The organism is Caulobacter vibrioides, assembly GCF_002858865.1.
Taxonomy (GTDB): Bacteria; Pseudomonadota; Alphaproteobacteria; order Caulobacterales; family Caulobacteraceae; genus Caulobacter; species Caulobacter vibrioides.
This window is the reverse complement of the sequence record NZ_PJRR01000005.1, coordinates 57,672-115,342: the sequence shown is the minus strand read 5'-3', so window position 1 is coordinate 115,342 and position 57,671 is coordinate 57,672. Positions and strand designations below refer to the sequence as shown.

Below are 57,671 nucleotides of genomic sequence, written 5' to 3'. Positions count from 1 at the left end.
CCCGATCATCAAGGACAAGCTGTGGGTCTTCGGTTCGTACCAGAAGAAGCATCGTTCGGACGAAGTGCTGGATCCGGTCACGGGCGCGGTTCGTCGTAACGTCACCCGAGACGAGAAGTACGCCTTCTTCAAGACGACCTGGCAGATCACCGACAATGATCGTCTGACCGGTACGTTCTTCAACGACCCGACCGAAATCAGCGGTTCGCGTTCGGCCTCGACGCTGAACAACCGCGACTCGGCGACCAAGCAGGGCGGCGACAACTACAAGGTCGACTACAGCCGTACCTGGGGCGATCTGCTGATCAACGCCTACTACTACAACCACAAGGCCGAGCTGACGACGCTGGCTGCTGACCAGAGCATCCGCAACACGGTCAATTTCCGTGGCGCGGGTTCGACCCAGGCTCAGCGCGAGCTGGGCGGCGCCGGCGCCAACAGCGAAACGCACCGTAACTCGGAAGAGTGGGGCGCCAAGCTCGAGTACTATCTCGACACCAATTACGGCAGCCACACCTTCAAGGGCGGCTACGCTAAGACCGACAACATCTACAAGCGCAACGCGACCGTTCCGGGCAACGCGACCTACACCTCGATCGCTGCGGCGTTCGCGGGCCGTAACTTCCTGGACTACACGACCGCAACGTCGGGCTGGACCGCCCGTCCGTTCGCCGCCGGCGATATCCCCCGCATTCAGGCGGCGATGTCGGCCAGCCCCAACGCCGCTTACTTCCGCGGCCTGCTGGACACCAACACCGACGGCACGATCTCGGCCGCCGAAGTCAACGCTCTGACCTTCACCAGCACCGCGGGCAACCCGGGCAGCCAGGTCAACGCCTACCGCGCCCTGCGCACGGTCGACGCGCCTTACTCGATCAAGAGCCAAGGTGAGACCGCCTACCTCCAGGACACCTGGACGCTGAACCAGCTGACGCTCACCGCCGGCCTGCGCGCCGAAAAGTGGAGCCACTTCAGCTCGGCCGGCGACAAGCTGTTCACGTTCGACTGGGAACTGGCTCCGCGCGTCAGCGTCGTCTACGACGTCAAGGGCGACGGCCGCAGCAAGGTCTACGCGTTCTACGGCCGCTACTACGACCCGATCCGTTCGGACATGGCCAACTTCGCCGGTAACCTGACCGGCCCGGTCACCGAAGAGCAGATCTACATCGGCAACCAATGGCTGACCTTCCGTACCCGCGGCGGCGCCGTGGTTCCGGACTCGGTCTTCGGCCCGGCGACCAAGACGCCCTACACCGACGAGTTCATGGTCGGTGGCTCGACCACCATCGGTTCGAGCATCGGCGTGTCGACCTCGCTGACCCGCCGTATCACCAAGGACATCTTCGAAGACTACGATCTGGCCCTGTACTCGGATCCGACCTGCACCGTGGCCAGGTGCGCGGCTCTCGCCGAAGCATCGCCGGGCACGCCGTTCTACCTGCCGTACTCGTACTTCGGCTTCTCGTCGGCCCCGAACGCCAACTACGTTCTGGGCACCCTGGCCGGCGGCAAGCGCGAGTACACGGGCTTCGAACTGACGGTCACCAAGTACAAGACCGGCAACTGGCAAGGCCAAGCCTCGTACACCCGCAACTGGGCCGAGGGGAACACCAACTCGGACGGCAACGCCGACTACCAGGGCGACTGGATCGCCGTCGATCCGCGCGCGCCGAACATGTGGGGCCCGCAAGCTGGTAACATCAAGCACCAGTTCAAGGCCTACGGCTCGTATGACTTCGACTTCGGTCTGCAAGCCTCGGCCGTGTTCAACTGGAACAGCGGTTCTCTGTTCACCCCGGCTGAACCGGTCTCGGGTCGTTACTTCGCGCCGCAAGATGCCGCTTACCTGTTTGGCGGCGTCATCGATACCTACACCAAGCCTGGTCTGGTCGGCAGCGAGAAGAACCCGGCTTACTACACGTTCGACATGCGCCTGCGGTACCAGCACGAAGTGCCGGGCCTGGGCGGCAAGGTCGAGTTCTTCCTCGACGCGTTCAACATCCTGAACAAGCAGTCGGCGACGAGCGTGCAGAAGCTGTTGGCCGGCGACGGCACCTACGCCTACAAGCAAGCCAACGGTTGGGTCGAACCCCGCCGCTTCTACCTGGGCGCCCGCTACTCGTTCTAATCGAACGAGCAGTCCGCTCTAAAGTTGAGCGCCGGTGCGAAAGCACCGGCGCTTTTCTTTTGGGCGGCCTTGGGGTTCGGCGTTGGTCGGGGTGAAGCTGCGTTGGCTGCGTTGGCTGCGTTCGTTCGGCGGATCCAGGATCCTTCTCCCCTTGCGGGAGAAGGTGTCGGCGGAAGGCTGACGGATGAGGGGTCTCGCGGGCCTCTCCGGATAGGGCTTTCAACCCCTCATCCGACCTGCTTCGCAGGCCGCCTTCTCCCGCAAGGGGGGAAGGATGAGGTCTAGGCGTGTTCAGCGACAGAGCTCCCCTCATCCTGAGGTGCGAGCCGAAGGCGAGCCTCGAAGGACGCACGGCGTCGGCCTCCCTTCGGCGTTTCAGCCGCGCCCCATCACCCACGAAAAAGCCGCCCGGCGCGAACCGGGCGGCTTGGTCGTTCAGCGGATGGGACCGTCCCCTACCGCACCGGCATGTCGGCCAGCACCGAGGCGCCGCCCGGGGTCGAGCGCAGACGGGCCTTGGCCATTTCGTCGAGGATCGCCTGCGAGCGCGGGTCGCCCAGCACCCAGGCGGCGGCCGCCATGGTCTTGGCCGAGGTCTCCGAGACGCCGAGGAACTTCTCGAAGGCTTCGAACGGCGAGGCGCCGCCCTGCATGTGCTTGATGCGGATGTCGCCCTTGACCTTGGCCAGCGCCTTGGCCTTTTCCACCGCCTCGTAGTAGCCGCCCAGTTCGTCGACCAGGCCCAGTTGCTTGGCCTGTTCGCCGGTCCAGACGCGACCCTTGGCGATCTCGCGCACCTTGGCGGGCGGCAGGTTGCGGCCCTCGGCCACGCGGGTGATGAAACCGGCGTAGATCCGGTCCATCCAGCCGGCGAACTTGGCGCGTTGCTCGGGCGTGAAACCCTCGCCGGCGCCGAAGGCCTGCGAGTAGTCGGCGCCCACATGCAGGTCCTTGGTGTCGACGCCGAAGCGCGCCAGGGCCTCGCCGATGGCGAACTTGCCGCCGTAGACGCCGATCGAGCCGGTCAGGGTCGAGGGCTGGGCGATGATCGAGTCGGCCTGGCTGGAGATCCAGTAGCCGCCCGAGGCCGCATAGGTCCCCATGCTGACCACGACCGGCTTGCCGGCCTTCTTGGCCGCTTGCAGGGCCGCCAGGATCTGTTCGGAGGCCGTATCCGACCCGCCGGGCGAGGAGACGCGGAAGACGATCGCCTTGACGTCCTTGTCCTCGGTCGCGGCGCGGAACGCCTGGGCAACGTCGTCGGAATAGACATTGCTGTCGCCGCCGAACGGCGAGGCGCTGGCGTCGGTGCCGGTGATAATCGCGCCCTCGGCGCCGATCACCGCGATGGCCGGACCGCTTTTCACGGCGGTGGGCTTCGAGCGCGAGGCGTAGTCGTCGAAGTCGAGCAGCTTGGCGCCTTTGCCGGCCTTCTCCAGGGCGAAGGCCTGGATGTCGCTGACCTGGCCGACCTTGTCGATCAGCCCCTTAGCCTGGGCTTCCTGGGCGATATAGGGGCCGCCTTCCAGCGTCTTCATCAGCTTGGTCGGATCCTGCTTGCGATCGACCGCGGCGCTGGTCAGGGCCGTACGATAGACCGAGCCCATCCACGACAACGTCGATTCCCGGTGGGCGGGCGTATAGTCGCTGTGAAGATAAGGATTGACCGCGTTCTTGTACTCATAGCGCTGCTCGTACTCGGCCTTGACGCCGTACTTGTCGAAGAAGCGCTTGAAGAACATCGACTCCGACGAGATGCCGACGGCCTGGAAGCTTGAGTCAGGCTGCATCCAGAACTCGCTGGTGGCCGCGCCCAGCATATAGGTCGAGGTCACCATGCCGGAGGGGTAGAGGCCCTGGCTGTGGGCGTAGATCGGCTTCTTGCCGACCTCGCGGAAGTGCTTGAACGCCAGGCGCAGCTCGTCGGCGGCGGCCGGGGCGACGCCGCCCTCGGGCAGGCGCACCAGGATGGCCTTGACCTTGTCGTCCTTCTCGGCGCGGCGCAGGGTTTCGATGACCGAGATCACCGAGCCGCCGCTGGAGCCGAAGGCCGCGAAGGGGCTCTTGGGTTCCTGATCCGAAAGACCGCTGCGCAGGTCCAGTTGCAGGACGGCATGGGCCGGGACGGGCGCAGGTCGCGCGGCGCCGGCGGCCATCGCGATCAACAGGAAGGGCACTCCGACCAAGAAGAGGAGGAGGCCGACGAACACGCCGGCGACGGTCAGGAAGAACTGCTTCATCGGAGGTCCTGCTTGCGAAACCGCCGCTAAGCTAACCGCTGTTGGGGTTGCAACCAAATGAAGAGCGCGCAACGTGAGGCGCTTTTGTCATGCGAAACGCCAAGCGCCGCTTTCGCGGCGCCGAGGGCTTTGTTTTTAGAGGATTTTCCCGCCTCTGGCTGGCGGGGAGGAAATGGTCGGAGTGGCAGGATTTGAACCTGCGACCCCTGCGTCCCGAACGCAGTGCTCTACCAGACTGAGCCACACTCCGACTTGGAGGCCGGCCTTATAGGTGGGTGTTCCGGGGGGCGCAAGCGCCTTTTTGCAGGTTGGTCGGGAGGCCTGAAAAAAGTTCTGAAAAGGTCGTTGCATCCATCCGAGTCGTGAGCTATCTCCACCGCCTCGCCGGGCCCCGAGGGGTCTCGCCGTTCCTGCTGGGGAATGGTGTAATGGTAACACTGCGGTTTTTGGTACCGTCATTCTAGGTTCGAGTCCTAGTTCCCCAGCCACTTCTCCTCATCGATTGCTCTAGATGCCGAAGTCTTTACAGACCACGGCGCTCTAGACCTTGCATCCGCGGCAAGTGCGACTGCGTAGTAAGGCCCAGAGGGACCGCCCGCAGGTTGCGAGGGCGGCGGCGCGACGTTGGGGGGAAAGCACGCCCCCAGCTTGTCGCAGGGGCGATTGCGGTAAAGAGACATGATGCGGGCGACATCGAGGCTTGTGGTTTTCCTCGCGGCGGCGGTCCTGGCGGTCGCCGTGGTGGCGTGGTTTGTGATGTCGCGACGGCCGCCGGAAGTCGCCGTTCTCGAGATCAAGCCCGCGACGATCGAGCAGGCCCTGTCCGTGGTCGGCCGCGTGCGTCCGCTGGAGCTGGTGCAGGTCGCCTCGCCCAATTCCGGACAGATCGTGCGCCTGTTGCATGACGAAGGCGACCGCGTGGCGGCCGGCGATCCGCTCGCCGTGGTGCTGGCGACGGTGGAGCAGGCGCAGACACAGGTCGATGTGGCGCGCGAGCGGGCGGCGCGGGCCGCCGCCGCCGAGGCGCGGCTCAACTATCAGCGGGTCAAGACGCTCTATGATCAGGGCTTCGCGGCCAAGGCCGCGCTGGACGCCGCCCGGGCTGGTCTGGACACCGCCCAGGCCAATGTCGCGGCGGCCTCCGCCGGGGTCCGGGCCTCGGCCGAGCGCGCCCAGGAGTTCGTCATCCGCGCCCCGATGGCCGGGGTGGTGTTGTTCCGGCCGATCGACAATGGCCAGGTCGTTTCGGCGGGCCAGACGCTGTTTGAGCTGGGCTCGTCCACCGGGGTCGAGATCCGCGCCGAGGTGGAGGAGGTCTATGCCGACGCCCTGCGGCCGGGTCAGGTTGCGCGCGCGGCGCTGTCGGGGTCCTCGACGATCTTTCCCGCCCGCGTGACCGAGGTTTCCCCGCGTGTGGACTCCAGCACCGGCGGGCGTTCGGTTCGGTTGGCGGCCGAGGGCGAGCAGGACCTTTCCCCGGGGCGTTCGGTCGACGTCACCATCGTCGTCAGGCAGCGGCCCGGCGCGATCGTGATCCCACGCGCGGCCGTGCTGGACGCCACCGCCGCGCCCAAGGTCCATGTGGTCGACGCGGGCGACATCGTTCGGGCGCGATCGATCACCGTGGCGCGGTGGCCCTCGGTCAACGCCATTGTCGAAAGCGGCCTGCGGGCGGGGGACAGGGTCGTTCTGGAGCCGGCGGTGGTGAAGCCGGGCGCCCAGGTCACCCCCATCGCCGCCAAGCCGGACCGCTGATCCCGTGTTCGCGTTCAAGGTCGCCCGGCGCTACCTGTTGTCCAACCCCTCGCAGACCCTGCTGCTGATCGCGGGGGTCGCCCTGGGGGTGACGGTCTTCATCTTCATCACCGCCCTGATCGCGGGTCTGGCTGTGCGGCTGACCGATCAGGTGACCGGCAACAGCGCCCATGTCAGCCTGCAGCCGGCCACGCGCGTGGCCCGGGTGCTGGCGGGGCCGGACCTGCCGGTCGAGTCGGTGGCCCTGGTCTCGACCTTCCAGCGCCAGCAGATCCGCGACTGGCCGATGGTGATCGACCTCTTGCGCGCCAATCCCGAGGTGTCGGCGATCAGCCCGCAGATCTCCGGTAGCGCCTTCCTGGTCAGGAGTGAGGCCGTCGCGCCGGTGGCGGTGCTGGGCGTGGAGCCACAGGGGATCGACGCCATTTCCCGCATCACGCCCAACATCATCGAGGGCGACGGTGATCTCGGCGCCAACGGTCTGTTGATCGGGGTCCGCATGGCCGAGGAGCTGGGGCTGGGCGCGGGGCAGTCGGTCCTGCTGCGCACCGAGCGCGGCGTAGAGCGGCAGCTGACCGTCAGGGGCGTGTTCCGCACCGGGCTGCAAAGTCTGGACGAGCGCGTCGCCTTCCTGTCGCTGCAGACCGCAAGGCCGCTGTTCGACCTGCCCGAGGGCGTGACCAATATCGAGGTCAAGCTGAAGGATCCCCAGGACGCCCGCGCCACGGCCCGCTTTCTGGGCGAGGCGACGGGCCTACGTGCCACGCCGTGGCAGGAGAAGAATGTCGGCCTTGAGGACGCCCTGAAGGCGCAAGGGCAGACCGGCACGATGATCCAGATCTTCTCGCTGATCTCGATCATCATCGGCGTGGCCAGCGCGCTTGTGCTGTCCGCTTATCGCCGGCGCAGTGAGGTCGGGATCATGCGGGCGTTCGGGGTGCCCGGCGGGTTCATCCTGTGGGTCTTCCTGTTGCAGGGACTTCTGATCGGTCTGGTCGGGGCCTTGATCGGCTGCGCGTCGGGCTATGGCCTGTGCATCTGGCTCGAGAGCATCACCCGGCCCGACGGCACATCAATTCTGCCCATCGCTCCCCGGCAGGGCGGCTATGCGGCGGCGCTGGTGCTTACCACCCTGGGCGCGGTGATCGCCTCCATCCTGCCCGCGCGCTCGGCCTCGAAGATCGATCCGCTGGAGGCCATTCAGCAATGACCAACGTGATCGAAGCGCGGGGGATCGAGAAGGTCTTCCACAACGGCGATGAGGAAACCCGCGTCCTGAAAGGCATCGACCTGACGCTGGGCCAGGGCGAGCTGGCGGCCATGGTCGGGGCGTCCGGATCGGGCAAGTCGACCCTGTTGTCGATCATCGGCCTGCTGCTGCGTCCCACCGCCGGAACCCTGAGCATCAGCGGCGAGCGGGTCGATGATCTGTCCGAGCGGATGCGCGCGCGGTTCCGCAATCAGCGCCTGGGCTTTGTCTTCCAGTTCCACCATCTGCTGCCCGACTTCACGGCGATGGAGAACGTCGCCTTTCCGGCCGCCGCGCCGGGCGGGGGCATTTCGCGGGCGATGCGCACGCGGGCGCGCGATCTTCTGGCGCGCGTGGGCCTGGAAGACCGGATCGACTTTCCCGCCGCGCGGCTCTCGGGCGGGCAGAAGCAGCGCGTCGCCATCGCGCGCGCCCTGATGAACCGGCCCGACCTGATCATCGCCGACGAACCGACCGGGAACCTGGATCGGGAATCGGCGGATCGCGTTCTGGACCTGATGCGCGAGGTCAATCGGGAGGAGGGCGCGACCTTCTTGATCTGCACGCATGATGACGGTGTGGCGGCGCGATGTGGCCGTCGCCTGACCTTGAGTGACGGCAGGCTGACCTCGAACGTCCGCGACCCTGGCGGCTTTTCGTAAGTCGCCTGTGGGCGGCTCGCTGCGTTGTGACGTCAAGCGCGGCAAGGGTGCGACGTATTCATCGAATAGCGTTATGTAGCCTCAAGTCCAGTTCGCGGTTGCGAGATAGAGGCGCGCCCGGCGGGGTTGAGGCTGCTGTACCGCTCGTGATCGCCGGGTGTTCATCGATTTAATTGCCCGAATTTTCGCCATGTCGTTGGCGATCAACACGCCGCAATTGTTACAACAGTTCACGAAGCAAGTTTGATTTCAGTTTCAAACTACTTGTTTTTCTGAGGCGACCGTGTAATCCCGGATACAAGGGGAACGGAGTTTTGAACGTGGAAGATAAAGCTACCCTAATCGAGCTTACCGCTGAAATCGTCGCCAACTATGTGGCCAATAATTCGACGCCAGTGTCGGAACTTCCGGCCCTGATCCGGGCGACGCATGATGCGCTGGCCGGCATTGGCTCGCCGCCGGCGCCGACGGTTGAAGTGGTGACCAAGGCTACGCCGGCCCAGATCCGCAAGAGCATCACGCCTGAGGCGCTGATCAGCTTCGAGGACGGCAAGCCTTACAAGACGCTGAAGCGTCACTTGACCACCCACGGCATGACCGTGGCCGAATACAAGGCCAAGTGGGGCCTGCCCAACGACTATCCGACGACCGCGCCCGCCTACAGCGAAGCGCGCTCGCAGATGGCCAAGGCCCTGGGCCTGGGCCAGGGTGGCCGCAAGGGCAAGACGACCCGCGGCCGCAAGGGCTGATCGCTTACAGCGCTTGAAAAGACGGGAAGGGGACGCGGCGGCGTCCCCTTTTTCGTGTCTGCTTGTCTGGCTCCGCCTGTCTGCAGCCTGACCGTCTGCGCGGCTCCCGGGCGAGCGATGTCAGGCCGCGCCGCGCGTTTCCACGGCGGCTTCGTCGGCGTCGGCCAGAACATTGGCCAACACTTCCAGAAGCTTCGGCACCTCGACGGGCTTGGGGACGACGGCGTCCATGCCCGCCTCCACGTACAAGGAACGCTCATGGGGCAGCACGCTGGCGGTCACCGCGACCACCGGCGTGCGCATGCGGCCGCCTTGGCGCTCGCCCTCCCGGATCACCTGGCAGGCCTGGAGGCCGTCCATCTCGGGCATGTGAATGTCCATCAGGATGACGTCCCAGCGGTCCTGCTCCCACATCGCCACCGCATCGCGGCCGTCCACGGCGAAATGGGCGTCGGCGCCCAGATGTCCCAGCAGGGTCAGCAAGACCGCGCGATTGGTTTGGTTGTCATCGACCACCAGGATTCGCGGCGCGGCGTCCTCATCCGCTGATGCGGGAGCCAGCGCCAGCGCCGGCGCGGGCGGGGCGGCCACGGCGGGCGGTGGGTCGATCCGGGCCATGGGCAAAGTCAGCTCGAAGCAAGCGCCGCCTTCGGCCGGCGCCAGGAAGCGGATCTCTCCGCCCATCAGCTCGGCCAGCGACTTGCAGATCGCCAGCCCCAGACCCGATCCGCCCACGCGCCGCGTGCTGGAACTGTCGAGCTGGGCGAACTTGGTGAACAGCCGCTCGCGCTGGGCCTCGGGAATTCCGACACCGGTGTCCAACACGCGCGCGACGAGGCCTTGATCGTCGCCGTCCAGGGTGACGCGCACCGCGCCGCTGTCCGTGAACTTGATGGCGTTGGAAATCAGGTTCGACAGCACCTGTCGCAACCGCTCGCCATCGCCCTGGCGCCAGCCGGCGACCGCCGGTGAGGTCTCCAGACTGAAATCCAGATGCTTGTCGCGGGCCAGGCCGCCATAGAGCAGGCTCAGCGTGTGCATCTGGGCGGTGAGATCGAAGGGGCCCTCGACGATCTCCATCTTGCCGTCCTCGATGCGCGAGACGTCCAGGATGGTGTTGATCAGGCCAAGCAGGGACTGGCCCGAGGCGGTGATCGTTTCCAGGCGCCGACGCTGGTCGACCTGCAGCTTTCCCGAGGCCATGATCTGGGCCATGCCCAGCACGCCGTTCAGGGGCGTGCGGATCTCGTGGCTCATGGTGGCCAGGAACTCGGACTTGGCGCGGTTGGCCTTCTCGGCGGCCAGCGCCAGGGCCTGGGCCTCGGTGCGCAGGCGACGGTTCTCGGTCAGCTCCCGCTCGAGCTCGTCATTGAGCGCCTGACTGGCCAGACGCGCGCGCACCTCGCGGCCGACCACGCCCCGCATCAGGGTCGACATGCCGACCGCCGCGAAGGCTCCGGCCAGGCCGACGAACAGGTACTGGTTGACCATATCGCCCGGCGCGCCGCGCGCGATGAAGACCAGGCTGACGAGCGCGGCGCCAACGCTGACATTGGCCACACGGCGGCTCGGCGCCGAGGTGGCGAAGACCAGCGCCAGCAGCACGAAGTAGATCAACTTCTGTGGCTCGAGGTGAAATAGGTGAAAAGCGGTCACGTGCCCTAAAAAGAGCGCGTTCATCCCCAGGACCAGCCACTCCAGGTGGCCGCCCACGATCCGCCGCCGCCGCAACAGAAACCACGCGCTGAACGCATAGATCGCGGTGGCCCCGGTCAGGCTCGTCAGCATGACGAAGGCGAGACCCTTCTCGTAGAACGGATGGGCGATGGCGATCAGCGAATTGTAGATGGCGGCCGCCAGCAGATAGCCACGCGCGATCGGCACGTAGGCTTCTGTCAGGGCGATCCTGACAAGCCGCGAGTCTTCACCTTTAGACGGCGCCAAGCCTGAGCCCCGATCCTCTGTTCTGCGAACATCGTGCGTGGCGACAAGTTAAGTCTTGATTTGACAGCGCTGGCTAGACGCCGCTCAGACTCATCCCAGGCGTGTCTGGCGGGGTTGCTCCACCGCCGTTCAGGGGGCGCTGCATCCAGACGAGGTCCACCCAGCGGCCGAATTTGTGGCCCATATCCGGGAAAACGCCTTTCTTTTCAAAGCCAAGAGCGGCGTGAAGGCCGATGGAGGCCGCGTTGCCGCTGTCGCCGATGACTGCGCACATTTGTCGCACCCCCAAATCCTCGCAGGCGGTGATCAGGGCCGACAGCAGCGCCTTGCCGACCCCCGCGCCGACCGCCTCAGGCGAGACATAGACGCTGTCCTCAACCGTATAGCGATAGGCCGCGCGCAGACGGAACGGGCCGGCGTAGCAGTAGCCCACCACCTTGCCGTTCAGCTCGGCGACCAAATAGGGCAGGCCGCGATCCAGGAAGCCCTGCCGCCGGCGCGCCATCTCGGCCGCGTCGGGCGGGATCTCCTCGAAGGTGCCCAGACCGTTCAGCACGTTCCAGCCGTAGATGGCCGTGATGGCCGGGATGTCGGCGTCGGTGGAGGGGCGGATCATGACGGTCATCTAAAATCCTCTCCCCGTGGGAGAGGTGGCCCGCAGGGCCGGAGAGGGAAGCGATTCCGGCCCAACTTCCCCCTCCGTCCGCTCTGCGGACACCTCCCCCGCTGGGGGGAGGATTTCGAACGTCGCGCTCACGCCTTCGTCCAGCCCTTCTCGACGGCCCAGACCGCGAAGGCGTAGTCCAGCGCGATCTCCTTGAGGAAATCAAAGCGGCCCGAGGCGCCGCCGTGACCGGCTTCCATATTGATCTTCAGCAGCACCGGATTGCCGCTGGTCGTGGCGGGGCGCAGCTTGGCGACCCACTTCTGCGGCTCCCAGTAGGTGACGCGCGGATCGGACAGGCCCCCGGTGGCCAGGATCGCCGGATAGGGCTTGGGCCCGATATTGTCGTACGGCGAGTAGCTGGCGATGTAGTCGTAGGCCTCTTTATCCTCCAGCGGATTGCCCCATTCGGGCCATTCGGGCGGGGTCAGGGGCAGGGTGGTGTCGCTCATGGTGTTGACCACGTCGACGAACGGCACCGCGGCGATGATGCCGGCGAAGAGATCGGGCCGCATGTTGGTGATCGCGCCCATCAACAGGCCGCCGGCCGAGCCACCATAGGCCACCGTGCTGGCGGGCTTGCCATAGCCGGCCGCGTGCAGGTGCTCGGCGCAGGCGATGAAGTCGGTGAAGGTGTTCTTCTTCTTGAACTTCTTGCCGTCCAGGAACCAGCTCCAGCCCTTTTCCGAGCCGCCGCGCGGGCAGGCCGTGGCCCAGATCCAGCCCCGGTCCACCAGGCTGAAATTGCGGATCGAGAAGTTGGGCTCCATCGAGATGCCGTAGCTGCCATAGCCGTACAGCAGCAGCGGAGCCGAACCGTCCAGCTTGGTTCCCTTCTTCATCAGGACGAAGATCGGCACCTCGGCGCCGTCGGCGGCCTTGGCGTTCAGGCGGCGGGTCTCATACTTCGACGGATCGTGGCCCGACGGGATTTCCTGGGTCTTGCGCAGGGTCCGCTGGCGGCTCTTCATGTCGTAGTCGAACCACTGCCGGGGCGTGGTCATCGAGTTGTAGACGAAGCGCACCGTGTCGGTGTCGTACTCATAGCCGCCTTCCAGCGACAGGGCGTAGGCGGCCTCGTCAAAGGCGATGGCGTGCTCGGCGCCGTCCTTGGCGGTGACGACGACGCGGTTGAGGGCGTCGACCTTCTCCAGGCGCACGAACCAGGCCTTGTAGGCCATGGTCCCCGAGATCAGGCGGCCGGGCTTATGCGCCACCCAGTCCTTCCAGTTGGCCTTGCCGGTCGCGGTCTCCGGCGTGGTGACCAGCTTCCAGTCGACCGCGCCGTCGGCGTTGGTGCGGATCACCCAGTGGTCGTTCCAGTGCTCGACCTCGTAGCGCAGCCCCACCTCGCGCGGGTGGAAGACCACCGGCTTGGCCGTCGGGTTCGCCGCCGGAATCAGCAGCGCTTCGCTGGTTTCCTGGTTGCCGCACGAGATGACGACGTACTTCTCGGAGCTGGAGACGCCGACGCCGATGAAGAAGCCCTCGTCGGGCTCGTCATAGATCAGCACGTCGTCCTTGGCCGCGCCCTTGATCGGGCGGCGATAGATCTTGGCGGGACGGCCATTGTCGTCCCGGAACGTCCAGAACAACCACTGGCCGTCGGGCGAGAAACAGAAGTCGCCCGTGGTGCTGTCCACGGCCTCGCCCAGCAGGGCGCCGGTCGCCAGGTCCTTCACATGGATGCGGAAGACTTCCGAGCCCTGCTCATCGACCGCCCAGGCATAGAGCTTGTGATCGGGCGAATGGCTGGCCGCGCCGACCTGGTAGAAGGCCTTGCCCTTGGCTTCCTTCTCCTCGTCCAGCAGCACCTCTTCGGCCCCGCCGCCGACGGGCTTGCGGGCGTGGACTGGGTGCTGCGCGCCCTTGTCATAGCGGGTGTAGTATTCGAACGGACCATCCTTGGCCGGGACGCTGGCGTCGTCCTGCTTGATGCGGCCCTTCATCTCCTCGAACATCGCCGCCTGCAGCGCTTCGGTCGGGGCCAGCATGGCCTTGGTGTAGGCGTTCTCGGCGGTCAGGTGTTCCTTGACGTCGGCCTTGATCAGGCTGGGGTCGCGCAGGACCTTCTGCCAGTTGTCGTCCTTCATCCAGGCATAGTCGTCGGTCCGCGTGCGGCCCAGCTGGGTGATGGTCTTGGGGACCTTCTTGGCCACCGGCGGCGTGGGACGGGCGGCGTTGTCGGCGGTCATGGGCGATCCAAAAGCTGTTCCAGACAGGAGTGCGGTCGATGACGTAAGCGCCGCGGCGGCTCCCGTCATCATCTGACGTCGATCCATGAGAGATTTCCCCCGTACTCTTGAACAACCCGCGCGTGCGGCAGAACGACAACTTGCGGCGCAGAAGCGCTATGGTCAAACTCCCTCAAGCGTCGGGCTAGTGAGTGTCGCGTATCGAGGGGGGGGACGTCATGCCGGTTGACCTCTCCGTCGACCTGATCAGGGCGACGGTGCAGCTGGAACAACCGTTGGGTGACGGCTCGCGGACGGTCGGTACCGGCTTTCTGATCGCCGACACCACCCCTGACGGCAAGCCGCGCACCATCCTCATCACCGCCGCCCACGTGTTCGAGCGGATGCCGTCGATGACGGCCCGGATCGGCTATCGCGTGCAGGGCTCCGACAGCGTCTGGCGCTACGATCCTGAAGCCTTGAAGATCCGCGACGGGGATCATCCGCTGTGGGTGAAGCATCCGACCCGCGACGTGGCCGCCCTGGTCGTCGAGGCGCCCGAGGAGTTCGTCCGCGCGGCCATCCCGCTGAACTACCTGGCCAAGGACGACACCTTCGACGCCTTCAATCTGGGGCCTGGCGACGAGATGATGGCCCTGGGTTTTCCCAGGGGGCTGTCGGCCAATTCGGCGGGCTTTCCGATTCTGCGGTCGGGGCGAGTCGCCTCCTATCCGCTGACGCCGTCGACCGACTTCCCGACCTTTCTGCTCGACTTCTCGGTGTTCCCGGGAAACTCGGGCGGGCCGGTGTTCATGGCGCAGGCCGCGCGTCGCCGCCCGGGCGGGAACGACACCCAGGATGTGCAGTTCATCGCCGGGGTGCTGACCCAACAGGTCGAGCTCTCGGGCGAGCGTCTCGAAATCGGCATCGTCACCCACGCCAAGTTCATTCGCGAGACCCTGGCGATGATCGATCAGGCGCCCGGCGATCCTGTGACCCAGGCCCAGGCCTCTCAGCCCCCGCCGCCGCCCGGGGCCATCGCCGCAGCCTCCACCCCGACCGTCCCCCTCGGCGCCAACCGCTGACGGAACCCGAACAAGGCCGCCGCCGTTTCCTCCGCGACGCACAACAGCAACGCAGAGGATTTGGCCATGAGCACCAATCGCATCGAAGGCGCTATCGACAAGGGCGTGGGCGCGGCCAAGGAAGCCGTCGGCAAGGCGACGGGCAACGCAAGGCTTCAGGTCGAGGGCGCGGCCCAGAAGGCCAAGGGCGACCTGCAGAACAAGGTCGGCAAGGCCCAGGACAAGCTCGGCGACGCGATCAAGCGCTGAACGCCAGGCTATGACTGACAAGGCGGCCGCCGGAGCGATCCGGCGGCCATTTTACATGGCTGTCTTCGCTCAACATCAAAACAGCCTCTTACATTCACAGCAGCATCGCCTGCTCGGCCCGCAGGGCCTTGGCCAGGGCGTCGACATCGGCCGGCGTGCTGAACAGGCCCGGCGTGACGCGGATGACCGGCCCCTTGCGCACGCCGCCGCGCCAGATCGTGTGGATGCGGTGGGCGTCGAACAGGCGCTTCTGCACCCGGCGCGCGGCCTCGTCGGTGGTCATGCCCTTCAGGCGAAAGCTGGTGATCGCGCAGTAGCGCGCGGGATCGTCCGGAACGCAGATCTCGACATTCGCCAGCTCCCTGACCGCATTGACCCAGCGGTCGCGAAGGCCGCGCATGTGCCGCTCCTTGGCCGCGCCGCCGACCGCGAAATGGAAGTCCACCGCTGTCGGGATGGTCATGACCGCGGCGAAGTTCACCGTACCCGACGGGATACGGGTGTTGATGTCATCGTCCGGGAAGTTGCGGTTCTCGAAGGCGATGTCGATGTCCGACAGGCGGCTCTTGCGAACATACATCGCGCCGGTCCCGAGCGGCGCCGAGGTCCACTTGTGCACCGACCACCCGACGAAGTCGGCGCCCAGATCCTCCAGCTGGAAATCCAGGCAGGCCACGCCGTGGGCGGCGTCGACGATGGTGTCCACGCCGCGCGCGCGAGCCATGGCCACGATCTCGCGCACCGGCGTGACGAGGCCGGTCTTGTTGGACACCTGCGTGACCAGCAGCAGCTTGGCCTCCGGCGTCCGCTTCAGAACATCCTCGTAGGCGGCCAGGATATTGGCCGTGGTCGCCGGCTCGGGCATGGCGAACTCGACGACCTTGGCGCCCTTGTGCGTGCCCAGCCAGCGCATGGCGGCGATCATGGTGTCGTAGTCGAGATCGCAGCAGATCACACCGTCGCCGGCCTTCAGCGGCTTGTAGTTGGTGATCAGCATCTGAAGGGCGTCGGCGCCGCTGCGGGCGATGGCGATCTCGTCGGCGCCGCAGCCGACCAGCCGCGCGATCGCCGCCTCGGCCGCGCGGAAGGCGCTGGTCCAGCCTTCGCCGCCCGGCAGGACGTTGCGGGCCCAGATCGCGTTGGCGCGGTTCACCATCGCCGTGTTGCGCGCAAAGGCCTGCGCCACCACGCGGGGCATCATGCTCCAGTAGCCGGCCTCGAGGTTGTGGTAGCCGGGCTCGACGTCGAACTGGCGATGGAGCTCGGCGACGGGGATCGAGTCGGGCGTCAGGCTGGTCGCGGGGCTGGACGCGTCTGCACGTGCGCCGCCGGCGAGCAGGGCCGGCGCGCCAAGACCGGCGACGGAAAGCAGATGGCGGCGGCTGGGCGCGAGGGGCATCGGGGTCCTCTGGTTGGCCGGGGGCGGCGAGGGAGCAGCCCATGAACCGATGGGCGGTGCAAGACGGTCCGACTGCGGGCGCAAAGGCTGGCGGCACAGAGGTCGTGTCTTGGGCAGGGACGGCGCGACGGCGGGCAATCCCTTGCGTGCGCGCCGGGCGTCGAAAAGTGGCTTGAGGGGTGGCGGTCAGTTTGATTGGTGGACGGGGGTAGGAGAGGGAACAAAATGCATAGGTCTATGAAGGTTTGTACGGCCGTCATGGTCTTGGCGATCGCATCGCCAAGCTTGGCCCAGGACTATTCTCAATATTCAGACGCAGCGATCGAGCGGGAGCTGGCTCAGAAGGCCGACGTCACCATGTTCGAGATGGTGCCCATGCGCGACGGTGTGCGGCTGGCCACCAACGTCTACCGGCCCAAGGGCGCCAAGGGGCCTCTGCCGACCATCCTGATCAAGACGCCGTACAACGAGCTCTCCTACAAGGTGGGTAGTAGCCGCAGCGCGCTGGAGGCGATCAAGCGCGGCTACGCCCTGGTGCTGCAGAACGAGCGCGGCCGCTTCTATTCCGAAGGGGATTGGGAGATCCTGGGCAAGCCTCAGACCGACGGCTACGACACCCTCTCGTGGATCGCCAAGCAGGCTTGGTCGAACGGCAAGGTCGGCACCCGCGGCTGCTCGTCCTCGGCCGAATGGCAGCTGGCCCTGGCGGCCCAGAACCACCCCGCCCACGCAGCCATGGTCCCGCAGGCCTCGGGCGCCGGCATCGGCAAGGTCGGCGAGTTCGAAGAGCAGGGCAACTGGTACACCGGCGGCGTGCCGCGCAATCTGTTCTTCGTCTGGCTGTACGGCGTCGACAACCCGCTGAACCCGCAGCCGCCCAAGGGCTTGGACCAGACGACCATCGCGCGCCTGGCCAAGTACAACGACCTGGCGCCGAACAAGCCCGCCGTCGACTGGCCCAAGCAGATCCGCCACCTGCCGGTGGCCGACATGCTCAAGGACCTGGGCGAGCCGACCGGCACGTTCGAGGAACTGATCAACCGCAAGGGTCCGGCCGATCCGGCCTGGCGCAAGGGCGGGCTCTATCATGACGACGCGGGCTGGGGCGTCCCGGCCCTGTGGTTCAATTCCTGGTACGACGTGTCGATCGGGCCGAACATGGCCCTGTTCAACCACGCCCGGAGCGTGAACTCCGACAAGGAGGCCAGCGCCAACCAGTACGTGGTGGTCACGCCCTCGAACCACTGCGGCTTCAATTCGCGGGTCCTCAGCGGTCCTTACAAGTCGGGCGACCGGGCTTTGGGCTCGATCGACTTCGACGCCGAGAAGGAGGTCTACGCCTTCTTCGACCGCTGGTTGAAGGGGGACGCGGCCGCGTTCTCGGCCTCGACGCCGCCGGTCCGCTACTATTCGATGGGCGCCAACGCTTGGCGTGAATCGGCCCAGTGGCCGCCGCAACAGGCCAAGACGGTGCGCTTCTATCTGCGCTCGGGCGGACGCGCCAACAGCCTGAACGGCGATGGCAAGCTGTCGACCGCCGCCCCGGCCGCCGGCGAAAAGGCCGACCGCTATGTCTATGATCCGGCCAATCCGGTGCAGACCATCGGCGGCGGTGATTGCTGCAACGGCGGCCTGGTGATCGCCGGCGCCTTCGACCAGCGCCAGATCGAGGCGCGCGACGACGTGCTGGTCTACACCAGCGAGCCGTTGACCGAGGCCATGGAGGTCTCCGGCTTCGTGCGACCGGTGCTGCACGTGTCGTCGGACGCCAAGGACACCGACTTCGCGGTCAAGCTGGTCGACGTGGCCCCGGACGGCACAGCCTACATCCTCGGCGACACCATCATGCGGGCGCGCTATCGCGACGGCTACGACAAGCCCAAAATGCTGACGGCCGGCGCGGTCAGCGTCGTGAAGCCCACGCCGATCACGACCAGCAACACCTTCCTGCCGGGGCATCGGATCCGGATCGAGATCACCTCGTCGAACTTCCCCAAGTTTGTCCGCAACCTGAACACGGGCGGCGACAACGAGAAGGAGACCAAGTTCGTGGTGGCCCGCAACGCGATCCATCACGCGGCGGGGCAGGCGTCCTACATCGAACTGCCGGTGGTCCCGGCGAAGTAACGCCGCGCGAGGAGGTCTGGCCCTCAGGCCTCCTCGTAGGTCGCCGCGTAGTCGACCGGGAAGTTCACCGATCGGGCGATGAAGCAGACCTTGTGAATCTCATGGTGGATGGCGTCGGCCCTGACGAGGTCGGCGCCGGCCTCCACCACGATATGCGGCCGCAGGGTGGCGCGCAGGAACCGCCCCGCGCCATCGGGCGTGCTTTCACCCACGCCCAGCGGGCTGTCGCGATAGCCGCGCACCACGATCCCGGCGCTGGACGCCAGGTGCAGATACCAGAGCATGTGACAGGCGCTTAAGGAGGACAGCAGCAGGTCCTCGGGATTGTGCAGGGTGGGATCGCCGCCCAGCTGCGGATCGTTCGAGCAGGCTATCGGCGGCTTGCCGGGTGTGGCGATCGTCCAGGTGCGGTCATAGCCGCGATAGGTGCGCGTGCCCTCGCCCCGGTCGCCGGTCCATTCGATCAGGCTGGTGTAGTCGTGCTGCTTGGCCATCTCGCGCTCTCCAGACCGCCGAACGCTATCGCGATTCAGCAGCCTGGGAGCGGAGCGTTGATCAGCCGTAGATGATCGAGATGGTCTCGGCGACGCAGGCGGGACGTTCCTCGCCTTCGATCTCGATCGTGCACTCGTTCTTCATCTGCAGACCGCCGGCCTTGGGCTCGACGCTTAGCAGCTTCTGGCGCATGCGCACCTTCTTGCCGACGCGGACCATGCCCGTGAAGCGGACCTTGTCGCAGCCATAGTTGATGCCGCGCGTCACGCCGGTCACCCGCAGGATGCCCGCGCCCAGCATCGGGATCAGCGACAGGGTCAGATAGCCGTGGGCGATCGGCCCACCGATTTCCTTGGTGGCGCGCTCGACGTCAACGTGGATCCACTGATGGTCGCCGGTGGCTTCGGCGAACAGGTTGACGCGCTCCTGGGTGATCTCGACCCAGTCCGAGACGCCCAGCTCCTGGCCCACCAGGCCGGCGATGTCGGCGTAGGCGACTTCCTTCATGTGATTTCTCCCTCGAACAGTTGTTTGGATTGGTCGCATGCGTCGCCCCGAAGGGCAAGTCGGCTCAAGGCTCCAGGGCGGCGCGCGCGGGCTCGGGCAGCTGTGATACGGCCTCGTCTAGCAGCTCGCGCCAGGCCTCTCCGCGATCGCGCGCCTCGGCATAGGCCTCGCGCAGGGCGAAGGGGTCTTCCTGGGCGAGGGCGTGGATCAAGGTCTCGGCCTGCTCGAAATCCTTGCGCCGCTTGGGATTGGCCTGGCCACGCTTGCGCGAGATGATCAGCTTGTGGACCGCGTAGCGTGCGGGCGCGGGGACACGCACCAGCACCCCGTCACCGTGGAGAACGGCGGCCTCCACCGTGTCGCGGAGCAGGAAATCGAGGAATCGAAGAGGCGTCGCGTCGGTGTTCAGGGCCTCCAGTCGCGAAGTTTCCTCGTCGCCGGCATGGCGGCTGGTCGTCAGCACATCGACCGCATAGCCGTCAGGCGTACGATAGGTCGTGCTCTTGCCGGGATCGAGTTTCGGCACGGCGCTGAAGGCGGGATCCGCGCCGCGCAAGATGTCGAGGAACGTCTGGTCCAGGCGATCGTCCAGCGCCACGGAGATTCCGTAGTCTTGGGCGATGTCGAGGTCGCCGGTCCGGACAGCCGTGGAGGGCAGGGTGAACCCCAGCAGGCCCCCGTAGGTCTGGAACGCCACCGTTCCGACCACAGCGGCTCTTAAGCGAAATGCGCCGGCTTGAGCCAGGACCTGCAGGACCCGTCCCGTGCGATTGTCGGGGGCGTGAAGGCCCGCGGCGCGAAGGACGCGGACCAGCATCCGCCGCCCTTCCGAGGCGTTTTTCACCTGCTTGGCTTGTTCGATCGTCTGCAGGAGTTCGGGCGTTTCAAGTCCGAGATAGCGCTCCCGCCGTTCGCCCTGGGATTGCGGCGATCGGACGTACCAATAGTAGCGCCCCTTGCGTTCACGGCGCAGGAAGCTCGCCCCGTCTCCGAACGCGGTGATCTGGGCGGCGCGAAGCTGGTCCAGCAGTTCGGCGACGTTCGTATGGATCGCCAGGGGAAGGCGTTGGAGAGCCATGTGATCCTCGTTGCCACCACTTTATAAGTTGTGGTGGCAACTTCGAGAAAGATCAACGAGAAAGACGCACCCTAAACGATCTTGCTCTCGCCCTTGCCCCAGTAGGCGTCGCGGATCAGGCGCTTGTAGAGCTTGCCGGTCGGATGGCGGGGCAGTTCGGCCATGAAGTCGATGCGGCGCGGCGACTTGACGTGGCTGAGGTTGGCGCGGGCGAAGGCCATCAGCTCTTCGGCCAGGGCGACCTGATCGTCGCCGAGGTCCATCGGCTGGATCACCGCCACCACCTGCTCGCCCATCTCCTCGTGCGGCGCGCCCACGACGGCGGCGTCGGCGACCTTGGGGTGGGTGATGAGCAGGTTCTCGATCTCCTGCGGATAGATGTTCACCCCGCCCGAGATGATCATGAAGCTCTTGCGGTCGGTCAGGTAGAGATAGCCCTCCTCGTCGGCCCAGCCCACGTCGCCCAGCGTGGTCCAGCCGTGCTTGTTGTAGCTCTCGGCGGTCTTGTCCGGGGCGTTGTGATAGTTCACCGCCGGGCCGTTGGCGAAATAGACCGTGCCTTCGGTGCGCGGCGGCACGGGGTCGCCGGCCTCGTCGCAGATGCGCAGCTCGCCCAGCACCGCCTGGCCGACGCTGCCCTTGTGGGTCAGCCAGTTCTGCGAATTGATCCAGCAGAAGCCGTTACCCTCGGTGCCGGCGTAGTATTCGAAGATCACCGGGCCCCACCAGGCGATCATCTGTTCCTTGACCGGGATGGGGCAGGGGGCGGCCGCATGCACCGCCGACTTCATCGACGAGACGTCGTACTTGGCGCGGACCGCCTCTGGCAGCTTGAGCATCCGCACGAAGTGGGTGGGCACGAACTGACCGCAGTTGACCTTGTGCTGTTCGATCAGAGCGAGGGCCGTTTCGGGCTCGAACTTCTCCATCACGATCACCGTGCCGCCCAGCTTGTGCACGGTCATGCACCAGCGCAGCGGGGCGGCGTGATAGAGCGGCGCGGGCGACAGATAGATGCTGTCGCCGGAGAAGCCGAACAGGCCCTGGGCCATCATCTGCAGGGCGTTGGGCGCATCGATCGGGCCGCCGCTGAGGGCGGGTTTCACCCCCTTGGGGCGCCCCGTGGTGCCCGACGAATAGAGCATGTCCGTACCGGCGCTCTCGTCGGCGATCGGCGTGGTCGGCTGGCCCTCGCGCGCCGCCACAAAGTCGGCGTAAGGGCCGTGCGCGCCGCCCACCGTGAACAGCGACAGGCCCGGGACCAGCGCGGCGATCTCGTCGATCATCGGGCCCATGGCCGTGGAGGTGATGAACACCTTGGCCCCGCAGTCCTGCAGGATGTACTCGGCCTCAGAGGCCGTCAGCTTGGTCGAGATACAGACGAAATAGAGCCCCGAGCGCTGGGCCGCCCAGGCGACCTCGAAGAAGCGGGCGTTGTTCTCCATCAGGATGGCGATGACGTCGCCGGGAACCAGACCGAGCGACCGGAACAGGTGCGCGCCCTGGTTCGACCGCGCGTCCAACTGGGCGTAGGTCACGACCTCGCCGGAGCCGGCCATAATGTAGGCGGCCTTGTCGCCTTGGGACTGGGCGTGGAGGTAGGGGTGCATGTCCGGGACCTCTGCGTCTGTTTCTGGTTCTAATTCGATGTGTCATCCCGGACGGCCCGCAGGGTCGATCCGGGACCCAGGGGATGACGGAGCGCGGTGCGCGCCGCCCCTGGGGCCCGGCTCTCCGCTACGCTGCGGCCGGGATGATACGGGTTGGGCGTTAGGCGGCGACGGACTGCCTGGCGGCGGCCAGGATCATGTCCGCGCCCTTTTCCCCGATCATGATCGAGGGGGCGTTGGTGTTGCCGGAGATCAGGCGCGGCATGATCGAGGCGTCGACCACGCGCAGGCCCTCCACGCCGCGCACGCGCAGTTGCGCGTCCACGACGGCCATCGGCCCGGTCCCCATCTGACAGCTGCCCACGGGGTGATAGAGCGTCGAGCCGGTCTGGCGGGCGAAGTCCAGGAGCTGCTCGTCAGTCTGGACCTCGAGGCCGGGGTTCATCTCGCTTTCGACATACTGGGCGATGGCGGGTTGCTGGCCGATCTTCCGCGCCCACTTCAGGCCGGCGACGATGACCTCCTGGTCCAGCGGATCGGCCAGATAGTTGGCGAAGATGGCCGGATAGACCGACGGATCGGCCGACTTGATGCGGATATGGCCCCGGCTTTCGGGACGCAGTTGGCACGGGGCGATGGTCATGCCCGGCGCGCCTTCCAGCTCCATCTTCTGCTCGTTGAACAGCTTCTCCAGGTCCATGGTCGCGGGCAGGATGTGGAACTGGATGTCCGGTCCCGCGAGATCGGGGCGGGACTTACAGAACGCCGCCACGTGCGCCGCCGACAGGGTCAGAAGGCCCTTGCGGAACAGCAGGTACTTCATCGCCTCGGCGGCCAGGCGTCCGCCCTTGCTCTGCTCGTTGACCGAGACGGTGCCGGACTTCAGCCGGTAGCGGGCGGCGACGATATAGTGGTCCTGCAGGTTCTCGCCGACGCCGGGCAGGTCGGCGACGACCTCGATTCCATGCTCACGCAGCAGCCCGCCGGCGCCGACGCCTGAGAGCTGCAGAAGCTGGGGTGAGTTGATCGCGCCGCCGGCCAGGATCACCTCGCCGCGCGCCATGGCGGCGCGCCGCTCGCCGTTCTGCATGAACTCGACGCCGACGGCCCGCTTGCCCTCAAACAGGACGCGGCCGGCCAGGGCGTTGGTCTCGACGCGCAGGTTCGGACGCTTCATGGCCGGGTGCAGATAGGCGACAGCCGACGAGCAGCGCGCGCCGTTCTTCTGGGTCACCTGATACCAGGTGGCGCCTTCCTGGTCGGCGCCGTTCAGGTCGGGATAGCGCGGGATGCCGGCCTGGTCGCAGGCGTCGATCAGCGCCTCGGAGATCGGGTGGGCGTCGCGCATGTCGGCGACGTTCAGCGGGCCGCCGGTGGCGTGCAGGTCGCAGGCGCCGCGCTCCTGATTCTGAGCCTTGCGGAAATAGGGCAGGACGTCGTCCCAGGCCCAGCCTTCGCAACCCAGCTGCCGCCAGCCGTCATAGTCGGCGGCCTGGCCGCGCACATAGAGCATGGCGTTGATCGAGGACGAGCCGCCCAGCACCTTGCCCCGCGGCCAGACATGGCTGCGGCCGCCCGTGCCGGGGTCGGGCTCGGTGGTGAACAGCCAGTTGACCTTCGGATCCTTCAGGGTCGACGAGTAGCCGACCGGAATGTGGATCATCATGTTCGAGGCGAACTGGGAGAGGTTCTTGGTCGGTCGGTCGTCGCCGCCCGCCTCCAGCAGCACGACCTTGTAGCGGCCGTTCTCCGACAGCCGCGCGGCCAGCACGCAGCCCGCCGATCCCGCGCCCACGATAACGTAGTCGGCCTCGATGATCCCGGTCATCGTTTCTCTCCCTTCGCCGTCCGCGTTCTCGTCGCTGATCGGCGTTTAGTTGAGAGGATGCGCCCAGGTCCGGCCATTGCGCAAGTTGCCGTCGCGGCGCCGTTGGTCGAACGTCGATCTTGGGTATGGTGACGTTAACGGCAACCCATTCCAGTGAGGCGTTAAATGGACCTGATCAGTCAGACGGTGGTGGACGGCAAGGCGGGGCCCGGCGCGCCGCCGACCTATCCGACACTCAAGGACGTCGATCTCGCCGACATCTTCCGTTTCACCAAGGGCCAGCCCTGGGCCGATTTCGCGCGGATGCGGCAGGAGGCGCCGGTCATGTGGCACCCTGAGCCGATGGGCGGTCCGGGCTTCTGGGCCCTGACGCGCTATGAAGACGTCCATCGGGTCAATGGCGACCCCGAGACCTTCTCGTCCCAGCGGGGCGGCATCCTGATGTCGATGGGCGCGCCCGAGAAGCGCCATGCGCTGCTGTTCCGCGCGTCGATGGACACCATGATCAACATGGACGCGCCGCATCATCTGCAGCTGCGTCGCGAGCACATGCCGTACTTCACGCCGTCCTATCTGCGCGGCCTGACCGAGCGGGTGAAGGGCGAGGTCACGCGACTGCTCGACGAGATGGAGCCGCTGCTGGCGAACGGCGCCGAGATCGACATGGTCGAGCACTTCTCCAGCGTGCTGCCGCTGTTCACCCTGTGCGAGATCCTGGGCGTGCCGCCGGAAGACCGGCCCAAGTTCCTGACCTGGATGCACTACCTGGAGCGCGCCCAGGACCTGGCGGTCAAGCAGGCCAATGCGCCGATGCAGCCGACCCTGGAGCTCATGCAGTTCGTCATGGACTTCAACAACAACGTCGAGGAGATGTTCGAGTACGGCCGCACGATGCTGCACAAGCGTCGGGAGGACCCGAAGGAAGACCTGATGACGGCGATCGCCCGCGCCCAGCTCGATGGCGCGGTGCTGCCTGACGAGTATCTCGACGGCTCCTGGCTGCTGATCGTGTTCGCCGGCAACGACACCACCCGCAACACCCTGTCGGGCGCGATGCGGCTGCTGACCGAGTTCCCCGACCAGAAGCAGAAGCTGATCGCCGATCCGTCGCTGCTGGGCGGGGCGGTCGACGAGTTCATCCGCATGGTCAGCCCGGTCGTCTATATGCGCCGCACCGCCACCCGCGACGTCGAGGTCAACGGCCAGCTGATCCGCGAGGGTGAGAAGGCGATCATGTATTACGGCGCGGCCAACCGCGATCCGGCTATGTTCGAGAACCCCGACCAGCTGGACGTCACCCGCGCCAACGCCGGCAAGCACATCGCCTTCGGCTATGGCCCGCACACCTGTATCGGCAAGCGTGTCGCCCAGATCCAGCTGGAGGAGGCCTATCGCCAGATCCTGGCCCGGTTCCCCGATCTGAACTGGACCGGAAACATCGAGATCGCGCCGAACAACTTCGTGCACGCGATCAGCAAGCTGGGTGTGAAGCGGGGATAAAGGGCGCGCCGGCGGCGAGGATTACGTCTCGCGCGCCGGCGCTGTAGGGCGTCCGGATATGGGGGGTTCCGGACGCCCTTAGAATGGCTCAGATCACCCCCCTCGCGCGCCGCGACGCGCGGTCGCAGCAAACCCAAAACAGCAGAGCGCCCAGGCGGCCCGCGACCGGGTCTTGTTCTTCGGTGTCTTCGGGTCATACGATCGTTTAAAATCAGGCCGAGGAGAACGCCATGTCGACACCGACCTTCGAGACCCTGCTGTACGACGTCGAGGACGGGATCGCGACGATCACCCTCAATCGCCCCGACCGCATGAACGCCTTCACCGCCCGGATGATGAAGGACCTGATCGAGGTGTTCGACGTCACCGACGCCGACGATGCGGTGAAGGTGGTGATCATCACCGGGGCGGGGAGGGCGTTCTGCGCCGGCGCGGACCTCGGCGGCGGCGGCGCCACCTTCGACCGCACCAGCCCCCAAGCGCTGGAGCGTGAGGAGGGCAAGGTCGGCGACATCTATCGCGACGGCGGCGGCCGCGTGACCCTGCGCATGTACGACAGCTTGAAGCCGATCATCGGCGCCATCAACGGCGCGGCCGTCGGCGTGGGCGTGACCATGCAGTTGCCGATGGACATCCGCCTGGCCTCGACCGAGGCCAAGTTCGGCTTTGTCTTCGCCCGCCGGGGGATCAATCCCGAGGCCGCCTCCAGCTGGTTCCTGCCGCGTCTGGTGGGCCTGCAGACGGCGCTGGAGTGGTGCTACACCGGCCGTGTGTTCCCGGCGTCCGAGGCGCTGGAGAAGGGGCTGGTGCGCTCGCTGCACGCGCCCGATGAGCTCTTGCCCGCCGCCCGCGCCCTGGCCCGCGAGATCGCCGACAACACCGCCCCCGTCTCGGTGGCCCTGACCCGCCAGCTCTTGTGGCGCATGGCCGGCGCCGACCATCCGATGGAAGCCCATAAGGCCGACAGCCGCGCCATCCAGTCGCGCGGCTCGTCCGGGGACGCCAAGGAGGGCGTCACCTCGTTCCTCGAAAAGCGCGCGCCGGTCTATCCCAACAAGGTCTCGAGCGACGTGCCCGATATCTGGCCGGAATGGGAGCAGCCGGAGTTCCGTTGAGAATACGCTCCGACCTCCCCGGCGAATGCCGGGGTCCAGATCAAGCCCGCACGCTTCGATCATCTTGGCTCAGAATGAAGGTGCGCGCGCCCCGACTGTTCCGGTTGAATCTGGGCCCCGGCATTCGCCGGGGAAATCGGATGAGAAATGGAGGGGGCGCGAGGGCGCATTTGCCGCGCCCTCGCTCACCGCCCGTTAATCACGCTCTGGTCTGTTGGCAAGCATGAGCGAAGCCGCGCTGACCCCCGCGTTCGAAGAGCCCGAGGCCCCCAGGGCCTCGCCGCGTTCGCGCTCGACCCTGCTCAAGCGACTGGCCGACGTCGTCTGTCTGCCCAGCAGCCGGATCAACGCCTTCGAGCGCTCGATGACGGCCGACCTGCTGGTCGAGATGCTGCGCGACGCCAATGTCGGCGAACGCGAGAAGGTGGCCCGTCGTCTGGCCATGCTCAACGAAATGCCGGGCGTGCTGGTGCGCCTGTTGCTGCGCGACGAGCTGCCGGTGGCGCGCGCCCTGCTGGTCGATTCCGAGAAGCTGTCGGACGCGGACCTGATCAGCTGCCTCTATCAGGCCACGACCGAGCACCGCCGCCTGATCGCCCAGCGGCGCGGGGTCAGCGAAGTGGTCGCCGACGCCCTGATCGAGGTGGGCGAACCCGCCGTCATCGAGACCCTGCTGCGCAACGAGCTGGTCAAGCTCAGCCACCAGGGCGTCGAGAACATCGTCGCCGCCACGCGCGACGCCCAACACCTGATCCCGCTGCTGCTGCGCCGCGCCGAGCTGCGCCCCAGCCACGCCTATGTGATGTTCTGGTGGGCGGATTCCGAGGCGCGGCGGGTCATTCTCCAGCGCTTTGCGGTGTCGCGCGAAATTCTCCAGGATGCGGTGGGCGACGTCTTCGCCCTGGCCTCGGCCGAGGGCTGGCAGGATCCGCTGTCGCGCAAGGCCCTGCAGTTCATCGAGCGCCGCCAGCGCAACCGCGCCGCCATCGCCAAGAGCCCGTTCAACAGCCTCGATGAAGCCGTCGCGGCGGGGGAGGGAGGCTTCAACCGCGAGATCGCCGAGGAGATCTCCTACCTGTCGGGCCTGAAGCCGATGACCGGCGCCAAGATCTTCACCGATCCGGGCGGCGAGCCCCTGGCCATCCTGTGCAAGGCGACCGGTCTGCCCCGGGGCTGCGTGCGCCAGCTGTGGCGCGGTCTGCGCCGCCAGGAGGTCGATCGCACCGGCGCCACCGACCCGAACCTCGAGCGTGTGCTGACGGTCTATGACGCCATCGCCGTCGACCGCGCCCAGACGGTGCTGCGCTATTGGAACTGGTCGCTGACCTCGGCCCTGACGCCGGCTCTGCTGAAGGCGATCCGCGACGGCGACGAGGCCGCTGTTGACGAATACTCGGCCCCGCAGCGCGCCGCCATGCTGGCGCTCTCCCGCGACTTTGGCCGCTAACGTCTGGATATCGGCGGTATCAGGTCGCGCGGCATATCGATACTCAGGATATCAAGCCCCGATTTCTAGCCAGTTCCAGTAACCGAGAGCCTTCTCGAACATTTGAGTATTACAAATTATCTCTTGAGAAGGTCCGTATTGCTCGTTGTGGTCAATGTGGGTATGCACCCCTCGACTGATCTAGGAATCAGCCGCACCAGCAAAAAGTTTTGGCGACGGGCGAGGCATATGGAAGATCAATCGGACCTGATCGAGATGACGGCGGGCATCGTTTCGGCCTATGTCGGCAATAACGTGGTTTCGACCGCCGACCTGCCGGCCTTGATCAAGCAGGTTCACGCCGCGCTCGCCAATGTCGGCGCCCCGGCCGCCGAGGCGGCCCCGACGCCGAAGGAGCCTGCGGTTCCGGTCAAGAAGTCGATCACGCCGGACTATCTGATCTGCCTGGAAGACGGCCGGAAGTTCAAATCGCTCAAGCGCCACCTGCGCACCAAGTACGACATGACCCCCGAGGACTACCGCGCCAAGTGGGGCCTGCCCAAGGATTACCCAATGGTGGCGCCCAACTACGCCGAGGCGCGCTCGAACCTCGCCAAGCAGATGGGTCTCGGCCAAGGCGGCCGCAAACCCGCGCGCAAGGCGAAATAGCCGAGTCGGAACAAAAGCTTGGCCGTTCGCGGCCTCTGCCAAGATCAGCGCCCGTCGTCCGAACCCGGACGGCGGGCGCTGTCGTTGTTGGTTGACTCTCCTTGGGAATCTTGTCGCGCGACATGTTTTTCGCTTGCCGCCGATTCGTTCCTTAAGCGATAGTGAATCGAAGTGATTCCAATAGCTTGTTAAGGACTCTGAAGATGTCCGCGCAATTGAGCGCATCCGCCACGGCGGCCCGCGCTCACCAGGAGATGTTCGCCTACTGGGCGTCCCTCCGTCGGGGGGCGAACCTCCCCGCGCGCGTCGACCTGCATCCTGCGAGCATGAAGCGGCTGCTGCCGACCGTCAGCCTGATCGACGTGGTCGGCGGCGCGCCACGCGACTATCGCCTGCGCCTGGCGGGCACCGGGCTCTACGGCGTCTATGGCCGCGAGATCACCGGCCGCCTGATCGGTGACGTCTACAACGCCGCCGCCGTCGACTACTGGCGCAAGGAACTGGACAAGGTCGTGGACGAGCGTCGTCCCGGCGTCGGCGTCCACAGCCTGGCCTGGCGCGGTGCGCCGCACATGTCGATCCTGTGGCTGCGCCTGCCGCTGGCCAGCAACGGCAAGGACGTCGACATGATCCTCGGCTACGACGCCGTGGTCGGCGCGGCGGTCGAGAGCGGCTCGGGTATTCGCGCGGCCTGAGGGCGCGCTTGGTATCTCTGCTCGCGGATGCGGGCGGGACGAGAGTCCGAAATGGGTGGTTTTCGCACCATGCTCCCTCTCCCATAGGGAGAGGGTTGGGGTGAGGGGTTACGGTGTCCGACGGAGCGCCGGCACGCCGTCTGACCTCGTAACCCCTCACCCTCCCACCGCTTCGCGGCGGGCCCCTCCCTCTCCCTTTGGAAGAGGGGTTCGTGTCCGACCAGGGTCGCTAACAGTCTCCACCACTGCTCCAGAAACCCGACCTTCCCGGCGAAGGTCGGGGTCCAGATCAGCCAGCGGCAGCCATCCGGTCAGCGCGGCGCGCTTTCGCATCACCCCCAACCGCTCCGGATGAATCTGGGCCCCAGCGTTCGCCGGGGAGGTCGGGCTTTTACGGCAATGCGTCCTTCGAGGCTCGCCTTCGGCTCACACCTCAGGATGAGGAACACTGTTGCTGAATCCCTCATCCTGAGGTGCGCGCGCCTGAGCGCGCCTCGAAGGACGCAGGGAGCCAAGGTCCGACCAGGGTCGGGAACGAAAATGAGACCCACGCCGACCTCCGGACATTGACCGCCCCTCCCCTGAACCGGACGCTCGGAAGGTCAGTGAGGGGTGGGGATCGGACGTAGCAATCACCGTCATCCCGCGCTTTATGCGCGGGACCCATTTGTCCGCCGCAGGTGCGGTGCGGCGTGAATCTCTCACGTGGAAGCTGAACCATGGGTCCCGCGCATAAAGCGCGGGATGACGGACTAGAAACTGAACTTCCAAACGTCCGCCCAGGGTCATAAGCGGTCTCGAGCCTGCCTCCAGAAACCCGACCCGCCCGCCTTCCGCCTCACCCCTCCAGAAACGCCTCGACCTCGCGGCGGTTCGGCATCGACGGCGCGGCGCCGGCTTTCTGGACGGAAAGGGCGGCGGCGGCGTTGGCCGTCTCGACGGCCTCGGCCAGGTCCATGCCGGCGGCCAGGGTGGCGGCCAGGGCGCCGCAGAAGCAGTCGCCGGCCCCGACGGTGTCGACCGCCTTGACCTTCTTGCCCTCGACCAGGAAGGCCTCGTCGCGCCGCACCACGGCCGCGCCGGCCGCGCCGAGCGTGACGATGATGGTCTGGTCGGGGCGGCTCATCAGCTTGCGGGCGGCGACCGAGACCTCTTCCAGCTTGACGGGCTCGCGGTCGAGCTTGGCGTAGGTGGCCAGTTCGGTCTGGTTGACGATCAGGATGTCGGTCAGCGGGAACAGCGCCGCGCCCTGAGGCAGGGCCGGGGCGGCGTTCAGGATGCGCAGGGCGCCCTTGGCCGAGCCGGCGCGGAACAGAGTCTCGATCGCCGTGGCCGGGGTCTCGAGCTGGCAGAGTAGCACCCGCTGGCCCTCGATCGGCGTGGCGGCCACCTGCTGGGGCGTGACCATGGCGTTGGCGCCGGCGGTCACCACGATCATGTTCTCGGCGCTGTTGGCGACCCAGACATGGGCCTGGCCTGTGGGCACGCCCGGCAGTTCAACCACGTCGCCGACCTGCACGCCATAGCCGGCCAGCTTGGCTTTCAGGCTGGCGCCGCTGTCGTCGCCGCCGACCGCCCCCATCAGGCGGGTGGCCACGCCCATGCGGGCGGCGGCGACGGCCTGGTTGGCGCCCTTGCCGCCCAGAAACAGCTCCAGCGACAGGCCCGCGACGGTTTCCCCGGGGCGGGGCAGATCGTCGACGCGCGCCACGGCGTCCAGATTGATCGAGCCGAGAACGAAAACGGTCATGGTCTTGGTCTTCTAAAGGTCTATCCGCCGGCGCCGCGCTGGAAGCTCTCGACAAGACTGCCGGCCACGAGTCTCCAGCCGTCCACTAGCACGAAGAAGATCAGCTTGAACGGCAGACTGATCGAGGCCGGCGGCAGCATCATCATACCCATGCTCATCAGCACGCTGGCCACGACAAGATCGATGACCAGGAACGGGATGAACAACAGGAAGCCGATCTCGAAGGCGCGCTTCAGTTCCGAGATCATGAAGGCGGGGGTCACCACCCTCAGCGGCGTCTCCGCGGCCGTTCTCGGCTGCGGGATCTTGGACAGGCGCACGAACAGCGCCAGGTCATCGCGGTCCACCTGGCTGAGCATGAACTGCTTGACCGGCCCGCTGGCGGCCTCGAACGCCTCGGGCAGCTCCATCTGCTGATCCAGCAGCGGCTTGATCCCGGCGTCGTAGGAGCGCTCGAAGGTCGGGGCCATGACGATGGCGGTCAGGAACAGCGCCAGGCTGATCAGTACAGGGTTGGGCGGGCTTTGCTGCACGCCGATGGCGGTGCGGAGCAGGCCCAGAACCACCACGATCCGGACGAACGAGGTGGTCATGATCACGATCGACGGGGCCAGGGACAGCACCGTCATCAGGCCCACCAGCTGGACGACGCGTTCGGTCAGGCCAGCGCCCGTGCCCAGATTGATGTTCACGGCCGACTGGGCCATGGCCGCCGCCGGCATGATGGCGCAGGCGATGGCCGCCAGCACCGAGATGATCGCGGCGCGGCGCAGATCTTCCGCCTTGGCGCCGATCACGGATTTGAAGAGGTCGCGGATCATCAGACCACGGGCTCCGGTTCGGCGACGGGGGATGGGGAGAGGGCGGACGCCGGGGGCGGGCCCTTGGGCGTCCAGTCCAGCAGCCGGCCGTCGCCCAGCAGCACCAGGCGCTCCTCGCCGTCCAGGCTGACGACGACCAGTCGCCGGGTCGGGTCCAGGGTCAGGCTCTCGACCACCCTCAGGCGACGGTCCTGGCGCGCGGCGATGGCCCGGCCGATGGAGTCGGGTCCGTACTTGCGCAGCGCCCAGGCCGCCAGGCCGATCAGGCCCAGGGTGAAGGCCAGGGCCGCCAGGGCGCGGATGGATTCGATAAGGTCCATGGGCTCGGGGCCGCTCTCGGCGAGACAACTTGGCGCAGGGAAACGCCCCTACGGACCCTGGTATGGCTGAGGCTTCTTAATGCCGGATTAACCCTGTTTCTTCACCATGTTCGCATGGGTCCGGACGACATCCCTCTTTTCGGCATGCTCAAGAGCCGCCTCGGTTATCTGACCGAGCGCCAGAAGCTTGTCGCCCAGAACGTGGCCAACTCCGACACCCCCGGCTATCGGCCCAGCGACCTGAAGCCGTTCAGCTTCCAGGCCTCGCTGATGAACAACGCGGCGGGGCCGGTCTATCGCGGCGGACGGGCTGCGCCGACCTCCGGCGTCACCATGATCGCCACCACCACCTCGCATATGGGCCGGCCCAACGCCCCCAGCGCGTGGCGGGCGACGGCGGGCGCCGACTCGGAGACGACGCTGGACGGCAACGCGGTCTCGCTCGAGGACCAGATGCTCAAGATGACCGACGCGCGGATGAACTACGACGCGGCGATCAGCTTCTACCAGAAATCCATGACCATGCTCCGCATGGCCGCTCGCAAGCCTTCCGGCTGAGGACTCTAGGCGATGCCCGAGATCAAGTCCCAATCCCTCGCGACCATGGCTGTGGCCTCGTCGGCCCTGCGCGCCCAGCAAGGGCGCATGCGGGTCATCGCCGAGAACATCGCCAACGCCCACTCCACCGCGCGCACGGCGGGCGGCGACCCCTATCGCCGTCAGGTGCCGGTGTTCAAGCCGACCACGGTCCAGGGCGGCGAGGGCGTGCAGATGCTGCGCGTCGATCCCGACCAGAGCGCCTTCAAGACCGAGTACGATCCCGGCAACCCGGCCGCCGACGCCAAGGGCTATGTCAAGCTGCCCAACGTCAACACCATGGTCGAGTCGCTGGACATGAAGGAGGCGCAGCGCGCCTACGAAGCCAACCTCAATGTCATCGAGACCGCGCGCTCCATGCAGTCGCGCACGCTCGATATCCTCAAGAAGTAGGGGCTAGGCCATGATCACCGCGCTCGCCGCCGCCAAGGCCTACGCCAATTCCGGCGCCATGTCGGTCGGCTCCATCGGGTCGATCGGCGGTTCTCAGGACAAGGGCGTCGACTTCGGCGACCTCTTGAAGTCGGCCATGGACGGGGCGACCAAGGCCTCGAAGGTCGCTGAGCACAAGATCGCCGCCCAGGTGGCCGGCAAGGCCGAACTGATCGACGTGGTCACCGCCATCAGCTCGGCCGAAGCCAGCCTGGAGACGGTGATGTCGATCCGCGACCAGGTGATCTCGGCCTATCAGGAAATCATGCGGATGCCGATCTGACGGCTTCGGCGTCCATCTTGTGATTTCTCCCAGAAAAAGGGCCGCGTCCTTGCGAGACGCGGCCCAAGTCGTTTTCGGGGGAGAAGTACGAAACGCTTACGCTCACAAACTCAGGAAGACCTTCGCCACGGCGAACAGGCCGCCCCAGACCACGGCGTTCAGCACCGACGCCACCAGCACGGCGACGCCGAGCGGCCATTGGCGAGGCTCGCGGCGACGCGCGCGCTGCGGCCGGGGATCGAAAGAACGGGTCTGCGAGGCGACGGTCATGAAACGCTCCTTAACCATGACCCCATGGTCGAGATTGACTCGGCCCTTGCGAACGGGACGACCTGTCGCGCGCCGCCTTGTCGCACCCTGATGAGGTTTCAACGCGCTAAGGCGCGTTTGGTTGAGCGTCGCGCTTTCAGAGAATGCCCGGCAGATCCAGGCCCTTCTCCCGCGCGCAGGCTAGCGCGATGTCGTAGCCCGCGTCGGCGTGGCGCATGACGCCGGTGGCCGGATCGTTCCACAACACGCGCGCCACGCGCTTGGCGGCCGCCTCGGTGCCGTCGCAGACGATGACCATGCCCGCGTGCTGCGAGAAGCCCATGCCCACGCCGCCGCCGTGGTGCAGCGACACCCAGGTGGCGCCCGAGGCGGTGTTGAGCAGCGCGTTCAGCAGCGGCCAGTCCGACACCGCGTCCGACCCGTCGCGCATGGCTTCGGTCTCGCGGTTGGGCGAGGCGACCGAGCCGGAGTCCAGGTGATCGCGACCGATGACGATCGGGGCCTTCAGCTCACCGTTGGCGACCATCTCGTTGAAGGCCAGGCCCAGGCGGTGGCGATCACCCAGGCCCACCCAGCAGATGCGCGCCGGCAGGCCCTGGAACTTGATCCTCTGGCCGGCCATGTCGAGCCAGTTGTGCAGGTGCCGATTGTCCGGGATCAGCTCTTTGACCTTGGCGTCGGTCTTGGCGATGTCTTCGGGATCGCCCGACAGCGCCGCCCAGCGGAACGGACCCACGCCCCGGCAGAACAGTGGGCGGATATAGGCGGGCACGAAGCCGGGGAAGTCGAAGGCGTTGGTCACGCCTTCCTCCAGGGCCATCTGGCGGATGTTGTTGCCGTAGTCGACGGTCGGCACGCCTGCGGCCTGGAAGTCGAGCATGGCTTTGACGTGCAAGGCCATCGAAGCCTTGGCGGCTTCGGCCACCTGCGGCGGGTCCTGGTCGCGCATGGCGTGCCAGCGCTCCAGGCTCCAGCCGGCGGGCAGGTAGCCGTTGACCGGGTCGTGGGCGCTGGTCTGGTCGGTCAGCAGGTCGGGACGCACGCCGCGCTTGAAGAGCTCGGGCAACAGTTCGGCGGCGTTGCCCAAGAGGCCCACCGAGATCGGCGTCTTGGCCGCGCAGGACTCCGCGATCCAGGCCAGGGCCTCGTCGACCTTGTCGGTCGAGCGGTCCAGATAGCCGGTGCGCAGGCGCATCTCGATCGACGAGGGCTGGCACTCGATCGCCAGGCACGCGGCGCCGGCCATCACCGCCGCCAGCGGCTGGGCGCCGCCCATGCCGCCCAGGCCGGCCGTCAGCAGCCAGCGCCCCGAGAGATCGCCGCCATAGTGCTGACGGCCCATCTCGACGAAGGTCTCATAGGTGCCCTGCACGATGCCCTGGGCGCCGATATAGATCCACGAGCCGGCGGTCATCTGGCCGTACATGGCCAGGCCCTTGCGATCCAGTTCGTTAAAGTGCTCCCAGCTGGCCCAGCGCGGCACCAGGTTGGAGTTGGCGATCAAGACGCGCGGCGCATCGGCATGGGTGCGGAACACGCCCACGGGCTTGCCGGATTGTACCAAGAGAGTCTGGTCGTCCTCCAGACGACGCAGGGTCTCGACGATCTTGTCATAGCTTTCCCAGTCGCGGGCGGCCCGGCCGATGCCGCCATAGACGACCAGCTCCTCCGGCCGCTCGGCGACGTCGGGGTGCAGGTTGTTCATCAGCATCCGAAGGGCGGCTTCGGTCAGCCAGGATTTGCAGGTGCGCTCGGGGCCCGTGGCGGGGCGGATGACGCGGGTGGTGTCGCGGCGGGTCATGTCGTGTGCGTGCCTTTCGGTATCAGCGTCCTCCCCCGCATGCGGGGGAGGGGGACCGCGAAGCGGTGGAGGGGGCGCTTGCGGCGGGGACGCCCCCTCCGTCACGGCGCGTATCCGCGCCGCGCCACCTCCCCCGTTTCACGAGGGAGGAGAGGAACTGGCGAAATCGAGACACGCCCCAAGCACCGCCTCCAGCACCGCCCGCAGCGGCTCGGCGCGGGCGGCGTGGAAGGGCGTGGGCCAAGTGTCGGGCGTGGGCGGCTCGGCGGGATCGTCCATGTAGCCCCGACAGGCCAGCTCCATCTGGATCGCATGGACGCCGGTGACGGGCCGGCCGTAGTGGCGCGTGGTCCAGCCGCCCTTGAAGCGGCCGTTGGTGACGCGACTGAGGCCCGAGGCGTCGCAGGCCGCCTCCACAGCGGCGGTCAGGGCGTCGGCGCAGCTTTGGCCGCTGTTGGTGCCAAGGTTGAACTGCGGCAGCTCACCTTCGAACAGGCGCGGCACCCGCGAGCGGATCGAATGGGCCTCGTACAGCACCACGGTGGGATGCACCGCGCGAAGGCGTTCGATCTCGGCGCGCAGGGCGGCGTGATAGGGCTCGAACCAGGTCGTCCGGCGGTGGTCGATTTCCGCCGCGTCCGGCGGGCCGTCGCGATAGAGCGGCTCGCCGTCGAAGGTGGTGGTCGGGCAAAGCTCCGTCGTCGCCTGGCCGGGATAGAGCGAGGCGCCGGACGGGTCGCGATTGACGTCGATGACCGTGCGCGAGATCGCCGTGCGAACGATCGTCGCGCCGAGGTTCTCGGCGAAGGCGTAGAGGCGCTCGACCCACCAGTCGGCGTCCTTGCGGGCCAGCCAGGGCGAGACGAGTTGGGCCTCGATGTCGGCCGGGATGTCCGTGCCGGTGTGGGGGAGGGAGATGATGAGCGGGGCTTGGCCCTGGGTGACTTGGAGCCAGCTCATCCTCACGCTCCAAGCCCTGTCATCCCGGCCAAGCGCGAAGCGCGCCGAGCCGGGACCGCCGGAAGCGCAGGCGCCTGTTGTGGTCCCGGGTCTCCGCTTCGCTGCGCCCGGGATGACAAATTGGGGAGCGCCATCCTACGAAACCCCCGGCAACGCACCCACCGCCGCGATCACCGCGCCCGAGCGCACCAGCGCATTGGCCGCCTCCATGTCCGGGTGGAAGTGGCGGTCATCGGTCAGGTGCGGAACCTTGCTCCGCGTCAGCGCCCGCACCGCTTCCAGCGCCGCGCCGGAGCGCAGCGGCGCGTGGAAGTCGCAACCTTGCGCGGCGGCCAGCAGTTCGATGCCCAGCACCGCGTCGGCGTTCTCGACCATGGCCAAGAGGCGGCGCGCGCCGTGGGCGGCCATCGAGACGTGGTCTTCCTGGTTGGCCGAGGTCGGGATCGAGTCGACGCTGGCCGGATAGGCCCGCTGCTTGTTCTCCGACACCAGGGCCGCGGCCGTGACCTGCGGGATCATGAAGCCTGAGTTCAAACCCGGCTTTGGCGTCAGGAACGCCGGCAGGCCCGACAGCGCCGGGTCGACCAGCATGGCGATACGGCGCTCGGCGATCGAGCCGATCTCGCAGACCGCCAGGGCGATCATGTCGGCGGCGAAGGCCACCGGCTCGGCGTGGAAGTTGCCGCCGGAGAGCGCCTCGTCCGCTTCCGGGAAGATCAGCGGATTGTCCGACACACAATTGGCCTCGGTCGCCAGGGTGGTGGCGGCCTGACGCAGGATATCCAGCGCCGCGCCCATCACCTGCGGCTGGCAGCGCAGGCAGTAGGGGTCCTGGACGCGCTCGTCCTCCTTCAGGTGCGAGGCGCGGATTTCCGAGGCGCTCATCAGCGCGCGAAGCGCAGCGGCGGTCTCGATCTGGCCGACGTGGCGGCGCAGGGTGTGGATGCGCGGGTCGAACGGGGTGTCCGAGCCCTTGGCGGCTTCGGTGGAGAGCGCGCCGGTGACCAGGGCCGACTGGAACAGGCGCTCGGCCTCGAACAGGCCCGCCAGAGCGTTGGCCGTCGAGAACTGGGTGCCGTTCAGCAGGGCCAGCCCCTCCTTCGGACCCAGGGTCAGGGGCTCTAGGCCCGCCTCCGCCAAGGCCTGCGCCGCCGGCAGACGCTGACCACCGACGAAGATCTCGCCGACCCCGATCATGGTCGCGGCCATGTGCGACAGCGGGGCCAGATCGCCCGAGGCGCCGACCGAGCCCTGGCAGGGCACCACCGGGGTCAGGCCCTCGACCAGCATCTCCTCCAGCATCCGCACCGTCTCGACCCGAACGCCCGAGGCGCCCTGCGCCAGGCTGGCCAGCTTCAGGGCCATCATCAGGCGGATCACCGGGACGGGCGAGGGCTCGCCCACGCCCGCCGCGTGCGACAGGACGATGTTGCGCTGCAGGGTCTCAAGGTCGGCGTCGCCGATGCGGACGCTGGCCAGTTTCCCAAAGCCGGTGTTGATGCCGTAAACCGGCTCACCCTTGGCCAGGATGCGCTGCACCGCCGCCGCGCTCTCGGCGATCACCGGCCACGCCGTCTCGGCCAGTCGCGCCGACGCGCCGCGATAGATCGCCTTCCACTCGGCCAGCGACACGGCGCCGGGGTTCAGAACAAGCTGGGTCAAAGGCCTCTCCACACGCGCGCATGGAGCGGGTTGAACCCCATGCGATAGACAAGTTCGGCGGGACGCTCGACGTCCCAGATGGCGAGATCACAAGCCTTGCCGGCCTCCAGCGTGCCGCGATCGTGCAGCAGGCCCAGCGCCCGTGCGGCCTCGCGCGTGACGCCGGCCAGGCACTCCTCGACGGTCATCCGGAACAGGGTCGCGGCCATGTTCATGACCAGCAGCGGCGAGGTCAGGGGCGAGGTGCCGGGATTGCAGTCGGTGGCCAGGGCCATCGGCACGCCCGCCGCGCGCAGGGCCGTGATCGGCGGGACCTGCGTCTCGCGGGTGAAATAGTAGGCGCCGGGCAGCAGGGTCGCGACCGTGCCCGAGGCGGCCATGGCGGCGATCCCGGCCGCGTCCAGATGCTCGAGGTGGTCGGCCGAGAGCGCATTGTATTCGGCGGCCAGCGCCGCGCCCGACAGGTTCGACAGCTGCTCGGCGTGCAGCTTGACCGGCAGGCCGTGGGCCTTGGCCGCGTCGAACACCCGGCGGATCTGCTCAGGCGAGAAGCCGATGCCTTCGCAGAAGCCGTCCACCGCGTCGGCCAGGCCGCGCGCGGCGATGGCCGGGATCATGGTCTGGCAGACCAGGTCGACATAGCCGTCCTGGTCGTCGCGATACTCGGGCGGCAGGGCGTGGGCGCCCAGGAAGGTGGTGGTGACGGCTACTCGGCGGATGTCGGCGAGCGCCCGGGCGGCGCGCAGGCTCTTGAGTTCGTCGTCCAGCGACAGGCCATAGCCGGACTTGATCTCGACCGTGGTGACACCCTCGGCCAGCAGGGCGTCGAGGCGCGGCAGGGCGGCCGCGATGAGCTCAGCTTCGGAGGCCGCGCGAGTGGCGCGCATGGTCGAGACGATGCCGCCGCCGGCGCGGGCGATCTCTTCGTAAGAGGCGCCGGCCAGGCGCAGCTCGAACTCATGCGCGCGGTCGCCGGCGAAGACGAGGTGGGTGTGCGGATCGATCAGGCCAGGCGTGATCCAGCGGCCGTCGAGATCGATCGTCTCGGCGGCCTCAAAGGTCGGGGCGTCGGCGGCGGGGCCGGCATAGGCGATGCGCCCGCCCAGGCAGGCGACGACGCCGTCCTCGACGATCCCCAGCCCTTGGCGGCCCGGCGCCAGGGTGGCGAGACGGGCGTTGATCCACACCCGATCACAGCGCATGAGCCTGCCTCCGCCAGCACCGCGCGGCCCTTGCGGCGCGCTTCAATATGTATAGACATATTTGCGAACGATGAGGCTTGTCCAGTGACCGACACGCAAATTCCCGAGTCCGTTTCGACCGTGGTCTGGTGCGAGAGCGCGCTGCTGGCGGACGGCTGGGCCCGGGGCGTGAAGTTCACGATCGCCGACGGCCGCATCGCCCGGATCGACACCGACGCCCCGGCCGGAGACGCCCTGCGCCTGGGTCCGGCCCTGCCGGGCCTGGGCAATGTGCACAGCCACGCCTTCCAACGCGCCATGGCGGGTCTGGCGGAAACGCGCGGCGAGACCGGTGACAACTTCTGGACCTGGCGCGAGGTGATGTACCGCTTCCTCGCGCGGCTCGACCCCGACATGGCCCAGGCCATCGCCGCCATGGGTCAGGTCGAGATGCTGGAGGGTGGCTTCACCCGGGTGGGCGAGTTCCACTATCTGCACCACGCCCCCGACGGCGGCTTCTACGATAACCCCGCCGAGATGGCCGTACGGATGGCGGCGGCGGCGGATGAGACCGGCATTGGTCTCACCCTGCTGCCGGTGTTCTACGCCCACAGCAATTTCGGCGGCCTGCCGCCGACCGACGGCCAGAAGCGGTTCATTCATGACGTCGACGGCTTTGCGCGCTTGGTCGAGGCCTGCCGGGGGATCGTCGCCGACCTGCCCGAGGCGGTGGTCGGCATCGCGCCGCACAGCCTGCGCGCGGTGACGGGCGAGGAGCTGACCGCCATCCTGCCGCTGGCCGCCGGTGGGCCGGTCCACATGCACGTGGCCGAGCAGACCAAGGAGGTCGACGACTGTCTGGCCGCCACCGGCCAGCGCCCGGTGCGCTGGCTGATGAACCACACCGAGGTCGACCAGCGCTGGTGCCTGATCCACGCCACCCACATCAACGCCACCGAGACCGAACGCCTGGCCAAGAGCGGGGCGGTGGCGGGCCTGTGCCCGGTGACGGAAGCCAATCTGGGCGACGGCATCTTCCCGACTCCGGACTATCTGGCCGCTGGCGGACGTTTCGGAATCGGCACCGACTCCAACATCGTGATCGACGCCGCGCAGGAACTGCGAACCCTGGAATACGCCCAGCGCCTGTCGCGCCGGGCCCGCAACGTCCTGGCGAGCGGCCCGCGCCGCGCGACCGGCGGCGACCTCTGGCGCGCGGCGGCGCTGGGTGGCGCCCAGGCGCTGGGCGCAGGCCGTGGCGAGCTGCGTCGTGGCGCGCCGGCCGACTTCGTCACCCTCGATCCCAGCCATCCGAACCTGGTCGGCCGCGCGGGCGACACCCTGATCGACAGCCTGGTCTTCGCCGGGGGCGGGATCGACACCGTCTGGCGGCAGGGTCGGCAACTGGTGTCGGGCGGTCGCCATCACGCCCGCGAGGCGATCACCACCCGCTACGTCCAGACCCTGAAGGCCCTGCTGGCGTGACCGGACCGCTGCATCAGCGCATCCGCGCCGACATCGAGGCTCGCATCCGCTCCGGGGAGTGGCCGCCCGGTCACCGCGTGCCGTTCGAGACCGAGTTGATGGCCGACTATGGCTGCGCCCGCATGACGGTCAGCAAGGCGATGGCCGCTCTGGTGGACGCCGGACTGATCGTGCGGCGCAAACGGGCCGGCACCTTCGTGGCGCGGCCGCGCGTGCATGCGCCGGTGCTCAACATCCCCGACATCCAGTCCGAGATCGTCGCACGCGGCGAGACCTACGCCTTCCGTCTGTTGTCGCGCACGGTGCGGGGCGCTGACCGCGGCAGCCCCGAAGAGGTCGCGCTGGCGGCCGGCGGCAAGCTGCTGGCGCTGGACGGGGTTCACGACGCGGACGGCCGGCCCTTCGCCCTGGAGCGCCGCCTGGTCTCGCTGAAGGCCGTTCCCGAGATCGCCGAGGCTGATTTCGCGCAGACCCCGCCCGGCGCCTGGCTCTTGGAGCACGTGGCCTGGACCGAAGCCGAGAGCCGGATCAGCGCGGTCAACGCCGACGCCGACGACGCTCAGCTGCTGGGCTTGGACGAAGGCGCGGCCTGCCTCGTCGTCGATCGCCGCACCTGGCGCGAGGGCCAGAACGTGACGCGCGTGCGGCAGATTTTCCCGGGCGAGGCCTACGACCTGGTGGCGCGGTTCGGGCCGGGGGCGTGAGCGGCGAGGACTGTTGGGATGTCGGTCCTGGTGGCGGGGGGCGGGATCGAACCGCCGACCTGTGGGTTATGAATCCACCGCTCTAACCATCTGAGCTACCCAGCCAGACCAGGAGGCGCGGCTTATAGGCGAAGAGCGGGCCAGATTTCAAGCGCCTGCGCTTGGCCTTCCGTGACAATCGTCCGCTTCTCTGGTGTGTCATCCCGGCCGAAGCGTAGCGTAGAGCCGGGACCCAGGGGGTGAAAGACCACCGTGCCAGCCGCCCCTGGGTCCCGGCGCTCCGCGCTTCGCGCTGCGGCCGGGATGACACGGGTTTTACGGTCTCTGCGTCTTGTAGGTATCCGGCGGACGAACGGCGTGCGCCAGCGCTACTCCGCCACGATCGCCGCCGTCACCGCGCCTAGCGCCTTCACCGCATCAGCCGGCGCGAGCTTCACCTGCAAACCCCGCTGGCCGCCGTTGAGGAACACATAGGGCTCGGCCAGGGCGGCGGCTTCCAGCACCGTGGGCAGGCGCTTCTTCTGGCCAAAGGGGCTGACGCCGCCGACCTTGTAGCCGGTGATGCGCTCGGCGTCGGGCACGGGCGCCATGGCGGCGGACTTGCCTTTCAGGGCGGCGGCCAGCTTCTTCATGCTGACCTCCTGGTCGGAGGGCAGGATGGCGCAGGCGGGCTTGCCGTCCAGCATCACGATCAGGGTCTTGAGCACCCGGCGCGGGTCTTCGCCCAGGGCCTCGGCGGCCTGCAGGCCTACGCGCTCCGATCCAGGGTCGTAGTCGTACGTATAGAGATCGAAAGCGACTCCGGCCTTGGTCAGGGCGATCGTGGCGGGGGTGCTCTTGGACATGGCTCGCGTGATACCCAAGTGGTTCGGGTGTTGGAATATGGATCGGTGATGACGGCTTTTGATCGACGGACTTTGCTGCAAGGCGCCCTGTCCTTGGGCGCAGCGGGACTGCTGCCGGGCTGGGCGATGGCGCAGAGCGGCGAGCGCTCGCCGCCGGCCTTGTCGGGCGAGGAGATCAAGCTGACGGTCGGCCACACGATGGCGAAGATCGACGGCAAGGCCGGCCATGCCGTGACCGTCAACGGCGCGATCCCCGGGCCGCTGATCCGGCTGAAGGAAGGGCAGAACGTCAGGCTGTCGGTGACCAACACCCTGGACGAGGACACCTCGATCCACTGGCATGGCCTTCTGGTGCCGTTCCAGATGGACGGCGTGCCGGGCGTCAGCTTCCCGGGCATCAAGCCGGGCGAGACCTTCACCTACGAATTCCCGATCCGCCAGTCGGGCACCTACTGGTGGCACAGCCATTCGGGCCTGCAGGAGCAGATGGGCCACTATGGGCCGATGATCATCGACCCGGCCGGCGAGGACCCGGTCGCCTATGACCGCGAGCATGTGGTCGTGCTGTCGGACTGGAGCTTCCTGCATCCGCACGAACTGTTCCGGAAGCTGAAGGTCAGCGCCGGCCACTTCAACATGCAAAAGCAGACCGTCGCCGGGCTGCTCAAGGGCCAGGACCAGTCGCTGAAGGATCGGGTCGCGTGGGGCCAGATGCGGATGGACCCCACCGACATCGCCGACGTCACGGGCTCGATCTACACCTATCTGATGAACGGCCACGGGCCGGGCGACAACTGGACCGGGCTGTTCACGCCGGGCGAGCGGGTGCGGCTGCGCTTCATCAACGCCGGGGCCATGACCATCTTCAACGTCCGTATCCCGGGCCTGTCGCTGGAGGTGGTGGGAACCGACGGCCAGCTGGTCTCGCCGGTGACCGTGGACGAGTTCCAGATCGCCCCCGCCGAGACCTTCGACGTCATCGTGCGGCCCACGCAAGACAAGGCCTTCACCCTGGTGGCCGAGGCCTCTGATCGGTCGGGCATGGCCCGCGGGACCCTGGCGCCGCGCCTGGGCATGACCGCCCCTGTTCCGCCGCTGCGCCGGCGTCCGCTGGCCAACATGAAGGACATGGGCATGGGGAACATGCACCATGGGATGGATATGCCCGGCATGGACATGTCGATGCGGGCCCAGTCCAACGCCCCGAACGTGCCGCTGACGCCGGGCGTGCAGACGATCTCGCCGATGCCGATGGACCGGATGGCCGAGCCGCCGCAGGGGCTGGAGGACGCAGGCCATCGGGTGCTGACCTATGCGGACCTCGCCAGCCTCTATCCGCCCAAGGACTCCAGAGCGCCGGGGCGGACGATCGAGATCCACCTGACCGGCAATATGGAGCGCTTCATGTGGGCGTTCGACGGCGAGGCGTTCGGACCGCTCAAGAAGCCGATCGCCTTCCAGCGCGATGAGCGGGCGCGGGTGGTGCTGATCAACGACACCATGATGGCCCATCCGATCCACCTGCACGGTCACTTCTTCGAGCTGGTCAACGGTCAGGAACGCCAGCCGCTGAAGCACACGGTCAATGTCGCGCCCGGCGGCAAGGTCGCCTTCGACCTGACGGCCGATGAGCCCGGCGACTGGGCCTTCCACTGCCACATGCTGCTGCACATGCATGCGGGGATGTTCAACGTCGTCACCGTGCGACCGCTCGATGGAGCCGCCGCGTGATCGTCGACCTGCAGCACGAGCATCATCACCAAGCCCCGGCCGCGCCGGTGAGCGCGCCCGCGCCTCAGGCGGCGGACCCGCACGCCCATCACAGGGCTCCGGCCTCGGCGCCTCCACCGGCGCTCGCCCCGGCGGATCCGCATGCAGGTCACAAGATGCCTGGACCTGAACAGGCCGCCCCGCAGTCCGATCCACACGCCGGCCACCACATGCATCACGCGATGCCGGCGACCCCCGCCGCAACGACTGCGCCGCCGCCGATCCCGACCGACCACGCGGCCGAGCGCTTCTACAGCCCGGCCGTGATGGCTGCCGCCCGCGCCCAGCTGATGAAGGAGCACGGCGGCGGAACGGCCTGGATCGTCCGCGCCGACGTGGCCGAGCAGCGCTTCCGCAAGGGCGACGACGCTCAGGCCTTTGAAGGCCAGGCCTGGTGGGGGACTGACGCCAGCAAGTGGGTGGTCAAGGCGCGGGGCGAGCATGTCGACGGCCACGGCTGGGAGAAGGCTGAGTTGGAGGGCCTGAAGGCCTGGCCGATCGGTCCCTATTTCGACCTGCAGGCGGGCGTGCGTTACGACCTGGCGCCCAAGGGGCGCGCCTACGCCGCCGTCGGCTTCGAGGGGCTGGCGCCCTACTGGTTCGAGCTGCATGGCGCGGCCTATGTCTCGGATCGCGGCGACGTCTCGGCCCGGGCCGAGGCGTCCTATGACCTGCGCCTGACCCAGAGGCTTATCCTGCAACCGCGCCTGGAGGCCGATCTGGCCGAGGCGGGGGCGGGGCGGCTCGAGGGCGGCCTGCGCCTGCGCTACGAGATCAAGCGCGAGTTCGCGCCCTATGTCGGCGTGGTGCGCGAGCGGGCGTTCGGCCCCGCGCGGGAGGCCGGCGAGCGCGCCGGAGCGACGGCGGTGGTGATCGGCGTCAGCGCCTGGCGGTAGGCGGCCGGTCAGCCTCCCGTAAAGGATAGCTTGCCGCCCGGGTCAACCTGTCCCAACATCTGTTTGACCGGACGCAGAGCCGGCGAACGAGGGAGACAGGCTGGATGTCCGACGCGATCGACTTCGACCGCATGAACACCCTGGGCGACGTGCCGCGCTATCATGCCGAGGCGCGGCCCGACGCGGTGGCCTTCAGCTTCGAGGGGCGCGAGACGACCTTCGCGCAGCTGGACCGGCATACCAACCAGGTGGCCAACGCCCTGCTGGCGGCCGGCCTGTCGACCGGCGACCGCATCGCTTATGTCGGCAAGAACAGCGACCACTATTTCGAGCTGCTGCTCGGCGCCGCCAAGGCCGGGGTGGTGACGACGCCGATCGGTTGGCGCCTGGCCGCGCCGGAGATCGCCTATATCGTCGGCGACAGCGAGGCCAAGCTGGTCTTTGTCGGCCGCGAGCTGATCGACCATGTCGACGCGGTCGCCGCCGAGCTGACCCATCGGCCCGTGGTGATCGCCATGGAGCCCGAAGACGCCGGCGACTACCAAACCTTCGAGGGCTGGCGCGATGCGGCCAGCGCGGCTGATCCGCATAAGCCGATCCAGATCTCGGACATCGCCATCCAGCTCTACACCTCGGGCACCACGGGACGGCCCAAGGGCGCGATGCTGACCCATCACAACCTTCTGGGCATGCGGCGCGAGGCGGCCAAGAACCCGCTGGAATGGAACCAGTGGGGCCCCAGCGACGTCAGCCTGGTGGCCATGCCGGTCGCCCATATCGGCGGCACCGGCTGGGGTCTAGTGGGCCTGATCAACGGCGCCAAGGGCGTGGTCGCCCGCGAGTTCGACCCGACCAAGGTGCTGGACTTCATCGAGAAGGATCGCATCTCCAAGATGTTCATGGTGCCGGCGGCGCTGCAGATCGTGGTGCGGCTGCCAAGGGCGCGCGAGGTCGACTATTCGCGCCTGACTCATATCCTCTATGGTGCCGCGCCCATTCCGCTCGACTTGCTGCGCGAGTGCATGGAGGTGTTCGGCTGCGGTTTCGTCCAGCAGTACGGCATGACCGAGACGACGGGGACGGTGGTGTACCTGCCGCCGGAGGACCACGATCCGGCCGGCAACAAGCGCATGCGCGCCGCGGGCCTGCCCATGCCCGGCGTGGAGCTGAAGATCATCGACGAGGCCGGCAAGAGCCTGCCGGCCAACACGGTGGGCGAGGTGGCCGTGCGGTCCAGCGCCAACATGGCCGGCTACTGGAAGCTGGACGAGGCCACCGCCAAGACCATGGACGCCGACGGCTGGCTGCGTACCGGTGACGCCGGCTATCTGGACGAGGACGGCTATCTGTTCATCCACGACCGGGTGAAGGACATGATCATCTCGGGCGGCGAGAACATCTATCCCGCCGAGGTCGAGAGCGCCGTCTATGGCCACCCGCACGTGGCCGAGGTGGCGGTGATCGGCGTGCCCGATGACAAGTGGGGCGAGGCGGTCAAGGCTGTGGTCGCGCCCAAGCCCGGCGTCACGCCCGACGCCGACGACATCATCGCCTTCGCCCGCACCCGCATCGCCCACTTCAAGGCGCCCAAGAGCGTGGACTTCATCCCGGCCCTGCCGAGGAATGCGTCCGGGAAGATCCTGCGCCGGGAGCTGCGGGCTCCGTACTGGGAGGGGCGGGAGCGGCAGGTGAATTAGGGTCTGTCGAGCGCCCCCTCCGTCACGCGGCTGCGCCGCGCGCCACCTCCCCCGTTTCACGGGTGAGGAGGACACTGCACCCTTCCTGCCCCGCTTGCGGGGGAGGTGGATCGCTGCGGATACGCAGCGAGACGGAGGGGGCGCTCTAAACGCCTACTCCACAAACGCCTCGACGCGCTCGCGATCCCCCACCAGGAACGCATCCGCCACCAGCGACAGCGGGCGCACATCGACCTCCGAACGCCCCTCGGCGATCAGGGTCGCGAAGCGATCGTAGAGGCCGGGATATTCGCGATTTTCGCCGACCGCGACGGGCGCCCCGTCGATCGTCAGCTCGGCCCCGCCCAGCGACAGCTTCAGCACGCCGTCGTCGGTCCAGGCGGTGATGTCCCAGGTCTGCGGACCGGTCTGCAGGAAGTCGAGATCGGCGGTGATCGGCACGCCGCCCAGGGTGGTGATGTCGACATGGCCGGCGATCGGCGCCTGGACGTTTTCGGGGACCTGTAGCTTCGCGCCGGTGACGAACACCTCGGCGGGCATGATCTCGGTCAGGATCGACAGGGCGTTGATGGCCGGATCGAAGACGCCCATGCCGCCGGCTTGCCAGATCCAGGCCTGGCCGGGATGCCAACGCCGGACGTCCTCGCGCCATTCGATGGCCAGCTTGTGCAAGCGCCGCTCCGCCAGCCAGGCCTTGGCCTGCGGCACGCCGGCCGCGAAGCGTGAGTGCCAGCTGGTGAACAGGGTCACGCCCTGGTCGCGGGCGACGGCGGCCAGTTCATGCACCTCGCCGACCGTCACGCCCGGCGGCTTTTCAAGAAAGACGTGCTTGCCCGCGCGCAGGGCCGCCAGCGCCGTCTCGCGCCGGACCTGCGGCGGGGTGCAGAGTGCGACGGCATCCAGGGCGGGGCCGTTGGCCAGCAGGTCGTCGATATCGTGAAAGACCGGCAAATCGCCGTGGGTCGGGCGGCCGTGGCTGGCGGCCGCGACCAGGCTAAAACGCGGATCCCCGGCGAGGGCGGGAAGATGCTGGTCATGGGCGATCTTGCCCAGGCCCACGAGGCCGATGCGGATCACGCTGCTTGTCTCCCCTTCGCCGCGACAGGGCGGTGGCCCTAATTATGCGATCAATGGCGCGAGGCAAACCGACGGGCAAAAAAAGGGAGCGTCGCGGATGGCGACGCTCCTTGAGAGGGGAAGAGACGCAGGGAACGGCGGGAGGCGTGCAGCCGCCTACCGGACGCTCACTACTTCGCCGCCGGGGAAACCGGCAGGCTCCGAGCCGCCAGTGTGACCTGGGCGGTGGAGGCGATGGCCCGGGACGAAGCGCCCAGGGCGATGTCGTACTGGCCGGCCGCGATCGACCAGCCGTGCGCCTTGCTGTCCCACACGGCCAGCAGGCGCGGATCGACCGTGACGGTCACGCGCTGGCTGGCGCCGGGGGCGAGGGAAACCTTCTGGAAGCCGGCCAGGCGCTTGGGCGCCTCCCAGCCACCGGCCTTGGGGCCGACATAGACCTGCGGCACGTCCTTGCCGGGGCGCTGGCCCACGTTCTTGACCTCGAAGCTGACCGTCAGCTTGTCGCCGGACGCGCTGGCCGTCAGGTTCGAATAGGCGAACTGGGTGTAGGACAGGCCGTGGCCGAAGGCGAACAGCGGCTCGATCTTCTTCAGGTCGTACCACTTGTAGCCGACGGCGGCGCCTTCCAGCGTGTAGTCGACGTCGAACATCTCGCCATCGGGCTTGCCCAGACCGTCCAGCTTGGGGCGCGGCAGTTCGGCCACGCTCTTGGGGAAGGTCACCGGCAGGCGGCCTGAGGCGTCGACCTCGCCGGTCAGGACACGGGCGATGGCCTCGCCGCCGGCCGTGCCGGGGAACCAAGCCTCGACCACAGCGCCGACCTTGTCGAGCCAGGGCATCAGCACAGGGCCACCGGTCAGCAACACGACGACCGTCTTCTTGTTGGCCGAGGCCACGGCGTCGATCGTCGCGTCCTGGTTCTTGGGCAGGTTCAGGGTCGTAACGTCGACCGACTCGGTGGTCCACTGGTCGGCGAAGACCAGGGCGAGATCACTGGACGCGGCCAGCTTGGCGGCGCGGGCCGGATCGGTGCCGTCGTCATAGACGACCTTGGCGCCGGGATAGCGGGCGGCGATCGCCTTCAGCGGCGACGAGGGATAGTAGATCACCGGACCCGGCCAGGTCTTGGGCTCCAGGCCCTGCACGGCGCGGCCGCCGACGGGATAGACCTGCGAGGAGCCGCCGCCCGACAGCACGCCCACATCGGCATAGGCGCCGATCACGGCGATGGTCTTGGCGGTCTTGGCCAGGGGCAGCAGGCCGCCGTCGTTCTTCAGGAGGACGATGCCTTCCTCGGCGTCGGCCTGGGTGATCTTGGCGTGGGCGGCCAGGGTCTCGGCGGGCAGAGCCATCGGCGCGCCCGTCAGCGGGTGGTCGACCACGCCGCTGGCGAACATCGCGCGCAGGACGCGGCGGGCCATGTCGTCGATGCGGGCCTGGCTGACGGCGCCGGAGGCGAGATCGGCTTTCAGCGGCGCGGCGAAGAACGGCTGCTTGTCGAAGGCGTCGCCCGCCGACTCCTGGTCAAGGCCCGCGTTGGCGGCCTTGGCCGACGAGTGGGCCGCGCCCCAGTCGGACATCACATAGCCCTTGTAGCCCCAGTCCTTCTTCAGGACCGTGTTGAGCAGCCAGTCGCTCTCGCAGGCGTAGACCGAATTGACGCGATTATAGGCGCACATCACCGAGTGCGGGTCCGACTGCTCGATCGCGAACTGGAACGCCAGGAGGTCGGACATCCGCGCGGCGGTGTCGTCGATATTCGAGCTGACCACGAAGCGCCCGGTCTCCTGGGCGTTCAGCGCATAGTGCTTGATGGTCGAGATGATGTTGTTGGACTGGATGCCGCGGATCTGGGCGGCGACCATCACGCCGGCCAGCAGCGGATCTTCGCCGCCATATTCGAAGTTGCGGCCGTTGCGCGGCTCGCGGACCAGGTTCACGCCGCCGGCCAGCTGCACGTTGAAGCCGGAGTCACGGGCCTCCTTGCCGATCATCGCGCCGCCCTTGAAGGCCAGTTCGGGGTTCCAGGTCGCGGTGGTGGCCATGCCCGAGGGCAGGGCGGTGCGCTCGCGGAACTCCTTGGCGCTGCCCTGGGTGGCGACACCGACGCCGGCGTCGGTCTGGAACTGGGCCGGGATGCCCAGGCGCGGCACGCCCGCGACATAGCCGGCCGAGCCCGGCAGGGACTCAGGAATGCGGGTGTACTTCGGCTTCATGTCGGCGCCGAAATAGCCAAAGATCAGCGTGAACTTCTCATCATTGGTCATGGCCTTGAGCACCAGATCGGCGCGCTTGTCGGCGTCCAGGCTCTTGTCCATCCACGGATGCGCGAGCGCGGCGGCCGGCTTGGCGGCGTCGGCCAGGGCGGGGACGACGCTCAGCGCCGAAGCCGAGGCGCTGATCAGCAGGGCCAGCGAGAGGCTCCGCAAGGTCGTCGAAATCATGTTTCCTCCGTGGTGTTCTTCTTAGAGGCCCCGCGCGGCGTTCGGGCCGCGGCGGGGCAGGGATCAGGTCTTGCGCCGGGGCGGCGCGTCGGTCCGGACCGGACCGGTGGACTCGCGCACCACCAGGCTGTGTTGCGCCAGGAAAGGGGTGTTGGTCTTGCCCGCACCCTCGTTGGCGTTCCACGCCGCGAAGGTCTGCATGGCGCGCAGGGCCATCTGCTCGAAGGGCTGGCGGATGGTGGTCAGGCTGGGCCAGATCACCCCGGCGATCGGCGCGTCGTCGAAGCCGACCACCGACAGGTCGTCGGGAATGCGCAGGCCGCGTCGCTGGGCTTCCATGCAGGTCGCCGCCGCCATGTCGTCATTGGCCGCGAAGATCGCCGTCGGCGGGTTGTCGATGTCCAGCAGCGCCTTGGCCGCTTCGAGCCCGGTCTTGAAGGTGAATTCGCCCTGCACGATCAGCTCGGGCGCGGGGCGGGGCAGGCCGCGCGCGGCATAGGCCTCGAAGAAGCCGTTGCGGCGGTGGGTGCTGGCGGCGTGGTCCGGGTGGCCAGCGATGTGGCCGATCCGGGTGTGCCCCAGCGAGAACAGGTGCTCGACGACCTCGCGCGCGGCGGCGCGGTCGTCCATGCCGATGGCGGGAAACTGCGGGTCGGGCGTCGTCGGCGTGATCAGCACGCAGCGCACGTCCAGCTCGCGCATCAGCTCCTTCATCGGCCCGAAATCGCATTCCGGCGGCAGCAGGATCATCTCGCGGATGCCGCCGTCGCGGACGAAGGCGCGGACGCGATCCTGCCAGCCGGGGATGGGGCCTTCGGACAGGTCGACCGACAGGTGGCGGCCGGTCTCGACACAGGCCACCAGGAGGGCGTGATGGACGCGCGTGTGGTAGCCGCCCGACGGATCGCCCATCAGCACGCCGACCGATCCGGAGCCTTGCGAGCGCAGGCTGCGCGCCACCGCGCTGGGCTGGTAGCCGAGGTCCTGCATGGCCGTGCGGACGCGATCGCGCGTCTTGGCGCTGACGCTCTCATGATCGTTGAGAACGCGCGAAACGGTCTTGGGCGAGACGCCCGCCCGCTCGGCCACGTCATTGATCGTCGTCATAGGTCCCCGTGCCCGCTCACCGCCCGTTTGAAGGCGCGCACCCCACCAGCGAAAGGCGGCGTCCGCAAGGCGGCGAAGGCCTCAAGCCATAGTCCATGTTGTCCACTGTGTCATGTCTTGAGGACAAAAACAGGTCAAAAATGGCGATGAGTAAGACAAATTTCAGGACATTTACGGGGACGTCAGGGGCGCTGAAGTGGCTCGGCGGAGCGTCGCCGGCGCAGCTTGATGGGCGGCGCTGATACGTCGTTTCCGGCCATTTTGCGCCTACTAGCGCCATATAAAAAGTCTAATAAATACAGCGTTTGATCCTGGGGCCACTCTATTAGTGGTAGCGTTATCATTGCTTGCAGGGAAGGTCTTCGTGGGTTGCTGGGTGCTCGGAAGTCGCCTTGGCGGAGAAATGACAACGTTGACATTCTTGTTGACTTGATAGGGACATTTCCGGATTGTGCCAGCGTTCGGTGAAGGCGCGGGGCTGGAATCGGACGTCCGGGCGCCGGGGCCGCCGAGGGATTTGGACAGTCGCAGGACACGCGGCTGGGCAAGCCAGAAAACGCCTCGCCGGGTCTCGTCAGCCGTCAACAGAGCGGCGGCCCGAGGCGCGGTCGAGCGGCCAATAAGAACGATCTACTCTGGGGAGCGAGCAATTGTCACAGGAAGCAAGGAAATCCGTGCTCAAGCGCGGACTGACGCTGGCGCTGGTCGCCGGCGCGTCGCAGTTGGCCCTGGCCAGCGGGGCCTTCGCCCAGCAAGCCGCCGACAACACGCAGGTCGAGGAGGTCGTCGTCACCGGCGTCCGCGGCTCGCAACTGAAATCGGTTGATCTCAAGCGCAAGGAAGCCGCGATCGTCGACGCGATCTCGGCCGAAGACATCGGCAAGCTGCCGGACGTCACCATCGCCGACTCGCTGCAGCGCATCTCGGGCGTGCAGATCCAGCGCAACGCCGGCGAAGGCGCGACGGTCAACATCCGCGGTCTGGCCCAGGTCATCACCCTGCTGAACGGCGAACAGTACCTGAGCGCCGGCAATATGGGCTCGGCTCAGCCGAACCTGCTGGACGTGCCCTCGCAGCTGATGAACCAGGTGCTGGTCTATAAGTCGACCAACCCGCGCAACGCCCTGTCGGGCATCTCGGGCACGCTGGACCTGAAGACCCGTCGTCCGTTCGACTTCAAGAACGGCTTCACCCTCACGGGCGCGGCCGAAGCCCAGCGCGGCGAGCGCACCAAGGAAGACGATTACCTGCTGAACGGCGTCGTCAACTGGCGCAACGACCGCGTCGGCCTGATGCTGTCGGCCGCCGGCAGCAAGGCCAATCTCGGCAACAACTCCTCGGGCGTCGTCGGCCTGTCGGGCAATAACGACTGGGGCGGTTCGGCCGCGACCAACTTCGTCTCGCCGCACGGCTTCGAAAGCTTCAACCGCGTGGTCGAGCGCAAGCGTCTGGGCGTCAACGCCTCGTTCCAGGCTGACCTGGGCGAAGGCTTCACCCTGATCGCCGAAGGCTTCTACGCCAAGCTCGACGAATACAACCGCGGCGCCGGCATCAACATCTCCAACCGCTGGGACGGCGGCGCGTTCGGCAACTGGACCAAGCCGACGGTCTCGCAAAACACCGGCGTCAACAGCCCGGCCAACGGCCGTCCGTGGGCCGCCGTCGACGAATACGACATCGACGCCTGGTGGGTGAACTCGTTCTCGGTCAACCGCACGACCAAGTCGGAGTCCAAGAACTACAACCTCGAACTCAAGTACGACAACGGCGGTCCGTTCACCTCGGAAGTCCGCGCCATCCGCGCCAGCGGCGACCGTCTCAGCATGAACGGCCAGGCCCAGGGCGATCTGTCGAACTGGCAGTACGGTCCGAACCGCTTCACGCTGTTCCGCGACGCCAACGACCGCACGCGCGGTCCGTTCTATCCGAAGTCGATCTGCGACCAGTATCCGGCGGCTCAGCGCAGCAACGCCGTCGTCGGCAGCGCCGGCGGCTGCTATCTGAACCCGAACCCGCAAGGCTACGGTCAGAACCCGCAGCTGCACTACAACATCAGCGGCGATCACCCGGTGTGGAGCGGCTTTGACCGTCCGATCACCGGCGGCCTGGGCGCGGGCAAGTCGCTCAAGGACTACATGGCCAACAAGGACAGCTACGCGATCGGCGCGTTCTCGTCCGAAGGCAATAACGAAGTCAGCTCGGACATGAACGTGTTCCGCGCTGAAGGCCACTATCGCTTCGACGACAAGTTCCTGGGCTTCATCACTAAGATCGACGCCGGCGTTCGCCAGAGCGACCGTTCGGTCAGCGTCGAGCAGTTCCACCTGTTCTCGGGCTTCTACGGCGGCGTTCCCGGCGCCGTGCAGGCCAACGGCTCGGCCATCCCGGCCGGTGGCTGCGAGGCCCAGTGGAAGGCCATCGACGTCGTCATGAGCCAGAACCAGTGCCAGGCCGGCGAGTTCGTGCCCGATCCGATCACCGGCAAGCCGGTGTTCCAGGGCTACACCGTCAACCGTCCGACCAAGCTGACGACCTACAACAACACCATCTGGGTCGATGACCTGGGCGGCGTGACCTCGGGCATCCCAGGCTTCTGGGCCATCGATCCGCGTGACTTCGACGACGCGGAGGCCTTCCACAAGAAGGTGTTCGGCGGCGCCATCCGCGTCACCGTTCCGGGCCAGACCTATGACGTGACCATGAAGGAGCAGAGCGCCTACGGCGCGGCCAACTTCGAGATCGGCAAGCTGCACGGCGACTTTGGCCTGCGCGTGATCCAGACCGAGCTCAATGTGAAGCAGAACCTGACGGGCGACACCCGCAACTACGGCGACACCAACGCCGATGCGGGCGACTCGGTCAGCAAGCGCAAGTACACCGACTGGCTGCCGTCGCTGAACGCGGTCTACGACGTCAACGACAACTGGAAGTTCCGCTTCGCCTACGCCAAGACCATGCAACCGCTGGATCTGGGCAACTACGGCGGCGGTCTGTCGATCTTCACCGCCGACTGCGGCGCGGCCCTGCCGAACGTCCGCTGCGTCACCGGCGCGGCCGCCTCGGGCAACCCGAACCTGGATCCGTGGCGAGCCTCGAACTTCGACGGCGCTATCGAGTACTACTTCGGTCGCGCCTCGATGCTGAACATCTCGGCCTTCCAGCTGAAGATCGACAGCTTCGTGACCGGCGGCACCACCACGGGCCGCTTCCCCGACCAGGACGGCGTCATCCGCCGCACCGTGAACGTCAGCCTGCCCGTCCAGGGCGACGGCGGTTCGGTGAAGGGTCTGGAAGTCGGCGCCAAGGTCGCCTTCAGCGACGTCCTGCCCGACATGGGCGTGATCTCGAACTTCGGCGTGGACAGCAACTACACCTACTCGCCCAGCCACGAGAGCCGTCTGGACCTCGAAGGCAACGAGATCCCGTTCTTCGATAACTCCAAGCACCAGTTCAACCTGGTGGGTTGGTACCAGGACGAGAAGCTGCAGGCCCGCGTGGCCTACAACTACCGGACCGACCGTCTGTCGGGCACGATGGGCGGCGGCGGCAACGCGGTCATCCCGATCATGCAGAAGGCCACGGGCTATGTGGACGTGAACGTCAGCTACAACGTTCGCGACAACGTCACCGTCTACTTCAACGGGTCGAACGTCACGGGCGAGATCGAGGATTACTACCTGCGCTTCGCCAAGGGTAAGACCCAGTACGCCAATCAGAACGAGTTCGAGCCCCGCTACACGCTGGGTATCCGCGCGCGCTGGTAGGCGAGAGCCTGTCCGCTTCTGATGGAAACATCAGAAGCGGATCAACAGGCGCGATCTCGAGCATTTTTGAGCGTGGCGGCCACGCTCAAGTCCCCCTCTCACCTCCTGCGGCCGCTGTGGAACCCCCACGGCGGCCAATTTTTTAGGGAGACGGCGCCTGTCCGGTTCGGGCGGCAGCCGCTAGCCTGAAGACAAGCCGGACACAGAGCCGGAACCGGGAGCGACCATGCAGGATAATCGGATCCGCAAGCTGGTGATCGTCGGCGGGGGCACCGCCGGCTGGATGGCGGCTGCGGCCCTGCGGCGGCACTTCCACGGCGGTCCGCTGGAGATCACCCTGGTCGAGTCCGAGGACATCGGCACGGTCGGGGTCGGCGAGGCGACCATCCCCACCATTCGCGGCTTCTACCAGCAACTGGGCCTGTCCGACATCGAGGTGATGCGGGCGACGCAAGCGACCTGCAAGCTGGGCATCCGCTTCAACGGCTGGCTGCGCGAGGGCGCCTCGTTCATCCACCCCTTCGGCCATTTCGGCCAGGACCTGCGGGGCGTTCCGTTCCACCACTATTGGCGCAAGCTGGCCCAGGCGGGCGAGCCCACCGACATCGCCGACTATTCGCTGGGCGCGTCGCTGGCCGCCGCCGGCAAGTTCATGGCCCCGCCGCGCAACCCGACCTCGACCCTGTCGGTCTTCGACTGGGCCCTGCACTTCGATGCGGGCCTCTTCGCCCAACTGATGCGCCGGGTGGCCGAGGACAACGGCGTGCGCCGGATCGAGGGCAAGATCACCAAGGTCAACCTGCGCCCCGAAGACGGCTTCGTCGCCTCGCTGGATCTGGAAGGCGGCGCGCGCGTCGAGGGCGATCTCTTCATCGACTGCTCGGGCTTCCGGGGGCTGCTGATCGAGGAGGCGCTGCACACCGGCTACGAGTCGTGGAGCGACCTTCTCTTCTGCGACCGCGCCTGGGCCGTGCAGAGCGAGGGGCAGGGCGACCCGCCGCCCTATACCGACGTCACCGCCCACAGCGCCGGCTGGCGCTGGCGCATCCCGCTGCAGCACCGCTATGGCAACGGCTATGTCTTCTCCTCGCGCCACCTCAGCGACGAGGACGCCCTGGCCGAGCTGAAGGCCGCCGTGCCCGATCCGCTGCTGCACGAACCGCGCCTGATCCGCTTCAATCCCGGCCGCCGCGAGCAGGTCTGGAACAAGAACGTCATCGCTCTGGGCCTCGCGTCCGGCTTCCTCGAACCGCTGGAGAGCACCTCGATCGCCCTGATCGAGACGGGCGTCGAGAAGATCAAGGCGCTGTTCCCCGACCGCGATTTCGCGCCCGAACTGGCCGACGAGTTCAACGACTGGTCCCGCCGCGAGATGGAGCGCGTGCGCGACTTCATCATCCTGCACTACTGGGCCAACAAGAGAGGCGACACCGCCTTCTGGCGCGACTGCAACGCCGTGACCCTGCCTGACACGCTGCAGCGCAAGATCGACCTCTTCCTCGGGCGCGGTCACTTCGTGCGCTATCGCTGGGAGATGTTCGCCCCGCCCAGCTGGATGGCGATCTATGCGGGCTTTGAGCTGCTGCCGCAGGCGGTCGATCCCAGCCTGGACGGCGTCGACCCCAAGGCGCTCAGCGCCCCGCTGGCCGAAATGCGCAAGGCCGTACGCGAGGTCGTCGCCTCGGCCCCGCCGCACCAGGCGTTCCTGGATCAGTATTGCCGTCCCGCGCAGGCCCAAGCCTCCAGCGCGGCGGAGTAGGACAAGACCATGACCACCACCCACCCCAACGCGCTTCGCAAGATCGTCATCGTCGGCGGCGGCTCGGCCGGCTGGATCTCGGCGGCGATGCTCAGCCACTACTTCCAGAACGGCGGCTGCGCGGTCGAGCTGATCGAGTCCGAGGAGATCGGCACCATCGGGGTAGGGGAGTCGACCATCCCGCCGTTCCTGCAGCTGCTGGCCAGCCTGGGCGTCGACGAGCGCGAATTCATCCAGGCCACCCAGGCCAGCTTCAAGCTGGGCATCCGCTTCGAGGACTGGAAGCAGAAGGGCCAGCGCTACTACCACCCGTTCGGCGCCATCGGCGGCCCGATCGGCCCGCACGAGTTCTACCAGTGCTGGCTGCGCGCCAAGGCCAACGGCCACCCCTCCAACCTTCAGGACTTCGCCCCCGGCACGGTGATGGCCGACCAGTGGAAGTTCATCCCGCCCATCAAGGCCCAGCGCACCCTGATCGCCGGGGCCAGCTACGCCCTGCATGTCGACGCGCGCCTGGTGGCCAAGTTCCTGCGCGACTATGCCGAGGCCCGGGGCGTCAAGCGCACCGAGGGCATCGTCACCGACGTGGTCACCCACCCCGACGGCTCGGTCGCCAAGGTGATCATGAAGGACGGCCGCGAGGTCGAGGGCGATCTCTTCATCGACTGCACGGGCTTCCGCTCGCTGCTGATCGG

44 protein-coding genes, 3 tRNA genes and 6 pseudogenes (2 of these 53 cut by a window edge) are annotated in these 57,671 nt (G+C 67.4%); 26 read left to right on the top strand and 27 right to left on the bottom strand.

What is annotated here, in order from left to right; translation table 11 throughout:
• Window positions 1-2,128, top strand: the 3' portion of a protein-coding gene (locus CVUC_RS02045; protein ID WP_096032712.1) for a TonB-dependent receptor. Its footprint begins 902 nt before the window's first position; 2,128 of the gene's 3,030 nt are visible here — the last part of the coding sequence; its start codon lies beyond the left edge, outside the window; the stop codon is at window positions 2,126-2,128.
• A gap of 455 nt (window positions 2,129-2,583) precedes the next feature.
• Here the strand turns inward: CVUC_RS02045 and sppA are convergent, their stop codons facing one another.
• Window positions 2,584-4,368: a signal peptide peptidase SppA gene (gene sppA, locus CVUC_RS02035; protein ID WP_096032713.1), complete on the bottom strand. Its 1,785-nt coding sequence runs from the start codon at window positions 4,366-4,368 to the stop codon at window positions 2,584-2,586.
• Window positions 4,369-4,541: 173 nt separating this feature from the next.
• A tRNA-Pro gene (locus tag CVUC_RS02030) sits at window positions 4,542-4,618 on the bottom strand.
• 164 nt (window positions 4,619-4,782) lie between these two features.
• Here CVUC_RS02030 and CVUC_RS02025 point away from each other — a divergent pair.
• The 5 genes from CVUC_RS02025 (at window position 4,783) to CVUC_RS02005 (ending at window position 8,783) form a co-directional block, all read left to right on the top strand.
• Window positions 4,783-4,856, top strand: a tRNA-Gln gene (locus tag CVUC_RS02025).
• A gap of 190 nt (window positions 4,857-5,046) precedes the next feature.
• Window positions 5,047-6,123: an efflux RND transporter periplasmic adaptor subunit gene (locus tag CVUC_RS02020; RefSeq protein WP_096032714.1), complete on the top strand. Its 1,077-nt coding sequence runs from the start codon at window positions 5,047-5,049 to the stop codon at window positions 6,121-6,123.
• Between the two features lie 4 nt (window positions 6,124-6,127).
• A complete protein-coding gene (locus tag CVUC_RS02015) occupies window positions 6,128-7,333 on the top strand; it encodes an ABC transporter permease (RefSeq protein ID WP_010918815.1) in 1,206 nt (401 codons plus the stop codon).
• On the top strand, window positions 7,330-8,034 hold the full coding sequence (locus CVUC_RS02010; protein ID WP_010918816.1) for an ABC transporter ATP-binding protein: 705 nt from the start codon (window positions 7,330-7,332) through the stop codon (window positions 8,032-8,034). The genes CVUC_RS02015 and CVUC_RS02010 overlap by 4 nt, the downstream gene beginning before the upstream one ends.
• A 320-nt stretch (window positions 8,035-8,354) precedes the next feature.
• Window positions 8,355-8,783, top strand: a complete 429-nt coding sequence (locus CVUC_RS02005) for a MucR family transcriptional regulator (protein ID WP_012640096.1) — start codon at window positions 8,355-8,357, stop codon at window positions 8,781-8,783.
• Window positions 8,784-8,903: 120 nt separating this feature from the next.
• Here CVUC_RS02005 and CVUC_RS02000 read toward each other — a convergent pair whose 3' ends face one another.
• From CVUC_RS02000 to CVUC_RS01990, 3 genes are all read right to left on the bottom strand, one after another.
• Window positions 8,904-10,727 (bottom strand): ATP-binding protein, encoded by a 1,824-nt coding sequence (locus CVUC_RS02000; protein WP_096032715.1) that lies wholly within the window; start codon window positions 10,725-10,727, stop codon window positions 8,904-8,906.
• A 73-nt stretch (window positions 10,728-10,800) separates the two neighbouring features.
• The gene (locus CVUC_RS01995; RefSeq protein ID WP_096032716.1) at window positions 10,801-11,352 is read right to left on the bottom strand and encodes a GNAT family N-acetyltransferase; all 552 of its coding nucleotides are present in this window, start codon (window positions 11,350-11,352) and stop codon (window positions 10,801-10,803) included.
• Window positions 11,353-11,480: 128 nt separating this feature from the next.
• Window positions 11,481-13,673 (bottom strand): S9 family peptidase, encoded by a 2,193-nt coding sequence (locus tag CVUC_RS01990; protein ID WP_096032717.1) that lies wholly within the window; start codon window positions 13,671-13,673, stop codon window positions 11,481-11,483.
• A 20-nt stretch (window positions 13,674-13,693) separates the two neighbouring features.
• Between CVUC_RS01990 and CVUC_RS01985 the strand changes: the two are divergent.
• Together CVUC_RS01985 and CVUC_RS01980 are read left to right on the top strand one after the other, a co-directional pair.
• Window positions 13,694-14,650: pseudogene (locus CVUC_RS01985) on the top strand (trypsin-like serine peptidase).
• Between the two features lie 60 nt (window positions 14,651-14,710).
• Window positions 14,711-14,913: pseudogene (locus CVUC_RS01980) on the top strand (CsbD family protein).
• An 80-nt stretch (window positions 14,914-14,993) separates the two neighbouring features.
• Here the strand turns inward: CVUC_RS01980 and CVUC_RS01975 are convergent.
• Window positions 14,994-16,436 (bottom strand): aminotransferase class V-fold PLP-dependent enzyme, encoded by a 1,443-nt coding sequence (locus CVUC_RS01975; protein WP_096032719.1) that lies wholly within the window; start codon window positions 16,434-16,436, stop codon window positions 14,994-14,996.
• Between the two features lie 87 nt (window positions 16,437-16,523).
• Between CVUC_RS01975 and CVUC_RS01970 the strand changes: the two genes are divergently transcribed.
• On the top strand, window positions 16,524-18,425 hold the full coding sequence (locus CVUC_RS01970) for a CocE/NonD family hydrolase (RefSeq protein ID WP_096032720.1): 1,902 nt from the start codon (window positions 16,524-16,526) through the stop codon (window positions 18,423-18,425).
• 23 nt (window positions 18,426-18,448) lie between these two features.
• On the opposite strand, the gene CVUC_RS01965 is transcribed toward CVUC_RS01970, so the two are convergent.
• From CVUC_RS01965 to CVUC_RS01940, 6 genes and pseudogenes are all read right to left on the bottom strand, one after another.
• Window positions 18,449-18,919: an OsmC family protein gene (locus tag CVUC_RS01965; RefSeq protein ID WP_096032721.1), complete on the bottom strand. Its 471-nt coding sequence runs from the start codon at window positions 18,917-18,919 to the stop codon at window positions 18,449-18,451.
• 61 nt (window positions 18,920-18,980) lie between these two features.
• The gene (locus CVUC_RS01960) at window positions 18,981-19,427 is read right to left on the bottom strand and encodes a MaoC family dehydratase (protein WP_096032722.1); all 447 of its coding nucleotides are present in this window, start codon (window positions 19,425-19,427) and stop codon (window positions 18,981-18,983) included.
• Between the two features lie 64 nt (window positions 19,428-19,491).
• On the bottom strand, window positions 19,492-20,505 hold the full coding sequence (locus CVUC_RS01955; RefSeq protein ID WP_096032723.1) for a nucleotidyltransferase family protein: 1,014 nt from the start codon (window positions 20,503-20,505) through the stop codon (window positions 19,492-19,494).
• A 71-nt stretch (window positions 20,506-20,576) separates the two neighbouring features.
• The gene (locus CVUC_RS01950) at window positions 20,577-22,115 is read right to left on the bottom strand and encodes an acyl-CoA synthetase (RefSeq protein WP_096032724.1); all 1,539 of its coding nucleotides are present in this window, start codon (window positions 22,113-22,115) and stop codon (window positions 20,577-20,579) included.
• A gap of 29 nt (window positions 22,116-22,144) precedes the next feature.
• A pseudogene (locus CVUC_RS01945) lies at window positions 22,145-22,261 on the bottom strand (hypothetical protein); the annotation flags it as partial.
• 14 nt (window positions 22,262-22,275) lie between these two features.
• On the bottom strand, window positions 22,276-23,943 hold the full coding sequence (locus tag CVUC_RS01940) for a GMC family oxidoreductase (RefSeq protein ID WP_096032725.1): 1,668 nt from the start codon (window positions 23,941-23,943) through the stop codon (window positions 22,276-22,278).
• A 165-nt stretch (window positions 23,944-24,108) separates the two neighbouring features.
• Here CVUC_RS01940 and CVUC_RS01935 point away from each other — a divergent pair, with 165 nt between their 5' ends.
• The 6 genes and pseudogenes from CVUC_RS01935 to CVUC_RS20205 form a co-directional block, all read left to right on the top strand.
• Window positions 24,109-25,443, top strand: coding sequence for a cytochrome P450 (locus tag CVUC_RS01935; protein WP_010918830.1), 1,335 nt, complete (start codon window positions 24,109-24,111; stop codon window positions 25,441-25,443).
• 230 nt (window positions 25,444-25,673) lie between these two features.
• Entirely contained in the window at window positions 25,674-26,558 is an 885-nt protein-coding gene (locus tag CVUC_RS01930; protein WP_096032726.1) for a crotonase/enoyl-CoA hydratase family protein, read from the top strand.
• Window positions 26,559-26,781: 223 nt separating this feature from the next.
• On the top strand, window positions 26,782-28,005 hold the full coding sequence (locus CVUC_RS01925; RefSeq protein ID WP_012640100.1) for a DUF2336 domain-containing protein: 1,224 nt from the start codon (window positions 26,782-26,784) through the stop codon (window positions 28,003-28,005).
• A 228-nt stretch (window positions 28,006-28,233) separates the two neighbouring features.
• A complete protein-coding gene (locus CVUC_RS01920; RefSeq protein WP_096032727.1) occupies window positions 28,234-28,653 on the top strand; it encodes a MucR family transcriptional regulator in 420 nt (139 codons plus the stop codon).
• Window positions 28,654-28,850: 197 nt separating this feature from the next.
• Window positions 28,851-29,348 carry a motility/cell cycle regulatory protein MopJ gene (gene mopJ, locus CVUC_RS01915; protein WP_096034739.1) on the top strand — a complete coding sequence of 166 codons (498 nt, stop codon included), beginning with the start codon at window positions 28,851-28,853 and terminating at the stop codon, window positions 29,346-29,348.
• Window positions 29,349-29,403: 55 nt separating this feature from the next.
• Window positions 29,404-29,577, top strand: a pseudogene (locus CVUC_RS20205) (hypothetical protein); the annotation flags it as partial.
• Between the two features lie 408 nt (window positions 29,578-29,985).
• On the opposite strand, the pseudogene CVUC_RS20195 reads toward CVUC_RS20205, so the two are convergent.
• From CVUC_RS20195 to CVUC_RS01890, 4 genes and pseudogenes are all read right to left on the bottom strand, one after another.
• A pseudogene (locus tag CVUC_RS20195) lies at window positions 29,986-30,069 on the bottom strand (hypothetical protein); the annotation flags it as partial.
• A 117-nt stretch (window positions 30,070-30,186) separates the two neighbouring features.
• On the bottom strand, window positions 30,187-31,098 hold the full coding sequence (locus CVUC_RS01900; protein WP_096032729.1) for a ribokinase: 912 nt from the start codon (window positions 31,096-31,098) through the stop codon (window positions 30,187-30,189).
• A 20-nt stretch (window positions 31,099-31,118) separates the two neighbouring features.
• A complete protein-coding gene (gene fliP, locus CVUC_RS01895) occupies window positions 31,119-31,919 on the bottom strand; it encodes a flagellar type III secretion system pore protein FliP (RefSeq protein ID WP_010918835.1) in 801 nt (266 codons plus the stop codon).
• Window positions 31,919-32,239, bottom strand: a complete 321-nt coding sequence (locus CVUC_RS01890; RefSeq protein ID WP_096032730.1) for a FliO/MopB family protein — start codon at window positions 32,237-32,239, stop codon at window positions 31,919-31,921. The genes fliP and CVUC_RS01890 overlap by 1 nt, the downstream gene beginning before the upstream one ends.
• A gap of 114 nt (window positions 32,240-32,353) precedes the next feature.
• On the opposite strand from CVUC_RS01890, the gene flgB reads away from it, so the two are divergent.
• Genes flgB through fliE form a run of 3 tightly spaced genes read left to right on the top strand, consistent with a single transcriptional unit; the run spans window position 32,354 to window position 33,551 of the window.
• Complete coding sequence (gene flgB / locus CVUC_RS01885) at window positions 32,354-32,797, top strand: flagellar basal body rod protein FlgB (RefSeq protein ID WP_012640104.1); 444 nt, start codon at window positions 32,354-32,356, stop codon at window positions 32,795-32,797.
• Between the two features lie 12 nt (window positions 32,798-32,809).
• The gene (flgC, locus tag CVUC_RS01880; protein ID WP_010918838.1) at window positions 32,810-33,229 is read left to right on the top strand and encodes a flagellar basal body rod protein FlgC; all 420 of its coding nucleotides are present in this window, start codon (window positions 32,810-32,812) and stop codon (window positions 33,227-33,229) included.
• Between the two features lie 10 nt (window positions 33,230-33,239).
• Window positions 33,240-33,551, top strand: a complete 312-nt coding sequence (gene fliE, locus CVUC_RS01875) for a flagellar hook-basal body complex protein FliE (RefSeq protein ID WP_096032731.1) — start codon at window positions 33,240-33,242, stop codon at window positions 33,549-33,551.
• Between the two features lie 102 nt (window positions 33,552-33,653).
• On the opposite strand, the gene CVUC_RS19790 is transcribed toward fliE, so the two are convergent.
• The 5 genes from CVUC_RS19790 to hutI all read right to left on the bottom strand — a co-directional run bounded on the left by CVUC_RS19790 (window position 33,654) and on the right by hutI (window position 39,446).
• On the bottom strand, window positions 33,654-33,821 hold the full coding sequence (locus tag CVUC_RS19790; RefSeq protein WP_024265647.1) for a hypothetical protein: 168 nt from the start codon (window positions 33,819-33,821) through the stop codon (window positions 33,654-33,656).
• A gap of 136 nt (window positions 33,822-33,957) precedes the next feature.
• A complete protein-coding gene (gene hutU, locus CVUC_RS01865) occupies window positions 33,958-35,622 on the bottom strand; it encodes a urocanate hydratase (RefSeq protein WP_096032732.1) in 1,665 nt (554 codons plus the stop codon).
• 138 nt (window positions 35,623-35,760) lie between these two features.
• Entirely contained in the window at window positions 35,761-36,582 is an 822-nt protein-coding gene (hutG, locus tag CVUC_RS01860; protein ID WP_096032733.1) for an N-formylglutamate deformylase, read from the bottom strand.
• Between the two features lie 135 nt (window positions 36,583-36,717).
• Window positions 36,718-38,256: a histidine ammonia-lyase gene (gene hutH, locus CVUC_RS01855; protein ID WP_096032734.1), complete on the bottom strand. Its 1,539-nt coding sequence runs from the start codon at window positions 38,254-38,256 to the stop codon at window positions 36,718-36,720.
• Window positions 38,241-39,446 (bottom strand): imidazolonepropionase, encoded by a 1,206-nt coding sequence (gene hutI, locus CVUC_RS01850; protein WP_096032735.1) that lies wholly within the window; start codon window positions 39,444-39,446, stop codon window positions 38,241-38,243. The genes hutH and hutI overlap by 16 nt, the downstream gene beginning before the upstream one ends.
• An 84-nt stretch (window positions 39,447-39,530) precedes the next feature.
• On the opposite strand from hutI, the gene CVUC_RS01845 reads away from it, so the two are divergent.
• Complete coding sequence (locus CVUC_RS01845) at window positions 39,531-40,910, top strand: formimidoylglutamate deiminase (protein WP_096032736.1); 1,380 nt, start codon at window positions 39,531-39,533, stop codon at window positions 40,908-40,910.
• Window positions 40,907-41,614: a histidine utilization repressor gene (gene hutC, locus CVUC_RS01840; RefSeq protein ID WP_096032737.1), complete on the top strand. Its 708-nt coding sequence runs from the start codon at window positions 40,907-40,909 to the stop codon at window positions 41,612-41,614. The genes CVUC_RS01845 and hutC overlap by 4 nt, the downstream gene beginning before the upstream one ends.
• A 28-nt stretch (window positions 41,615-41,642) precedes the next feature.
• Here hutC and CVUC_RS01835 read toward each other — a convergent pair.
• Window positions 41,643-41,719 (bottom strand) — tRNA-Met (locus CVUC_RS01835).
• A 263-nt stretch (window positions 41,720-41,982) separates the two neighbouring features.
• A complete protein-coding gene (ybaK, locus tag CVUC_RS01830) occupies window positions 41,983-42,459 on the bottom strand; it encodes a Cys-tRNA(Pro) deacylase (RefSeq protein WP_010918847.1) in 477 nt (158 codons plus the stop codon).
• Between the two features lie 45 nt (window positions 42,460-42,504).
• Here ybaK and CVUC_RS01825 point away from each other — a divergent pair, with 45 nt between their 5' ends.
• The 3 genes from CVUC_RS01825 to CVUC_RS01815 all read left to right on the top strand — a co-directional run bounded on the left by CVUC_RS01825 (window position 42,505) and on the right by CVUC_RS01815 (window position 46,822).
• Window positions 42,505-44,190 carry a copper resistance system multicopper oxidase gene (locus CVUC_RS01825; RefSeq protein WP_101685782.1) on the top strand — a complete coding sequence of 562 codons (1,686 nt, stop codon included), beginning with the start codon at window positions 42,505-42,507 and terminating at the stop codon, window positions 44,188-44,190.
• Entirely contained in the window at window positions 44,187-45,125 is a 939-nt protein-coding gene (locus CVUC_RS01820; protein ID WP_096032739.1) for a copper resistance protein B, read from the top strand. Before CVUC_RS01825 ends, CVUC_RS01820 begins: the two co-directional genes overlap by 4 nt.
• A 104-nt stretch (window positions 45,126-45,229) precedes the next feature.
• Window positions 45,230-46,822, top strand: coding sequence for a fatty acid--CoA ligase (locus tag CVUC_RS01815; RefSeq protein ID WP_096032740.1), 1,593 nt, complete (start codon window positions 45,230-45,232; stop codon window positions 46,820-46,822).
• A gap of 22 nt (window positions 46,823-46,844) precedes the next feature.
• Here CVUC_RS01815 and CVUC_RS20185 read toward each other — a convergent pair.
• The 4 genes and pseudogenes from CVUC_RS20185 to CVUC_RS01800 form a co-directional block, all read right to left on the bottom strand.
• Window positions 46,845-46,964 (bottom strand): annotated as a pseudogene (locus tag CVUC_RS20185) (hypothetical protein); the annotation flags it as partial.
• Window positions 46,965-46,975: 11 nt separating this feature from the next.
• Window positions 46,976-47,899, bottom strand: a complete 924-nt coding sequence (locus tag CVUC_RS01810) for a Gfo/Idh/MocA family protein (RefSeq protein ID WP_096032741.1) — start codon at window positions 47,897-47,899, stop codon at window positions 46,976-46,978.
• A gap of 170 nt (window positions 47,900-48,069) precedes the next feature.
• Window positions 48,070-50,346 carry a beta-glucosidase family protein gene (locus CVUC_RS01805; RefSeq protein ID WP_096032742.1) on the bottom strand — a complete coding sequence of 759 codons (2,277 nt, stop codon included), beginning with the start codon at window positions 50,344-50,346 and terminating at the stop codon, window positions 48,070-48,072.
• A gap of 63 nt (window positions 50,347-50,409) precedes the next feature.
• Entirely contained in the window at window positions 50,410-51,453 is a 1,044-nt protein-coding gene (locus tag CVUC_RS01800; RefSeq protein WP_096032743.1) for a LacI family DNA-binding transcriptional regulator, read from the bottom strand.
• 650 nt (window positions 51,454-52,103) lie between these two features.
• Here CVUC_RS01800 and CVUC_RS01795 point away from each other — a divergent pair.
• From CVUC_RS01795 to CVUC_RS01785, 3 genes are all read left to right on the top strand, one after another.
• Entirely contained in the window at window positions 52,104-55,217 is a 3,114-nt protein-coding gene (locus CVUC_RS01795; protein ID WP_096032744.1) for a TonB-dependent receptor, read from the top strand.
• Window positions 55,218-55,443: 226 nt separating this feature from the next.
• On the top strand, window positions 55,444-56,976 hold the full coding sequence (locus CVUC_RS01790) for a tryptophan halogenase family protein (protein WP_096032745.1): 1,533 nt from the start codon (window positions 55,444-55,446) through the stop codon (window positions 56,974-56,976).
• A gap of 9 nt (window positions 56,977-56,985) precedes the next feature.
• On the top strand, window positions 56,986-57,671 hold the start of the coding sequence (locus CVUC_RS01785) for a tryptophan halogenase family protein (protein WP_096032746.1). The gene runs 865 nt beyond the window's last position; the window shows 686 of its 1,551 coding nt (coding positions 1-686); the start codon lies at window positions 56,986-56,988; the stop codon falls past the right edge of the window.

What these genes read in the sequence shown, in the direction of transcription:
- CVUC_RS01930 (WP_096032726.1), top strand. Translation starts at nt 25,674, where the DNA reads ATGTCGACACCGACCTTCGAGACCCTGCTGTACGACGTCGAGGACGGG.
- CVUC_RS01960 (WP_096032722.1), bottom strand. Translation starts at nt 19,427, where the DNA reads ATGAAGGAAGTCGCCTACGCCGACATCGCCGGCCTGGTGGGCCAGGAG.
- CVUC_RS19790 (WP_024265647.1), bottom strand. Translation starts at nt 33,821, where the DNA reads ATGACCGTCGCCTCGCAGACCCGTTCTTTCGATCCCCGGCCGCAGCGC.
- CVUC_RS01995 (WP_096032716.1), bottom strand. Translation starts at nt 11,352, where the DNA reads ATGACCGTCATGATCCGCCCCTCCACCGACGCCGACATCCCGGCCATC.
- hutU (WP_096032732.1), bottom strand. Translation starts at nt 35,622, where the DNA reads ATGACCCGCCGCGACACCACCCGCGTCATCCGCCCCGCCACGGGCCCC.
- CVUC_RS01800 (WP_096032743.1), bottom strand. Translation starts at nt 51,453, where the DNA reads ATGACGACGATCAATGACGTGGCCGAGCGGGCGGGCGTCTCGCCCAAG.
- CVUC_RS01805 (WP_096032742.1), bottom strand. Translation starts at nt 50,346, where the DNA reads ATGATTTCGACGACCTTGCGGAGCCTCTCGCTGGCCCTGCTGATCAGC.
- CVUC_RS01790 (WP_096032745.1), top strand. Translation starts at nt 55,444, where the DNA reads ATGCAGGATAATCGGATCCGCAAGCTGGTGATCGTCGGCGGGGGCACC.
- sppA (WP_096032713.1), bottom strand. Translation starts at nt 4,368, where the DNA reads ATGAAGCAGTTCTTCCTGACCGTCGCCGGCGTGTTCGTCGGCCTCCTC.
- CVUC_RS02020 (WP_096032714.1), top strand. Translation starts at nt 5,047, where the DNA reads ATGATGCGGGCGACATCGAGGCTTGTGGTTTTCCTCGCGGCGGCGGTC.
- CVUC_RS01965 (WP_096032721.1), bottom strand. Translation starts at nt 18,919, where the DNA reads ATGGCCAAGCAGCACGACTACACCAGCCTGATCGAATGGACCGGCGAC.
- fliE (WP_096032731.1), top strand. Translation starts at nt 33,240, where the DNA reads ATGATCACCGCGCTCGCCGCCGCCAAGGCCTACGCCAATTCCGGCGCC.
- flgC (WP_010918838.1), top strand. Translation starts at nt 32,810, where the DNA reads ATGCCCGAGATCAAGTCCCAATCCCTCGCGACCATGGCTGTGGCCTCG.
- CVUC_RS01990 (WP_096032717.1), bottom strand. Translation starts at nt 13,673, where the DNA reads ATGGATCGACGTCAGATGATGACGGGAGCCGCCGCGGCGCTTACGTCA.
- fliP (WP_010918835.1), bottom strand. Translation starts at nt 31,919, where the DNA reads ATGATCCGCGACCTCTTCAAATCCGTGATCGGCGCCAAGGCGGAAGAT.
- ybaK (WP_010918847.1), bottom strand. Translation starts at nt 42,459, where the DNA reads ATGTCCAAGAGCACCCCCGCCACGATCGCCCTGACCAAGGCCGGAGTC.
- CVUC_RS01920 (WP_096032727.1), top strand. Translation starts at nt 28,234, where the DNA reads ATGGAAGATCAATCGGACCTGATCGAGATGACGGCGGGCATCGTTTCG.
- CVUC_RS01815 (WP_096032740.1), top strand. Translation starts at nt 45,230, where the DNA reads ATGTCCGACGCGATCGACTTCGACCGCATGAACACCCTGGGCGACGTG.
- flgB (WP_012640104.1), top strand. Translation starts at nt 32,354, where the DNA reads ATGGGTCCGGACGACATCCCTCTTTTCGGCATGCTCAAGAGCCGCCTC.
- CVUC_RS01900 (WP_096032729.1), bottom strand. Translation starts at nt 31,098, where the DNA reads ATGACCGTTTTCGTTCTCGGCTCGATCAATCTGGACGCCGTGGCGCGC.
- CVUC_RS01940 (WP_096032725.1), bottom strand. Translation starts at nt 23,943, where the DNA reads ATGACCGGGATCATCGAGGCCGACTACGTTATCGTGGGCGCGGGATCG.
- CVUC_RS01925 (WP_012640100.1), top strand. Translation starts at nt 26,782, where the DNA reads ATGAGCGAAGCCGCGCTGACCCCCGCGTTCGAAGAGCCCGAGGCCCCC.
- CVUC_RS01970 (WP_096032720.1), top strand. Translation starts at nt 16,524, where the DNA reads ATGCATAGGTCTATGAAGGTTTGTACGGCCGTCATGGTCTTGGCGATC.
- CVUC_RS02010 (WP_010918816.1), top strand. Translation starts at nt 7,330, where the DNA reads ATGACCAACGTGATCGAAGCGCGGGGGATCGAGAAGGTCTTCCACAAC.
- CVUC_RS01955 (WP_096032723.1), bottom strand. Translation starts at nt 20,505, where the DNA reads ATGGCTCTCCAACGCCTTCCCCTGGCGATCCATACGAACGTCGCCGAA.
- CVUC_RS01935 (WP_010918830.1), top strand. Translation starts at nt 24,109, where the DNA reads ATGGACCTGATCAGTCAGACGGTGGTGGACGGCAAGGCGGGGCCCGGC.
- hutG (WP_096032733.1), bottom strand. Translation starts at nt 36,582, where the DNA reads ATGAGCTGGCTCCAAGTCACCCAGGGCCAAGCCCCGCTCATCATCTCC.
- CVUC_RS01950 (WP_096032724.1), bottom strand. Translation starts at nt 22,115, where the DNA reads ATGCACCCCTACCTCCACGCCCAGTCCCAAGGCGACAAGGCCGCCTAC.
- hutI (WP_096032735.1), bottom strand. Translation starts at nt 39,446, where the DNA reads ATGCGCTGTGATCGGGTGTGGATCAACGCCCGTCTCGCCACCCTGGCG.
- CVUC_RS01890 (WP_096032730.1), bottom strand. Translation starts at nt 32,239, where the DNA reads ATGGACCTTATCGAATCCATCCGCGCCCTGGCGGCCCTGGCCTTCACC.